The 54591-nt window shown below is 70.6% G+C and carries 56 protein-coding genes and 3 pseudogenes; 36 read left to right on the forward strand and 23 right to left on the reverse strand.

Annotated features, from left to right (window positions below; genetic code table 11):
• Positions 1-88: 88 nt before the first annotated feature.
• The 3 genes from AB0F52_RS10295 to AB0F52_RS10305 form a co-directional block, all read right to left on the reverse strand.
• A complete protein-coding gene (locus tag AB0F52_RS10295) occupies positions 89-571 on the reverse strand; it encodes a GNAT family N-acetyltransferase (protein WP_360167338.1) in 483 nt (160 codons plus the stop codon).
• Between the two features lie 87 nt (positions 572-658).
• Positions 659-1507, reverse strand: a complete 849-nt coding sequence (locus AB0F52_RS10300; RefSeq protein ID WP_360167341.1) for a slipin family protein — start codon at positions 1505-1507, stop codon at positions 659-661.
• Positions 1508-1545: 38 nt separating this feature from the next.
• Positions 1546-2220, reverse strand: a complete 675-nt coding sequence (locus AB0F52_RS10305; RefSeq protein WP_360167344.1) for a BON domain-containing protein — start codon at positions 2218-2220, stop codon at positions 1546-1548.
• 104 nt (positions 2221-2324) lie between these two features.
• Between AB0F52_RS10305 and AB0F52_RS10310 the strand changes: the two genes are divergently transcribed.
• Positions 2325-2993, forward strand: coding sequence for a response regulator transcription factor (locus AB0F52_RS10310; RefSeq protein ID WP_360168287.1), 669 nt, complete (start codon positions 2325-2327; stop codon positions 2991-2993).
• Here AB0F52_RS10310 and AB0F52_RS10315 read toward each other — a convergent pair.
• Positions 2953-3855, reverse strand: coding sequence for a hypothetical protein (locus tag AB0F52_RS10315; RefSeq protein ID WP_360167347.1), 903 nt, complete (start codon positions 3853-3855; stop codon positions 2953-2955). The two genes, AB0F52_RS10310 and AB0F52_RS10315, sit on opposite strands and share 41 nt — an antisense overlap.
• A 146-nt stretch (positions 3856-4001) precedes the next feature.
• Between AB0F52_RS10315 and AB0F52_RS10320 the strand changes: the two genes are divergently transcribed.
• Both AB0F52_RS10320 and AB0F52_RS10325 read left to right on the forward strand, forming a co-directional pair.
• Entirely contained in the window at positions 4002-5594 is a 1593-nt protein-coding gene (locus AB0F52_RS10320) for a GAF domain-containing protein (RefSeq protein ID WP_360167350.1), read from the forward strand.
• 220 nt (positions 5595-5814) lie between these two features.
• Positions 5815-6162 (forward strand): annotated as a pseudogene (locus AB0F52_RS10325) (MFS transporter); the annotation flags it as partial.
• 111 nt (positions 6163-6273) lie between these two features.
• Here AB0F52_RS10325 and AB0F52_RS10330 read toward each other — a convergent pair.
• Positions 6274-6579, reverse strand: a complete 306-nt coding sequence (locus AB0F52_RS10330) for a hypothetical protein (RefSeq protein WP_360167353.1) — start codon at positions 6577-6579, stop codon at positions 6274-6276.
• A 291-nt stretch (positions 6580-6870) separates the two neighbouring features.
• Here AB0F52_RS10330 and AB0F52_RS10335 point away from each other — a divergent pair, with 291 nt between their 5' ends.
• The 4 genes from AB0F52_RS10335 (at position 6871) to AB0F52_RS10350 (ending at position 10687) form a co-directional block, all read left to right on the forward strand.
• Positions 6871-7881 carry an ATP-binding protein gene (locus AB0F52_RS10335; protein WP_360167356.1) on the forward strand — a complete coding sequence of 337 codons (1011 nt, stop codon included), beginning with the start codon at positions 6871-6873 and terminating at the stop codon, positions 7879-7881.
• Complete coding sequence (locus AB0F52_RS10340) at positions 7874-9004, forward strand: hypothetical protein (protein WP_360167359.1); 1131 nt, start codon at positions 7874-7876, stop codon at positions 9002-9004. The genes AB0F52_RS10335 and AB0F52_RS10340 overlap by 8 nt, the downstream gene beginning before the upstream one ends.
• Entirely contained in the window at positions 8941-9639 is a 699-nt protein-coding gene (locus tag AB0F52_RS10345) for a response regulator transcription factor (protein ID WP_360167362.1), read from the forward strand. Before AB0F52_RS10340 ends, AB0F52_RS10345 begins: the two co-directional genes overlap by 64 nt.
• Positions 9640-10402: 763 nt before the next feature.
• Positions 10403-10687 carry an isoamylase gene (locus AB0F52_RS10350; protein ID WP_103343110.1) on the forward strand — a complete coding sequence of 95 codons (285 nt, stop codon included), beginning with the start codon at positions 10403-10405 and terminating at the stop codon, positions 10685-10687.
• A 15-nt stretch (positions 10688-10702) separates the two neighbouring features.
• Here the strand turns inward: AB0F52_RS10350 and AB0F52_RS10355 are convergent.
• Both AB0F52_RS10355 and AB0F52_RS10360 read right to left on the reverse strand, forming a co-directional pair.
• A pseudogene (locus AB0F52_RS10355) lies at positions 10703-10891 on the reverse strand (LuxR C-terminal-related transcriptional regulator); the annotation flags it as partial.
• A 159-nt stretch (positions 10892-11050) separates the two neighbouring features.
• Complete coding sequence (locus AB0F52_RS10360) at positions 11051-11428, reverse strand: MerR family transcriptional regulator (RefSeq protein ID WP_360167366.1); 378 nt, start codon at positions 11426-11428, stop codon at positions 11051-11053.
• Between the two features lie 61 nt (positions 11429-11489).
• Between AB0F52_RS10360 and AB0F52_RS10365 the strand changes: the two genes are divergently transcribed.
• Positions 11490-12200: an SDR family oxidoreductase gene (locus AB0F52_RS10365; protein ID WP_360167369.1), complete on the forward strand. Its 711-nt coding sequence runs from the start codon at positions 11490-11492 to the stop codon at positions 12198-12200.
• Here AB0F52_RS10365 and AB0F52_RS10370 read toward each other — a convergent pair.
• On the reverse strand, positions 12194-13096 hold the full coding sequence (locus tag AB0F52_RS10370) for an AraC family transcriptional regulator (protein ID WP_360167372.1): 903 nt from the start codon (positions 13094-13096) through the stop codon (positions 12194-12196). The genes AB0F52_RS10365 and AB0F52_RS10370 overlap by 7 nt on opposite strands.
• Before the next feature lie 89 nt (positions 13097-13185).
• Between AB0F52_RS10370 and AB0F52_RS10375 the strand changes: the two genes are divergently transcribed.
• The 5 genes and pseudogenes from AB0F52_RS10375 (at position 13186) to AB0F52_RS10395 (ending at position 17483) form a co-directional block, all read left to right on the forward strand.
• The gene (locus tag AB0F52_RS10375) at positions 13186-14250 is read left to right on the forward strand and encodes an acyl-CoA dehydrogenase family protein (protein ID WP_360167375.1); all 1065 of its coding nucleotides are present in this window, start codon (positions 13186-13188) and stop codon (positions 14248-14250) included.
• A 26-nt stretch (positions 14251-14276) separates the two neighbouring features.
• Positions 14277-14471, forward strand: a complete 195-nt coding sequence (locus AB0F52_RS10380) for a hypothetical protein (protein WP_360167378.1) — start codon at positions 14277-14279, stop codon at positions 14469-14471.
• A 246-nt stretch (positions 14472-14717) separates the two neighbouring features.
• Positions 14718-15311 (forward strand): TetR/AcrR family transcriptional regulator, encoded by a 594-nt coding sequence (locus tag AB0F52_RS10385; RefSeq protein ID WP_360167381.1) that lies wholly within the window; start codon positions 14718-14720, stop codon positions 15309-15311.
• Between the two features lie 192 nt (positions 15312-15503).
• Positions 15504-16067 carry a hypothetical protein gene (locus AB0F52_RS10390; protein ID WP_360167384.1) on the forward strand — a complete coding sequence of 188 codons (564 nt, stop codon included), beginning with the start codon at positions 15504-15506 and terminating at the stop codon, positions 16065-16067.
• A gap of 1 nt (position 16068) precedes the next feature.
• A pseudogene (locus AB0F52_RS10395) lies at positions 16069-17483 on the forward strand (NAD(P)/FAD-dependent oxidoreductase).
• A gap of 293 nt (positions 17484-17776) precedes the next feature.
• Here AB0F52_RS10395 and AB0F52_RS10400 read toward each other — a convergent pair.
• The gene (locus tag AB0F52_RS10400) at positions 17777-18721 is read right to left on the reverse strand and encodes an LLM class F420-dependent oxidoreductase (protein ID WP_360167387.1); all 945 of its coding nucleotides are present in this window, start codon (positions 18719-18721) and stop codon (positions 17777-17779) included.
• A gap of 81 nt (positions 18722-18802) precedes the next feature.
• On the opposite strand from AB0F52_RS10400, the gene AB0F52_RS10405 reads away from it, so the two are divergent.
• The 3 genes from AB0F52_RS10405 to AB0F52_RS10415 all read left to right on the forward strand — a co-directional run bounded on the left by AB0F52_RS10405 (position 18803) and on the right by AB0F52_RS10415 (position 21404).
• Positions 18803-19363, forward strand: coding sequence for a dihydrofolate reductase family protein (locus AB0F52_RS10405; protein ID WP_360167390.1), 561 nt, complete (start codon positions 18803-18805; stop codon positions 19361-19363).
• A gap of 5 nt (positions 19364-19368) precedes the next feature.
• Positions 19369-20310, forward strand: coding sequence for an RNA polymerase subunit sigma-70 (locus tag AB0F52_RS10410; RefSeq protein WP_360167393.1), 942 nt, complete (start codon positions 19369-19371; stop codon positions 20308-20310).
• Positions 20311-20453: 143 nt separating this feature from the next.
• Positions 20454-21404, forward strand: coding sequence for an NAD(P)H-binding protein (locus tag AB0F52_RS10415; RefSeq protein ID WP_360167396.1), 951 nt, complete (start codon positions 20454-20456; stop codon positions 21402-21404).
• Between the two features lie 323 nt (positions 21405-21727).
• Here AB0F52_RS10415 and AB0F52_RS10420 read toward each other — a convergent pair whose 3' ends face one another.
• Both AB0F52_RS10420 and AB0F52_RS10425 read right to left on the reverse strand, forming a co-directional pair.
• Positions 21728-22156, reverse strand: coding sequence for a hypothetical protein (locus AB0F52_RS10420; RefSeq protein WP_360167399.1), 429 nt, complete (start codon positions 22154-22156; stop codon positions 21728-21730).
• A 95-nt stretch (positions 22157-22251) separates the two neighbouring features.
• Complete coding sequence (locus AB0F52_RS10425) at positions 22252-23319, reverse strand: amidohydrolase family protein (RefSeq protein WP_360167402.1); 1068 nt, start codon at positions 23317-23319, stop codon at positions 22252-22254.
• Positions 23320-23495: 176 nt separating this feature from the next.
• Here AB0F52_RS10425 and AB0F52_RS10430 point away from each other — a divergent pair, with 176 nt between their 5' ends.
• Positions 23496-24197 (forward strand): TetR/AcrR family transcriptional regulator, encoded by a 702-nt coding sequence (locus AB0F52_RS10430; RefSeq protein WP_360167405.1) that lies wholly within the window; start codon positions 23496-23498, stop codon positions 24195-24197.
• 199 nt (positions 24198-24396) lie between these two features.
• Here AB0F52_RS10430 and AB0F52_RS10435 read toward each other — a convergent pair whose 3' ends face one another.
• Positions 24397-24633: a hypothetical protein gene (locus AB0F52_RS10435; RefSeq protein ID WP_360167408.1), complete on the reverse strand. Its 237-nt coding sequence runs from the start codon at positions 24631-24633 to the stop codon at positions 24397-24399.
• Between the two features lie 364 nt (positions 24634-24997).
• On the opposite strand from AB0F52_RS10435, the gene AB0F52_RS10440 reads away from it, so the two are divergent.
• The 7 genes from AB0F52_RS10440 to AB0F52_RS10470 all read left to right on the forward strand — a co-directional run bounded on the left by AB0F52_RS10440 (position 24998) and on the right by AB0F52_RS10470 (position 31405).
• The gene (locus AB0F52_RS10440; protein WP_360167411.1) at positions 24998-25552 is read left to right on the forward strand and encodes a sigma-70 family RNA polymerase sigma factor; all 555 of its coding nucleotides are present in this window, start codon (positions 24998-25000) and stop codon (positions 25550-25552) included.
• A gap of 28 nt (positions 25553-25580) precedes the next feature.
• Positions 25581-26609, forward strand: coding sequence for a hypothetical protein (locus AB0F52_RS10445; protein WP_360167413.1), 1029 nt, complete (start codon positions 25581-25583; stop codon positions 26607-26609).
• A gap of 174 nt (positions 26610-26783) precedes the next feature.
• Complete coding sequence (locus AB0F52_RS10450) at positions 26784-27824, forward strand: hypothetical protein (protein WP_360167416.1); 1041 nt, start codon at positions 26784-26786, stop codon at positions 27822-27824.
• 20 nt (positions 27825-27844) lie between these two features.
• Positions 27845-27991 carry a hypothetical protein gene (locus AB0F52_RS10455; protein WP_360167419.1) on the forward strand — a complete coding sequence of 49 codons (147 nt, stop codon included), beginning with the start codon at positions 27845-27847 and terminating at the stop codon, positions 27989-27991.
• A gap of 71 nt (positions 27992-28062) precedes the next feature.
• The gene (locus AB0F52_RS10460) at positions 28063-28584 is read left to right on the forward strand and encodes a MarR family winged helix-turn-helix transcriptional regulator (RefSeq protein ID WP_360167422.1); all 522 of its coding nucleotides are present in this window, start codon (positions 28063-28065) and stop codon (positions 28582-28584) included.
• A gap of 131 nt (positions 28585-28715) precedes the next feature.
• On the forward strand, positions 28716-30335 hold the full coding sequence (locus AB0F52_RS10465) for an MFS transporter (protein ID WP_360167425.1): 1620 nt from the start codon (positions 28716-28718) through the stop codon (positions 30333-30335).
• 92 nt (positions 30336-30427) lie between these two features.
• Complete coding sequence (locus AB0F52_RS10470) at positions 30428-31405, forward strand: phosphotransferase (protein WP_360167428.1); 978 nt, start codon at positions 30428-30430, stop codon at positions 31403-31405.
• Between the two features lie 52 nt (positions 31406-31457).
• Here the strand turns inward: AB0F52_RS10470 and AB0F52_RS10475 are convergent, their stop codons facing one another.
• The 3 genes from AB0F52_RS10475 to AB0F52_RS10485 all read right to left on the reverse strand — a co-directional run bounded on the left by AB0F52_RS10475 (position 31458) and on the right by AB0F52_RS10485 (position 34382).
• Positions 31458-32405 carry an NmrA/HSCARG family protein gene (locus AB0F52_RS10475; RefSeq protein WP_360167431.1) on the reverse strand — a complete coding sequence of 316 codons (948 nt, stop codon included), beginning with the start codon at positions 32403-32405 and terminating at the stop codon, positions 31458-31460.
• Positions 32406-32473: 68 nt separating this feature from the next.
• A complete protein-coding gene (locus AB0F52_RS10480) occupies positions 32474-33412 on the reverse strand; it encodes an alpha/beta hydrolase (protein WP_360167434.1) in 939 nt (312 codons plus the stop codon).
• Between the two features lie 31 nt (positions 33413-33443).
• Positions 33444-34382 carry an NADP-dependent oxidoreductase gene (locus tag AB0F52_RS10485; protein WP_360167437.1) on the reverse strand — a complete coding sequence of 313 codons (939 nt, stop codon included), beginning with the start codon at positions 34380-34382 and terminating at the stop codon, positions 33444-33446.
• A gap of 201 nt (positions 34383-34583) precedes the next feature.
• Between AB0F52_RS10485 and AB0F52_RS10490 the strand changes: the two genes are divergently transcribed.
• Positions 34584-35105: a MarR family transcriptional regulator gene (locus AB0F52_RS10490; RefSeq protein WP_360167440.1), complete on the forward strand. Its 522-nt coding sequence runs from the start codon at positions 34584-34586 to the stop codon at positions 35103-35105.
• Positions 35106-35463: 358 nt separating this feature from the next.
• On the opposite strand, the gene AB0F52_RS10495 is transcribed toward AB0F52_RS10490, so the two are convergent.
• Together AB0F52_RS10495 and AB0F52_RS10500 are read right to left on the reverse strand one after the other, a co-directional pair.
• Positions 35464-36147 carry a response regulator transcription factor gene (locus AB0F52_RS10495; RefSeq protein ID WP_360167443.1) on the reverse strand — a complete coding sequence of 228 codons (684 nt, stop codon included), beginning with the start codon at positions 36145-36147 and terminating at the stop codon, positions 35464-35466.
• Positions 36144-37343 carry a sensor histidine kinase gene (locus tag AB0F52_RS10500; protein ID WP_360167446.1) on the reverse strand — a complete coding sequence of 400 codons (1200 nt, stop codon included), beginning with the start codon at positions 37341-37343 and terminating at the stop codon, positions 36144-36146. Before AB0F52_RS10500 ends, AB0F52_RS10495 begins: the two co-directional genes overlap by 4 nt.
• A 176-nt stretch (positions 37344-37519) precedes the next feature.
• Here AB0F52_RS10500 and AB0F52_RS10505 point away from each other — a divergent pair, with 176 nt between their 5' ends.
• Positions 37520-38041 (forward strand): hypothetical protein, encoded by a 522-nt coding sequence (locus AB0F52_RS10505; protein ID WP_360167449.1) that lies wholly within the window; start codon positions 37520-37522, stop codon positions 38039-38041.
• 629 nt (positions 38042-38670) lie between these two features.
• Here the strand turns inward: AB0F52_RS10505 and AB0F52_RS10510 are convergent.
• Positions 38671-39489, reverse strand: coding sequence for an alpha/beta fold hydrolase (locus AB0F52_RS10510; protein ID WP_360167452.1), 819 nt, complete (start codon positions 39487-39489; stop codon positions 38671-38673).
• A 100-nt stretch (positions 39490-39589) separates the two neighbouring features.
• Here AB0F52_RS10510 and AB0F52_RS10515 point away from each other — a divergent pair, with 100 nt between their 5' ends.
• Complete coding sequence (locus AB0F52_RS10515) at positions 39590-39970, forward strand: helix-turn-helix domain-containing protein (RefSeq protein ID WP_360167455.1); 381 nt, start codon at positions 39590-39592, stop codon at positions 39968-39970.
• A gap of 33 nt (positions 39971-40003) precedes the next feature.
• Here the strand turns inward: AB0F52_RS10515 and AB0F52_RS10520 are convergent, their stop codons facing one another.
• Positions 40004-40492, reverse strand: a complete 489-nt coding sequence (locus AB0F52_RS10520) for a carbonic anhydrase (protein WP_360167458.1) — start codon at positions 40490-40492, stop codon at positions 40004-40006.
• Positions 40493-40696: 204 nt separating this feature from the next.
• Between AB0F52_RS10520 and AB0F52_RS10525 the strand changes: the two genes are divergently transcribed.
• From AB0F52_RS10525 to AB0F52_RS10555, 7 genes are all read left to right on the forward strand, one after another.
• The gene (locus tag AB0F52_RS10525; RefSeq protein ID WP_360167461.1) at positions 40697-41635 is read left to right on the forward strand and encodes an ABC transporter permease; all 939 of its coding nucleotides are present in this window, start codon (positions 40697-40699) and stop codon (positions 41633-41635) included.
• Positions 41635-42630: an ABC transporter permease gene (locus tag AB0F52_RS10530; protein ID WP_360167464.1), complete on the forward strand. Its 996-nt coding sequence runs from the start codon at positions 41635-41637 to the stop codon at positions 42628-42630. Before AB0F52_RS10525 ends, AB0F52_RS10530 begins: the two co-directional genes overlap by 1 nt.
• Positions 42631-42640: 10 nt before the next feature.
• The gene (locus tag AB0F52_RS10535) at positions 42641-44311 is read left to right on the forward strand and encodes an ABC transporter substrate-binding protein (protein ID WP_360167467.1); all 1671 of its coding nucleotides are present in this window, start codon (positions 42641-42643) and stop codon (positions 44309-44311) included.
• Positions 44308-46017, forward strand: coding sequence for an ABC transporter ATP-binding protein (locus AB0F52_RS10540; RefSeq protein ID WP_360167470.1), 1710 nt, complete (start codon positions 44308-44310; stop codon positions 46015-46017). Before AB0F52_RS10535 ends, AB0F52_RS10540 begins: the two co-directional genes overlap by 4 nt.
• Positions 46018-46279: 262 nt before the next feature.
• Positions 46280-47410, forward strand: a complete 1131-nt coding sequence (sfnG, locus tag AB0F52_RS10545) for a dimethylsulfone monooxygenase SfnG (RefSeq protein ID WP_360167473.1) — start codon at positions 46280-46282, stop codon at positions 47408-47410.
• Entirely contained in the window at positions 47407-48582 is a 1176-nt protein-coding gene (locus AB0F52_RS10550) for an acyl-CoA dehydrogenase family protein (protein ID WP_360167476.1), read from the forward strand. The genes sfnG and AB0F52_RS10550 overlap by 4 nt, the downstream gene beginning before the upstream one ends.
• Positions 48583-48662: 80 nt before the next feature.
• Positions 48663-49049: an STAS domain-containing protein gene (locus tag AB0F52_RS10555; protein ID WP_360167479.1), complete on the forward strand. Its 387-nt coding sequence runs from the start codon at positions 48663-48665 to the stop codon at positions 49047-49049.
• An 81-nt stretch (positions 49050-49130) separates the two neighbouring features.
• Here the strand turns inward: AB0F52_RS10555 and AB0F52_RS10560 are convergent, their stop codons facing one another.
• Positions 49131-50348: an amidohydrolase family protein gene (locus tag AB0F52_RS10560; protein ID WP_360167482.1), complete on the reverse strand. Its 1218-nt coding sequence runs from the start codon at positions 50346-50348 to the stop codon at positions 49131-49133.
• 90 nt (positions 50349-50438) lie between these two features.
• On the opposite strand from AB0F52_RS10560, the gene AB0F52_RS10565 reads away from it, so the two are divergent.
• Positions 50439-50882 carry a MarR family winged helix-turn-helix transcriptional regulator gene (locus AB0F52_RS10565; protein WP_360167485.1) on the forward strand — a complete coding sequence of 148 codons (444 nt, stop codon included), beginning with the start codon at positions 50439-50441 and terminating at the stop codon, positions 50880-50882.
• A 141-nt stretch (positions 50883-51023) separates the two neighbouring features.
• Here AB0F52_RS10565 and AB0F52_RS10570 read toward each other — a convergent pair whose 3' ends face one another.
• Entirely contained in the window at positions 51024-51581 is a 558-nt protein-coding gene (locus tag AB0F52_RS10570) for a TetR/AcrR family transcriptional regulator (RefSeq protein WP_360167488.1), read from the reverse strand.
• A gap of 82 nt (positions 51582-51663) precedes the next feature.
• Here AB0F52_RS10570 and AB0F52_RS10575 point away from each other — a divergent pair, with 82 nt between their 5' ends.
• Positions 51664-52401, forward strand: coding sequence for an SDR family oxidoreductase (locus AB0F52_RS10575; protein ID WP_360167491.1), 738 nt, complete (start codon positions 51664-51666; stop codon positions 52399-52401).
• Between the two features lie 34 nt (positions 52402-52435).
• On the opposite strand, the gene AB0F52_RS10580 is transcribed toward AB0F52_RS10575, so the two are convergent.
• Both AB0F52_RS10580 and AB0F52_RS10585 read right to left on the reverse strand, forming a co-directional pair.
• Positions 52436-52735: a hypothetical protein gene (locus tag AB0F52_RS10580; protein ID WP_360167494.1), complete on the reverse strand. Its 300-nt coding sequence runs from the start codon at positions 52733-52735 to the stop codon at positions 52436-52438.
• A 182-nt stretch (positions 52736-52917) separates the two neighbouring features.
• Positions 52918-54441: a catalase gene (locus tag AB0F52_RS10585; RefSeq protein ID WP_360167497.1), complete on the reverse strand. Its 1524-nt coding sequence runs from the start codon at positions 54439-54441 to the stop codon at positions 52918-52920.
• Positions 54442-54591 lie beyond the last annotated feature (150 nt).

The raw sequence follows: 54591 nt of genomic DNA on the forward strand, positions 1-54591 counted from the left end.
GGCGCGGGGGCGCCTGGCGCCTCTGGCGATGTGTTCTTTGTAGGCGAAGACGGCCTCGGGTTCGGCGCCCCGCGCGACACCGCGGGGCCTAGCCCGGCAGGCCGGGCCGGAACGGGATGCCCAGTGCCGCGAAAACGCCGAGCATCTTCGCGTTTCCCTCGTCCACGTCGGCGACGAACATCCGCACCCCTTCGTGTTCCGCCGAGACGACGAGCTGTTCGAGCAGCAGGGCCGCCACGCCGAGCGTCGGGCCGTGGCCGTCGACCACCAGCGCGACCGCCGCTTCGGCCGGGTCGGCGAGGATGTCGTAGCGGGCGACGCCGGCCAGCCGGGAGTGCAGGAAGCACCCCACCGCCGTGTGCCCGACGCCGGAGCTGTGGGACAGCTGCGTCGAAAGCTCGGCCAGCCCGGCCACGCCGAGACCGAAGAACCGCAGGTGCCGGTCGTGCCGCCCGGAGAGCCGGGCCCGCAGCGCGAGGACCGCGGCGGCGTCGCGAGCTTCCAGCTCGCGCACCCAGGCGACTTCGCCGTCCGGGAGCAGGACTCGTGCCGGTGGGGTGGCGGTGGACATGGCGTGCTCCTCACGGTGTCGACGACCACCGGGTCCGCAGTGCTCTGTCCTTTTCGCACAGAACACTGCGGAGTCCGGGGCCGCGGGTCAGTGCTCTTCGGTCCGGGTCCCGTTCACGGCCGCTTTCGGCGGCACGATCGGGGCCGTGGCGGCCGGTTCCGGCCGGGTCGCGGCGGCGCTCTCGCGGGCCAGGAACGAGCCCAGCTCGCCGATGGTGCTCATCAGCGGGGCGGGGAACACGACGGTGGTGTTCTTGTCCACGCCGATCTCCACCAGGCTCTGGAGGTTGCGCAGCTGCAGCGCGAGCGGGTGCGCCATCATCGTGTCCGACGCGTCGCCGAGTGCGGCGGCGGCGAGGGATTCGCCCTCGGCGCTGATGATCTTGGCGCGCTTCTCGCGTTCCGCTTCGGCCTGGCGGGCCATCGCCCGCTTCATCGTGTCGGGCAGCTGGATGTCCTTCAGCTCCACCAAAGTCACTTCCACGCCCCAGTCGAGCGTGGTGACGTCCAGGATCCGGCGGATGTCGACGTTGATGCTGTCGGTCTCGGACAGCGTCTCGTCCAGCGTGTGCTGCCCGACGACCTTCCGCAGCGTCGTCTGGGCGATCTGGTCGATCGCGGCGTAGACGTTCTCGATCGCCACAACCGACTTCACGGCGTCCCGCACCCGGAAGTAGGCCACCGCGGACACGTCGACGCTCACGTTGTCACGCGTGATGATGCCCTGGGACTGGATCGGCATCGTGATGATCCGCAACGGCACCCGGCGCAGGACGTCGACGACCGGGATGATCAGCCGCAACCCCGGCTCGCGCACGCCGATCACCCGGCCGAGCCGGAACAGGACCCCCTGTTCGTACTGCTTGACGATCCGCACCGCGGAAGCCAGCAGGAGCAGCAGCGCGGCGGCGATGACGATGATCACGAGAACGTTCATGGTGCTCCAGACTTCACGACTTGCGCCGGGGAAGAGGCTCAGCCCGAGAGCTTCACCTGGTTGTCGACCGCGGTCACGCCGGGGGCGAACCACGCGGTCTGCTCGGCCGAACGGCGTTCGGCCGAGGTGAGGACCTGACCGGTCAAGGTGACCTGGCCGTCGTCGATGCCGACCTCGACGTGCTGCGCGAACCCCGGCGCGTGCCGGGCGAGCGCCGCGATGATCTGCGCCTTGGTGTCGGCCGGGGTGGCTCCCGGAGAACGTCGCAGCGTGATCAGGTTCCGCACGCCGCTGATGCCGGGGAGCACGGCCACCGCCCGGCGGGCGGCTTCGCGCTGGTGGTGCCAGTCCACCGAGCCGCGCAGGGTGATCACCCGGTCGCGCACGTCGACCTGCACCGAGTCCTTCGGCACGAGGACGGTGTGACGGTCGAACACGGTCATGGCGTCCCGGGCGAGATCCGCGTCCGCCGGAACGTCGTGGCCGTGCCGGACGATGATCTTGTCCACGGTCGTGGTCACGCCCTGGACCCGGGTCGCGGCGCGCAGCGCCTCTTCCTTCTCGGGGTAGGTGCCGACGTGCCCGGACAGCGTCGCGACCCCGCCTGAGACGGTCACGCCGATCCCTTCGGCGTTCACGCTGGGGGTCCAGGCGAGTTCATCGGTGACAGCGGTCTTGAGGTGATGATCGGGCCTGTGCTGGATCTCTGTCATCCCTTCAGCGTGGTCCCTCCGCGTTGCGCGGCCCAGTGCCGCCGGACCTTTTTCGCGGGGTCGTTCGGCGCGGGCGGGCGTAGCCTGAGGCCGTGGACGACCGCATGCAGCACGACCTCCCCGTCATCACGGTCTTCCTGGTCGACGACCACGAACTCGTGCGGCGCGGAGTCGCCGAACTCGTCGACGACGAACCCGACCTGACCGTCGTCGGGCAGGCGTCCTCGGTCGCCGAGGCCATGGCCAGGATCCCCGCACTGCGCCCGGACGTGGCGGTGCTCGACGTGCGGCTGCCCGACGGGAACGGCGTGGAGCTGTGCCGCGGCCTGCGCGGGGCGCTCCCCGGCCTGCGGTGCCTGATGCTGACCTCCTTCACCGACGAGGATTCGATGGTCGAAGCGGTCCTGGCCGGTGCCGAGGGGTACGTCATCAAGGACGTGAAGGGGTTGCAGCTGGTCGACGCCATCCGCCGGGTGGGGTCCGGCGAGACCCTGCTGGACGCCCGGGCGGTCGCCGCGCTGGTGGCCGAGCTGCGGGCGAAGACCGGGAAACCCGGCCCACTGGCGGGGCTGAGCGAGCAGGAGCTCGTCCTGCTGGACCTGCTCGGGGAAAGCCTGACGAACCGGCAGATCGCCGAGCGGATGTTCCTCGCGGAGAAGACCGTCAAGAACTACGTGTCCCGCCTGCTGGCGAAGCTCGGCCTGGAACGGCGGTCCCAGGCCGCGGTGCTGGTCACCGGGATCCACGACGCCGAGCGCCGCCCGGGCGGCTAGCGGCGAAGGGGTGCTCGTCGCTGATCACGACGTCCTCGAGCGGTGTCCGTGGCGACGACGGCACCGCGGTGCCGTGGCCGAGGCGCAGCATGATCTGGGGCCAGACCCCGCCACCGAGCAGCTGCCGCAGTTCACGCCGGGCCGCCGGCAGCGCCATCGCCTGAGAGGAGAGCGCCGCCGAGATCCCGGCCGCGGCGGCCGTCAGCAGCACCCGCTGCATGGCCTGGCCGGCCTGGAGCCGGCCCAGGGCACTGTCGTGCAGTGAGCCGATGACCACGACCAGCCGGCCGGGTTCGACGTCGAGGTCGGTCCCGCCGCCGGGTCCCGGTGCCGCCGGCGGGGCTTCCGTGCGGCGCATGATGTCGCGCAGCTGCGGCACCTGGTCGGCGGTGATGGTGGCCAGCCAGGCGCGTTCCACTTCGGCCGCCCGCCGGAGCTGCCGCTGCACCGCGTCGGGCACGACGGCGGCGGTGAACGGACGCCGGTTGCTCTCCCGGCCGGCGATGGCCGCCACGAGTTCCCCGTCGTGCGGGGCGATCGTCTCGTAGCCGTGCGGCTGCACGACGGCGAGCAGGTCGGGCCGCCCCGCCGTGGGGAACAGCCGGACGTCGGCGTGGCTGCCCTGCGCCTTGATCGCCAGCCGGAGGTTGAGCAGCGCCGCGCCGCAGTCCAGCATTCGTTCCCGCTGCTCGCTGTCGGTGCCGGTGGTGAGCGGATCCGCGTACAGCTCGACGGAATCCGGGGTGCACTGGAACCGCCACGGCCGGGCGGACCGCAGCGGCGGGGGAGCCGTGGCCGCGAGGAGGACGGCGTGCACCTGGCTTGCGCTGAGATGGCCGACGGGCATGACACCGGTCTTCATGGACGGCTCCGAACTCCTGGATTACTGGATGCGCTTTCACCGTCCGCCCGCGCCGCGGGCTCCGCCCAGTGCCGAACGGCCCCCGCCTCCGGGCGAAGGTCGTCGGTTGCGGACCCGGATCGGGACCGCTGTGTCACAGTGGTGACATGCCCGAGGAAACGACGTCGGGCCGGGACCGGATGGACGCGCTGCCGGCGGCGGTCCTCGCCTTTTCCGCCGGTCTGGAGCTCGAGACGACGCTGCACCGGATCGTCACCGCCGCGGCCGGCCTGGTCGGTGCCCGGTACGGCGCGCTGGCCCTGCTCGACGAGGACGGCCGGACGACCGCGTTCGCCGTGACCGGCGTCGACGACGCCACCCGGGAGCGGCTGGGCCCGCCACCGGACGGCCACGGGTTGCTCGGCACACTGGTGACCGGCCGGGCGCCGGTGCGCCTGGCCCACCTGGTGACCGGTGAGTTCCCGCCGGGTCATCCACCGATGCGGGCGTTCCTCGGCGTCCCGCTGCTGGTGCGGGGCGAGATCCTCGGCCGGCTGTACCTCGGCCGCGAGCAGCCGTTCACCACCGACGACGAGCGGGCGACCGTGGCGCTGGCGGCGGCGGCGGGGATCGCCGTCGACAACGCGCGGCTCTACGAGGAGAGCCGGAGCAGGCAACGGTGGCTGGAAGCCACCGGGGAGATCTCGGCCGAGCTCTTGGGCGGCACGGACGTCCACGAGGTGCTGCGTCTGATCGCGACCCGGGCCGCCGAGCTCACCGGCGCCGATGACGCGCTCATCGCGTTGCCCGAGTCGCCAGGTGGGCCACTGGTCGTCACGGTGTGCGCCGGCCCCGACGCCGACGTGCTGGCCGGCCGCCGGATCCCGCTCGACGGCTCGACCGCCGGTGCGGTACTGCGCGACCACGTGCCGCGCAGCGTGCCGAGCCTGGCGTTCGACCTGACCGCCGGTCTGGGCGTGGACCTCGGGCCGGCGCTGGTGGTGCGGTTGCGGTCCGGCTCGCGGTCCGGCGCGGCGGTGCTCCTGGCGATCCGCGGCCGCGGGGCGGCGCGGTTCGGCGAGCACGAGCTGCAGCTCGTGTCGGCCTTCGCCGACCAGGCCGCGCTGGCGCTGCGGGACGCCGAAAGCCAGGCCGCCCGCCGCGAGCTGGACGTCGTGGTGGACCGCGACCGGATCGCCCGCGACCTGCACGACCACGTCATCCAGCGGCTGTTCGCGGTGGGCCTGGGGATCGAGGGCACCCGCCGCCGGTCCGATTCGCCCGCGGTCACCAGCCGGCTCGTCCAGCACATCGACCAGCTCCAGGACGTCATCGAGGAGATCCGCAGCGCGATCTTCGCCCTGCACGCGCAGCCGGGAGCCGGCCGGGCCCTGCGGGCGCGCCTGCAGAACGCGATCACCGACACGACCGCCGACTCCGCGATCCGCACGACGGTGCGGCTGTCGGGTGCGTTCGACCGGGTGCCGGCCGGACTGGCCGAGCACGCCGAGGCCGTCGTCCGCGAGGCGGTCACCAACGTCCTGCGGCACGCGAGGGCGGCCGAACTGGCGGTCACGGTGTCCCTGGACGGCGACCTGGTGGTCGAGGTGTCGGACACGGGGATCGGGATGCCGGAAGCCGTGGCCCGCAGCGGCCTCCGCAACCTCGAGCAACGCGCCGCGGAGGCGGGCGGATCGCTGCGGCTCGACCGCCCGGCCGGCGGCGGGACCTGTCTGGTGTGGACGGTTCCGGTGCCCTGACGCCGGTGGACCCGGCGGTCTGCGGGCGTCCCCGACCGGGTCGCCCGCTCAGGGGCACTCGAGCCGCAGGTCGGTCGTGAAATTCAGCGGTTCCAGCTTGCGGCCATCGCAGGCCGGGCGGTGATGCTGCCGGTGGCGGGCCGGTTCGGCCCGCGTCCGGTGATCATCCTGATGGCCGCCGGGGCCGCGGGCGTGGTGCTGTGGTTCGGCACGCTGGCCGGGAACCGTGCTCCTGGTGGTGACCGGCTCCCTGCTGTCCTGCTGCCAGGACGGCGGCTTCAGCGGGATCGTCCCGTTCACCCCCGATCTCTACCCGGTCCGGTTGCGGGCCACCGGCGTGGGCGCGGCCAACGGCGCGGGACGCCTCGCCAGCCTCTCCGCACCGTTGCTTGTCGGCGCGCTGGCGGAGTCGGGCGACATCCATACGATGTTCGTGATCTTCGCCGCCGGCTACGGACTCGCGGCCTTGGCGGCGTTCTGCCTCGGTTCGCGGGTCGTTCCGGTCGCGTCGGGCTCGGACAGCCGGTCAGGCCGTGGCCGGGGCGAGACCCTAGTCGATCCTGAGTGACGCCCTTGGTCGATCATTCCTCTTGCGACAGAGGGAAGATCGAACCAAGGGCCTTTGGTGGTTCGGCTTCCCTGCTCGGCGGCGGTCGTTCCGAGTGCGTGCAAGAGTGAGTCACGTATAGCAGAAGATGGTGTAAGGGTTGTAGTAGTCGTTGTATCCCCAGTACGGCGTCGAACGCTGCTGGGCGCAGGCGGTGGTGAAGTTGACGGTTTTGTCGGTGCCGCCCGAAGTGCAGCGCCACCCGTTGATGTTGTTGATCCGGACGACCGCGTGCCAGGACGGGCCGTACCAGCCCTGGCAGAACTGTTCCACGCTGATGCCGCCGACGACGCCTGCTTGGGCGACGCCGGTACTCGCGAGAGGGGCGGCCGCCACCACCGCGGCGGCTGTCAGTACCGATCTGATTTTGCTGCGCACTGTTTCGCCTTCCGTGTGTTCCGGCGTTGGTGCCGGTCGTGCCGAGCATGGGGCGGGTGTCCTGCGTCGTCATGACAGCCGAATGGCTGTCTTCACATCCCCGCCACGGCGATTAGCCTCTTGTTCGAGGCGGAGGTGCCGGTGGGCGGAGGGCGCACGACGGGGGAGGGCGATGCCAGCCGTGCGATGAACCGGGTGCTGTTCCGGTGCGCGGCCATCGTGCGCGGTTCGCTCGGGGTAACCGGCGCCTTCGCCGGCGTACTCGATGCGGATCGGACGCCGATCGTGGCTATGACCCTGGTCGCCGCGACGGTGAACCTCATCTGGTCGTTGTTCTTCGTTCGGCGCGCCGTGCGCCGGAGAATCACCACCTGGCTGATGGCGATCGACCTGGCCGAGGTCGTGGGGCTCTGCCTGCTGCAGGGTCAGCTGGTGTCGCCGGAGGCCCTGCCGACGGGTGTTTCCTGGATCGCGGTCCTCATCGGTGTGCGCGTCATCTACGGCCACATCGGCGTGCGGCCCGCCGTCGGAATCGCGGGCGGAATGGTGGTCATCGCGGCCTACGTCAGCGGCCAGGTGCTCGCGGCGGTGCCGGGGGCCGGAATCGCGCAGGCCGGGGTGTACTTGCTGCAGAACCTGTGCGGCCTGGTCCTGATGGCCCTTCTGCGGCGAGTCGGGCGCGCGGCCGACACAGAACTGGCCGACTTCCACGACAGCCGCGCCCGCGCCCGTGTCGACCAGCTCCGCCGGGCCGAACAGCGCGAAGCCGACCGGCGGCTGCACGACACCGTGCTGGCCACCCTGACGATGGTCGGGTCCGGTGCCATCACCTCCTCCTCGGCCCGGTTGCGCGCTCAAGCTCGTGCCGACCTGGAGGTGGTGTCGGCCCTTCGCGAAGTCGACGGCACTGGTCACGGGCCGGTGCGGCTCGATCGTCTGCTGCAGGACGCACCGGCCCGCGCGGGCTGGTCGACGGGGGTGCGGATGGATCTCGCCGCCTGCGAGGCCCCGGCGGACGTCGCCGACGCCTTCGCCTGGGCCGCGGGCGCGGCGCTGGTCAACGCGCGCAAGTACGCCGGCGTCGAGCACGCGTCGCTGGTGCTGACGGAGGGGACCGGCGAGATCGTGGTGACGGTGTCCGACGCCGGCCGGGGCTTCGATCAGTCGAGGGTGCCGGCGCACAAGTACGGTGTGCGCGAAGCCGTGGTGGGCCGGTTGGCCGCGATCGGGGGCGACGCCGTTGTCGACTCGTGCCCGGGGCACGGGACCGTGGTCACGCTCAGGTGGCGGACCGATGGCTGACGACTCGAGCTCGTCCCTCGCCGCCCGGTACCAGCGGGGGACCATCATCGCGACTGTGTGCATGGCGGGGCTGTGGCACGGCGGTTTCGACACCGCCGCAGTGCTGCTGAAGTGGCCGGACTTCCGGTGGATCTGGGTCTCGCCCCTGATGTGGGCGTTGTTCACGGCGCTGATCGTGGCCGCCGCGGTCCAGCTGCTCCGCGACGGGGTGGTGCGCCGGCCGTGGCTGGGGGTGGTGTTGACCCTGACCATCAGCGTGGTGGTCGTGGTCAACGCGGACGGCCGGGTGATCGGCTTCGAAAACTGGGCGTTCGGAGCGGTCGGCTGGCTTGGCGTCCTGGCCAGCTGGGGACGCTCGGCCGCGCCGCTGGCCGCGGTGCTGATCGGCAACGGCGCCGCCTCCACGATCGCCATGGTCCTGCTGGCGGAGCCCAGCCTCCAGGACGTCGCGTTCGTGCTGACGAGCCTGGCCGGATCGGCCGCGCTGCAGATCGCGCTGGCGTACGGCGTGCGCACCCAGAGCCGGATCGTCGATGGCGCGGTCGGCGCGGCCACGGCGCGGGCCGAAGTGGAAACGCGGCGCATGGCCGCCGAACAGGCGCACGCCGCTCGCTTGCAGCGGCACGAATTCCTGCAGCGCACCGCCGCGGTGGCCCTGGCGGGTCTGGCCGACGGGACCAGCGACCCGGTCGACCCGGCCGTGCAGCGCCAGTGTGCGATCGAAGCGGCTCGGCTCCGCCGGCTGTTCCTGGAGGCCGACGACGTGCCCGATCCGCTGCTGCACGAGGTGCGCGCGTGCCTCGACGTGGCCGAGAGCCGGGGTGTGCCGGTGCGGATGAGCGTGTCCGGTGAGATGCCACCGGTGCCGGTGCAGGCTCGGCGGGACCTGATCGAGCCGGTGGTCGAGGTGCTGGGCTCGGCGCGCACCCACGCCAGGGTCACGATCTTGGGCGACGGGGGAGCAGTTCAAGTGAGCGTCATCGCCGATGCCGATATTTCTCTGGCACCGACGGCGGCCGGGCAGGTCCGGGTGGAGTGCCAACGGGAGGGGGAGTCGTTGTGGGTGCAAACCAGCTGGACCGGCAGATCACCGTTGCCATCATCGAAGACCACGAGGTCGTGATCGACGGGGTTCGGGCCTGGGTCGACCGCGACCCCGGACGGCGAGTGCGCGTGGTGGCCAGCGGAGCTGACGTCGACGAGGTCCTCCGTGGCCCCGGCGGCAACTCCGACGTCCTGCTGGTCGACCTCAACCTGCGCGGCACGCTCATCGTCGACCGGATCGCGGAGCTGACCGGTGCCGGGCGTCGCGTGGTGGTGTTCTCCGCACACTCCGAGCCCGAAAACGTCCTGGCCGTCCTTGACGCGGGCGCGGAGTTCCTGGAGAAGGACGAGAGCCGCGAGCACTGTGTGGAGACGATCGTGGCTGTGGCCGCTGACCGTCCCTATGTGACGCCCTCCAGCGCGGGCGCGATGATCGCCGACGACCGGCCGGTCCGCCCTGCTCTGTCCAAACAGGAGATCGCCGCACTCAAGTACTGGTTCCAGGGGATGTCGAAGGCATCCGTCGGCCGGCGGATGGGGATCAGCGAAGCCACCGTCAAGCAGTACATCGACCGAGCCAGGACCAAGTACGCCGCTGTCGGCCGGCGTGCGACGACGAAGGACGCTCTTCTCGCGCGGGCGATCCAGGACGGTCTCATCCGGGCCGACGAAATCGGTGAATACCGTTCGATGGCCAACCGATCCGAGAGCTGACCAGCCGGTCGAAGACTGGGCGCCGTGGCAGGACTTCCGTCGAGGTCGCGCTCTGGGCTTGTCGTTCGCTGAGACCGTCTTGACCCCCGCTCGGCCGTCATGACCGCGGGCGATCCCGATTGTAGCGTCGAGGTCGATTCCAGCGCATGGAATGGAGGCGAGATGGAAACGCACGTCCGGTGAACGCCGCGACCACGGTCCCTTCGGGAGACGTTGTTCTGTAGCGGGTAGCGAATGGCAGTAGCCCGATCCGGGACGGCGCCGAGGGCCGTGGCGCGGCGACGGCGGCCTGGCAGAAGGGGGGCGATTTGCCGGCTGATCGCCTCGCGGTCCGGTGGGTGGGTTTCGCGTTCGGCCCGGGGCGCGAGCGCTTCCGCCAGGCCGGCGCGGGCCTCCAGGCGTACCTGGTCGACCTGAGCTGACCGTGGCACTGGAGGGATCCGGGGCGATCGAGGGGGCGACCTGGCTGGCCGCCCTCGCGGTGCGGGGTGAAGACGGTGCAGCGGGACCATCGTCGCGGGACAGCGGCGGCCGGAGCGGGACGGCTGGGCCGAGGGAGGTGGGGTTCACCCGTCCGGATGTCGGCAGCAGCGCACGCGGCGGACCACTCGCAGGCGAGGTGACACCGCGTCGCGGCGGTGGACGTTCGATCGAGTGATCACGGTGTCGGCGGCGGTGATCGGCGACGACGGGATGGCATCATGGATGCGCTCAGCGTTGAGCGCCCGGACTCCGACAGACACACTGAGAGGGCTACCGCGGAGTGATCAAGATCTGCCGAGGCCGCGACGGAAGCGGCGCGAAGCGCATCGTCTTCAGCTTGCCCACCGACGAGCCGCCCGGCCGCGTCAGCGTGGTGGGTTCGTTCAACGACTGGACTCCCGGCCAGCACCACCTGCAACCCCGCACCATCGGACGCCGCTCCGTCAGTGTCGAGGTAGCCGCCGGCGTCGCCGTCCAGTTCCGCTACCTCGGGGAAAACGGCTATTGGTTCGACGACCCCGACGACCCGGACGTGCTCGGCCGGATCGCCGACCCGCCGGCGTAGAAGCCGCCTGCGGGATCACGACTCGGCACTTGTGGCGAAGCCGGTCCGGTACGCGAACACGACCGCTTGGACCCGGTCCCGCAGGTCCGGTTTGGTCAGGATGCCGGAAACCGTTTCGAAGCCGAGCCCCAGCTCCTCGGCGATCTCCGTGTCCGCCAGGCCGGCCGCGATCAACCGCAGCACCTCGCGCTCCCGGGGTGACAGGATGGCCAGTGCCCGGCCGTCCGGCACGCCGACCTCAAGCACGTTCACCACCCCGCGGTGGGGATCATCCGCTTGCGGTGCCGGCTGCTCGTGCTGCCCGACGCGGGGCTGAGGATCCGGATCCTCCTGCCGCCGGAGGGTACGGACGCCGCGGAGAAGCTACCCCGCGCTCGCCGAGCACGTCGCGGGAGAATCCCGGTACTCGGCGGCGAGGCGGATCAGCTCCTCGAGCCGGTCGTGCGCCCTCGTCAGGTCGCCGATCCGGACGCGCAGCCGGTCGCGCTCGTCTTCGAGGAGGCGGGCCATCCGCGGGGTCGTGACGAGGGTCTCGAGGAAGGGCAGGATCGGGAGGATCGCCTTGCTCGTCAGCCCGGCCGCGTAGAGGAGCTGGATGAACTTCACCCGCTCCACGGCGGACTCGGGGTACTGCCGGTGGCCGCCCGCACCGCGGCCGGCGAGCACGAGACCCTGCTCTTCGTAATACCTCAGCGCACGGACGCTGACCCCCGCACGTTCGGCCACCTCTCCGATCCGCATGGCACCTCCGCGCATTCCGGGCTTGATCCTCACGCTGACGTCAGGTTCTAGCGTACGGTGCATGGACATCCACGGAGCCACCGCGCTCGTCACCGGAGCCAACCGCGGCATCGGCCGCCACCTCGCCGCCCAGCTCGCCGAGCGCGGCGCCAAGGTCTACGCGACCGCTCGCCGTCCCGAAGCCGTCGATCTCGACGGCGTCGAGGTCCTCGCCCTCGACATCGCCGATCCGGACGCCGTCGCCGCCGCGGCCCGGGTGGCCGGCGACGTCGACCTGCTCGTCAACAACGCCGGGATCGGCGGCGGCGCCTTGCTCGGCGACCTGCGTGCGGTCCGCGCCGCGCTGGACGTGAACTTCTGGGGCACGCTGTCGATGGTCCGCGCCTTCGCGCCGGTCCTCGCGGCGAACGGCGGCGGCGCGATCGTGAACATCGCCTCCTCGGCGTCCTGGTTCGTCTTCCCCGGCAGCAGCGCCTACGCGGTGTCCAAGGCCGCCGTCTGGAGCATGAGCAACGCGCTGCGCCAGGAACTGGCCGGCCAAGGAACCCTCGTCACCTCGGTGCACCTCGGGGCGGCCGACACCGACATGGTGAAGGACCTCGACGTGCCCAAGATGGACCCGGCCGAGGTCGCCCGCCGCACGCTCGACGGTGTGGCGGCCGGTGAAGCCGAGGTCGTGGTCGACGAGTTCACGCAGCTGGTCAAGGCGTCGCTGAGCAAGGACCCGCGGGAGTTCGACAGGCAGCTCGCGCAGCTCCTGGACGATCAGTGAACGTCGGCGGCGGTGAGGGTGGGCGGTGCACTGCGGAAGCGTCCCGGCGAGACGCCGTACTCGCGGCGGAAAGCCGCCGAGAAAGCGAACTCGGTCGAGTACCCGACCCGCGGGGCGATGGTCGCCAGTGCGGCGTCGGTTTCCCGGAGCAGCCGGGCGGCCTGGCCGAGCCGCCAGCCGGTCAGGTAGCTCATCGGCGGCCGGCCCACCGCGGTGGTGAACAGCCGGGAAAATGCGGTGCGGGGCATCTCCGCGACCTCGCTCAGCCGGCCCACCGTCCACGGCCGGTGCGGGTTTTCGTGGATCTCGCGCAGCGCGGCCGCGATCCCCGGGTGGGCGACCTCCGGCCACCCGGCGGCGGTGTCCCGCTCGTGCCACTGGCGGAGGACCTGGACGAGGACCAGGTCCAGCAGCGCCCGCCGCGTCGCGCCGGAGCCCGGCCGGGCCGCCGAGACGTCGGTGAGGAGGAGGTCGATCAGGGAGCGCAGCTCCGGGTGGCGGTCGTAGTCCGGCGACAGCGCGATGAGGTCGGGCAGCGCGCGCAGGTACTGGGGCGCGTGGCCGTGGTCGAGCCGGTAGGCCCCGCACAGGAACTCGAAGGCCGCGGGCTCCGGGGCCGGCGGAGGCGCGCCCAGCTCGAACAGCGGGATGTCCGCCAGCGCGCGGGGTTCCTGGCTGAGCCCGTGCTCGGCGCCGGACGAGGTGAGCACGATGTCGCCCGGGCGCAGGGCAACGGGCTCGTCGTGGCCGATCAGCCAGCAGGTGCCGCGCGTGATGATGTGGAACCCGCTGCCGTCGAACGCGGCGAACCTGAGGCCCGCCGAAGGCTGCTTGATCACGCGAGCGCCGGCGCTTCCGACCCGCACGGTGCGGATCACCTCGCTGATCAGGTCCATATTGGCGATGCTACCGGCGCACAGCCGCGTATGAACCGGTGCCGCCGGCGCATGGCACGCCGGGAGCGCCCGGTGCTTGAGTCGGTGGAGTGATCGAATACGCGAACGCCGGAACCACGGACCTCCTGCGCGCCCACGCCGGAAAAGTCGAACAGAACGAGCGGCCGGCCGGCGAAGGCTTGGCCGCACTGCGCGACGACGGCGTCTTCGCCTGGCGGACACCGCGGGAGCACGGCGGGGAATGGGCGGACGCGGAGACCATCGCGCGCCGGCTGACCGGCCTCGGCCGGGCCTGCCCGTCCACCGCGTGGATCGCCGGGACCTGCGTCACCTCCAAGAGCCTTGCCGTTCGCTTCTTCCCCGGTTCCGCGACGCCGGAGTTCTTCGCCGATCCGGACGCGCTCTTCTGCGGTTCGGGGGTGCCCGGCGCGCGGGGCGAGCGGGTACCGGACGGGGTGCGCGTCACCGGCCGCTGGCCGAACGTCTCGGGCTGTGAAGACGCGGTCTGGGCCACGCTCGCGGTGCTGGTCGACGGCGAGTTCTCCTTCGCGCTGGTGCCGACGGCCGACCTCGTCGTCGAGCGGACCTGGGACATGGCCGGCATGCGCGGCACCGGCAGCCACACCCTGGTCGCCGACGGCGTCCTCGTGCCGGCCGCGCGGATCGCGGCGGCGTCACCGTTCCCCCTGGGAGACGCGATGCTGTACGCCACCACGGTGCTCGGTCCGGTGGTGGGTGCCGCCCAGGGGGCGCTCGACGTCGTCATCGCGATGTTCGCCTCGGACCGCAAACCGTTCATGACCGCCTACTCGCGCATGGGGGAGTCGGCGGGGGCCCGTCATTGGCTGGCCGAGGCCGGCTACCTGGTGGACCGCGCCGAGAAGACGATGCTCGAGGTCGCCCGCGAGGCGAGCTCGGCCGAGTTGTCCCCGGCGGACGGCCCGCGGCTGCGCATGGCCCTCGCCGGCGCCGGGCGGGACTGCCGGGCCGCCGTCGAGCGGATGCTCGACCTGCACGGTCCCAGTGGTTTCGCGACGTCGAACGTGCTGCAGCGGTTCTGGCGGGACGTCGCCGTCGGCAGCAGGCACCCGCACCTCAACCCGTACCTCGCGGTGGAAAACCTGGGCACGGCCTTGGCGCCCGCCGATCAGTGACCGGTTCGGCCGCCATCCTCGACACAGTGTCGATTTTTCTCGACAAGGCAGGTGTCCCGGACCGCGCCGGGCCCGCCGCCGCACAGGCCGTCGCGGGGGCGGTGTGCTGGATGATCGAGCGCACGTCCTACCACGCGTCGGTGGTTTCTCCCGAAGCGCTCGATCAGGCCTCCGAGACGTGCCGGGTGGTGTGGCTCCGCGTCGCGGGGATCGAGCCCTGACCGGCCGAGAACCGGTACCGAGCGCCCGGCGGTGCAGGAAACCGGCCGCGAGCGCACCGGCACGGTGACCTCGAGCTGCCGCAGCGGGTCCGTGGTCGGCCGGTCGAGCCGAGTGCGGATCCGCCCGAGGTCGGGGCGAGTGCCGACTCCGGGGCCGGCCCGAGCGCGGCCGGGTCGCTTGCCTGGCGTGCGGGGGAGGGGCGCGCACGTTCGATACCGACCGTTCTATCTGTTACCCTCGAGCGGATGGTGCGCAACACTCGAGGCCAGGTGTCCGAAGCGCGGTCGAGGCTGCTCGCGACGGCCACCCGGATCTTCTACGCGGAGGGTTTGCACTCCGTGGGGATCGACCGGATCGTCGCGGAGGCGCAGGTCACCCGCGCCACGCTGTACCGGCACTTCCCCGGCAAGGAAGACCTCGTCGTCGCGTATTTGCAGGGTGTGCACGAGATGGAGCGCGAAGGGTTCGGGAAGGTTCTGGTCGGCGGCCTTTCGGCCGCGGACAAGCTGCGGGCCATCGCCGGATCGATCGCCGATGGCATCCGCTCCGCCCGGTTCCGCGGCTGTGCGTTCCTCAACGCGGTCGCGGAATACCCGGATCCCACGCACCCCGTGCACCAAGCCGTCCTCGCGCACCGCGAGTGGTTCCTGAACATCGTCACGGACTTGCTCGCGCAGGTCGGCGACACACCGCCGGAACTCGCGGGACGGCACTTCGTGATGCTGCGCGACGGCGCGATGGTCTCGGGTTGCTTGGCCGACCCCGCCGGCGTCTGCGACACGTTCCTGCAAGGCGTCGACGGGATCCTGCAGCACCGCATCGACTCCGCCTCGAAGTAGCGGATCGGCAGGTCGGAGCTCGGTAACTGAGCCGACACCTCGGCCGCCGTGGGCGATCGGGGTGGTCCTCTCTCGCGCGTAAGGAATCGGAAAGAACGTTCTGTCTTGACAGTGCGCGGCCACCCCACCATGCTGACGTGAGATAGAACGTTCGGTCTTGTCGGGGAGGTTCCCCGCAGCCTGGAGAGGATCATGGTGACTACTGTCGACTCGCCCGCCGTAGGTGGGTTCGCCCCGGCTCTGCGCCGGCTGTACTTCGTGCGCTTCGCGTTCGCCATCGTGTGGGCGGTCCTGGTGTTCCTGACGACCAAGTCGGGGCTGGGGGCGGTCGGCGTCGTCCTGGCCGTCGGGTACCCGCTGTTCGACGTGGGCTCGGCCATTGTGGACGCCCGCTCGTCGAAGGGCGGCGGGTCGGTGACGGCGCTGTACGTGAACATGGCGGTCAGCCTGCTCGCGGCCATCGGGATCGGCGTCGCGTCCGCGTCCGGTGTGGCGGGAGTGTTGCGGGTGTGGGGGGCCTGGGCGATCGTGGCCGGGGTGGTCCAGCTGATCGTCGGCGTCCGGCGCCGCAAGATGGGTGGCCAGTGGCCGATGATCCTCAGCGGTGGCATCTCCGTGCTGGCCGGCGCGAGCTTCGTCATCGGCGCCTCCGCGGCGAACCCGTCACTGGCCAATGTGGCCGGTTACGCCGTGCTCGGCGGCGTCTTCTTCCTCGTCTCGGCGATCCGGCTCGGCCGCGCCGCCAAGGCGAACTGACATGAGCACCTACGACGTCGTCGTCATCGGCGCGGGCCCGGTCGGGGAAAACGCCGCCGACCGGATCGTCCAGGGCGGGCTGACCGCCGCGATCGTCGAGCGGGAACTGGTCGGCGGCGAGTGCTCCTACTGGGCGTGCATGCCGACCAAGGCGTTGCTGCGCAGCGGGGCGGCGCTGCGCGCCGCCCGGCAGGTGCCCGGCGCGCGGGAAGCCTTGACCGGTGAGCTCGACGTAGCGGCGGTGCTCCGGCGTCGCGACTCCTTCGCCTCGCACTGGAACGACGGGGGGCAGGTGTCCTGGCTCGAGTCGGCCGGCATCCCGCTCTACCGCGGCCACGGCCGGATCACCGGAGCCGGGTCGTCGAGGTGACCGGCGCCGACGGCACCACCACGACGCTGACCGCGCGGCACGCGGTGATCGTCGCGACCGGCAGCAGCGCACTGGTCCCGGACATCGAAGGCCTCCGTGCCGCCGAGCCGTGGACCAGCCGGGAAACCGTCGCGGCGAAGGAGGTCCCGGGCCGGCTCGCCGTCATCGGCGGCGGGGTGGTGGCTTCGGAGATGGCGACCGCGTTCAGCGAGCTGGGGTCGTCGGTGACGATGCTGGCCCGGGACGGCGTGCTGCACCTCGACGAGCCGTTCGTGGGCGAACGCGTCGCGGAGTCGCTGGAGGAGAAGGGGGTTTCGGTCCGCATCGGTGCCGAGGCCGGCTCCGTCAAGCGCAACGAAGACGGCACGGTGTCGATCACGCTCACCGACGGCGAGCAGCTCGACGCCGACGAACTGCTCGTCGCGATCGGCTGCACGCCGAACACCCAGGACATCGGGCTGGAGAGCGCCGGCCTGAAGCCGGGTGCCTGGCTCACGGTCGACAGCACGATGCGGGTACTCGGAGCGGACGGCTGGCTCTACGCCGCCGGGGACGTGAACCGGCGTGTTCTGCTGACGCACCAAGGCAAGTACCAGGCTCGCGCCGTGGGCGACGCCATCGTGGCACGCGCGAAGGGCGAACCGGTCGACGACGGCGAGTGGGGCCGGCACGCGGCGACCGCCGACGAACGCGCGGTGCCGCAGGTCGTCTTCACCGACCCGGAAATCGCTTCGGTGGGCCTCACCGCGGCCAAGGCCGAGGCCGCCGGGCTGCGGATCCGCGTCGTCGACTACGACCTGGCCGCCACCGCCGGCTCCGCCGTGCACGCCGAGGGCTACCGGGGACACGCCCGGATGGTCGTCGACGAGGACCGCAAGGTGATCGTCGGGTTCACCCTCGTCGGCCCGGACGTCGCGGAAATGCTGCACGCGGCGACGATCGCGGTAGTCGGGGAAGTCCCGCTGGACCGGCTCTGGCACGCGGTCCCGGCTTTTCCCACCGTCAGCGAGGTGTGGCTGCGGCTGCTCGAAGCCTACGGCCGCTGACCCGCCCGATGCCCCGGCCCCGCCGCGATCCGGCGGGGCGGGGTGCACTCTTCCCCCGGAAGGGCTCTCCCTCCATGCGCTTCCGTTTTTCGCGCGCCGGCGGCACCGAACTCGTCGAGCAAGCCGCGCGATGACCGCCGCGACCACCGCACGCGCCGATCCCGCCCTCTACGCCGCGTCGACCTACGTGAGCCACCGCAAGGCGTTGTGTGTGAATCGAGCGAGAAAAGCTCGGGCCCGGCGCGATGACGTTGCTCGCGCCGGGACCCGGGCGTGTGCCGTGAAATCGCCGATCAGGTGGTGATGAACTCGTTTGCGAAGGTTCGCAGCGTGTCGGTGTCGAGCGCGTTCTGGAACCCGACGATCAGCTCGTCCACGCCGGCGGCGCGGTAGCCGTCCAACCGCTTGCGTATCGTGTCGACGGTGCCGATCAGGCCGTAGTCGGCCAGCACGCCCGGGAACACCAGCGGCGCCCAGGGCGGTACCGCGGCACGGGCTTCCTCGTCGGTGTCGGCGATGATGCAATAGCTCGTCGAGGTCTTGGTGATGTCCGAGAAGTCACGCCCGGCCGTCTCGCAGTGCCGGGCGAGGACCTCGTACTTGCGGTGCACCTCGTCGGGGGGCTCCTGCACGTTGCAGAGGTCGCCGTACATCGCGACCAGCCGCAGCGTCACCTTCTCGCCTCCGCCGGCGATCATCACCGGCGGGTGTGGCGCCTGGACCCCGGTCGGCTGGCTCACCGCGCCGTCGGTGCTGAAGTACCGGCCGTCGAAGGTGGCCGGGGTCCCGGTCCACAGCGCCTGGATGATCTGCAGGGCCTCTTCCAGCCGCCGCAGGCGTTCGCCGGCGCCGGGGAAGTCGTAGCCGAACGCCTTGTACTCGTCTTCGTACCAGCCGGCGCCGATCCCGAAGGTCAGCCGCCCGCCGGAGACGACGTCGAGGTTGGAGGCCATTTTGGCCAGCAGAGCGGGGTTGCGGTAGCCGTTGCCGGTGACCAGCTGCCCGAGCCAGGCGGTGCCGACTTCGCGGGCCAGCGCGGCCAGGGTGGTCCAGGCCTCGAACACGTAGGACCCGGACGGGCCGAAGGGGATGAAGTGATCGGGAGCCCAGATGGTGGTGAACCCGACTTCGTCGGCGACCTTGGCCAGGTCCAGGAGCTTGGCGAACGCGGCGATCGGGTCGGTGTAGCCGGCGAACTCGTGGGTCGTGCCGGTCGGCAGGTAGTAGCTGAGTTTCATGGCCGGTCTGACCGGCGGCGGTCTGCGAAGGAATCGGGGCCGGACCGATTCTTTTTCGGACCCGGCCAGGTCTGACCCTCCATGACGACGCACTCTTCACGACGGCTGGTGCTCAGCACCCTGGTATCGCTCAACGGCGTGATCAGCGAACCGCTGGCCTGGGCCGCGCCCTACTTCGGCCCGGGCAGCGCGACAGCGTCGCTGAGGGCGCTGCAGGAGAGCTCGGCGATGCTGATGGGCCGGCGGACCTACGACATCTTCTCGCGGCAGTGGCCGGATACCCCCGGCGACTACGCCGCCCACCTCAACGCCATGCCGAAGTACGTGTTCTCCTCGACGCTGCGAGAGCCGCGCTGGTCCAACACCACCGTGCTCGGCACCGACATCGCCGGTACCGTCGCGCAGATGAAGCGGGAGCCGGGTGCGGACCTCATCGTCTACGGGCACGGCCGGTTCGGGCAGACGCTCACCGCGGCCGGGCTGGTCGACGAGCTCGCGGTGATCGTCGTGCCCGTGATCGTCCCCGACGGCGACTTCTTTTCCGGCCCTGGCGGCGCGTCGAGCACCTGGGAACTGCTTGACGCGGGGCCGGGCGCCGACCCGGGCCTGGTGTCCCTGCGCTACCGGCCGCGACGAGGATGACCGACGTGCCGGACATCTGGGACGACCTCGAGGACTACCGGCCGGAACTGGTGGCTCTGTGCTATCGCATGACGGGTTCGGCGCACGAGGCCGAAGACCTGGTGCAGGAAACCTACCTGCGGGCCTGGCGCAGCCGCGCCTCCTTCGAAGAACGGTCATCGGTGCGCACCTGGCTGTACCGGATCGCCACGAATGTGTGTCTCACGGCGCTGCAGGGACGGGGCCGCCGCGTCCTGCCCGCCGGCCTCGGCACCCCGGGCGACGACCCGGACGTGCCGTTGCCCGCGGCCGAGGTCCTGTGGCTCACCCCATGGTTCGGCGACCCGGCGCAGGTCGCCGAACGACGCAGGATGCTGCGGCTCGCCCTCGTCGCCAGCGCTCAGCACCTGCCGGCGCGGCAACGCGCGGCGTTCCTGCTGCGCGAAGTGCTGGCCATGCCGGCCACCGAGATCGCCCAGGTGCTGGGCACGAGCGTGCCGGCGGTCAAAAGCGCCATCCAACGCGCCCGTGCCCGGCTCGACGAATTGACGCCGACGCCGGAGAACGTCGCCGAGCCGGACTCGCCCGCGGCGCGTGAGGTCCTGAACTCCTACATCGCCGCCTTCGAAACCGCCGACATCGCGGTGCTGACCCGGCTGCTGCGCGACGACGCGACCCTCGAGGTGATCCCCTCCGGGCTGTCCCTGACCGGGAAGCGCTCGTGCGTCCCGTTCCTGGCCGAGCACGTGCTCACCGCACCCGGGCTCTACCGGATGTTCCCGACCGTCGCGAACGACCAGCCGGCCGCCGTGGCCTACTACCGCGAGCGGACCGGCACCCCGTTCCGGCCCTTCGGGCTGGCCGTGCTGACCACCGACACCACGCACCTGACGTCGATCACGGCCTACCTCGACCCGGAACTGGTCGCCGCGGCAGGCTTCCCCGACGATCCGGGCCGGATGCGGTGACCGGGGCGGCGCCACGAAGCGTCGCGCGACCAGCTCGTCGCCCTGTTCCCGGCGCCGGAGTCGGACGTCCGTGCGCGGAGCAGATACCCCAGCAGAGCGTCCACAAGAGACGGTGTCATGGCCGCGGCCCCGGGCGGCGCCTCGTGCAGCTCGGCGCCGGGCAGGTCCACCATCGCTCGCAGACCCGGATTCCGGCCGGGCTCGGCCATATCAATGAACTGGAGACGACCATGAAGACGGTATGGGTCGAAGGAGCCACCGGTAAGGCGGGCAAGCGCGTGACAGCCGCGCTCGCCGCGGCGGGTCTTGCGGTGCGGGCGGCGAGCCGGCATCCGGGGGTGCCCACAGCGAACGTCGACCCGGTGCGGTTCGACTGGACCGACGAGTCGACGTGGGCGGATTCGGTCGCCGGCGCCGACGCCCTGTTCCTCAAGGGACTTGACGTCCTCGACGACGCGGCCTTGCTGATCGCGCGCCTCATCGCAGCCGCCCCGCAGGCGGAGCACGTGGTCCTGATGTCCGCCTTCGGGGTCGACAAGGCTCCCGCGGCTGCTCCGCGCGCGCGGGTCGAACAGGCAGTACGGGAGTCGGGCCGGAACTGGACGATCCTGCGTCCCAACTGGCTGATGCAGAACTTCGACGAGGACGACGCGGTGTATGCCAGGGCGATCCGCGACGACGACGAACTGTACGCGGGAAGCGGCACCCATCGCGCGGGTTTCGTCGACGCCCGCGACGTCGCCGACGCGGCCGTCGCGGTCCTGGCGACGGACGGCCACCACGGCCACGGTTACAACCTCACCGGACCTCGTTCCCTGACCTTCGCGGAGGTCGCCGGCACACTGTCGAAGGCGTCGGGACGCGCCATCCGCCACATCGACGCCGGCCTCGAGGCCCACCGGGCGCATTTCGCCCGCTCCGGACGCCCCGACGCGTGGGTCGAGCACATGATGGACCTGTTCGGCTTCGTACGCGCCGACGTCTTCGACGGCGTCACCGACGATGTGGAGCGGCTCACCGGCCATGTTCCGCGCTCGCTGGACGACTATGCGCGTCAGGTCTTCGCGCCGACACACCGCATACTCCGCAGATGAGCGCTGGGGACTGTTCGAGGACACCAAGAACTTGATCACGTCCTCTTCGACACCCGGCGCGAGCAGCAACCTCGATACCTCCTGGAAAATCCGGCTCGCTTACGACGTCCGTGATGACGGCAGCTACCCCGGTGACGATCGCGCTCCAGCCGGGGTCGTAGGCGTTGGCTTCGAAGGTGACCGGCTGCCCGTCGAGCCGGTCGGCCCAGGAGTTGCCCGACCGGCCACGATCACCGTGACGCCGTCAACCTGCAAGCCGCGAAGTCTCGGCGCGTAGGTATGTTCCAGGCCGGTGCCAAGGGCTGCGCTTCCACGAGCGGCGCCTATCGGCTCGGAACGAGCGTGGTCGATCGCCAGCCGTACCAGCCGCGGCACAGTGCGTAGGCCAGTCCGGTCGCCACTACGAGAGCGAGGTCGATCGGCCAGGTCGCTTTCGCATCGGGCGTATCGCCTGCCGTGACGGCGAAAATGGTGATGGCGATCTTGTGTGCGAACACGAGTTCCCAGGGGCCCCGCTGTCTGCGTGGTGCCGCGAGGAGCATGGCATACAGCCCGGCGAAGACAAGGTAGGCGAACGTCCGCCACGCTTCCGACATCAGACGCTCGGGCGGCACGGTGGCCATGATCCCGATCCCCAGCGCGAAGGCGCCGAGGGTAGCGACCCCGCAGAGGGCCAGCAGCCCGCGTCCGATCCGATCAGCCAACGCAGTGGGGCCGTCGGTGGTGGCGTGAACGCCGGTGTCGACTGTCATGGTGGTTCTTTCCCTTCAGGGATCCACTTTCGGTTGCCACGGCACAAATGCGGGCAGCGCCGGCTTGCCGCGTTCGGTAAACTCGCGGAACCGGGTCAGACCGCCGACCGCTGTCCGGGATTCGCCACGACGTGCCCGGTCAACCGCTCCCAGTTGCCGGACCCGATGGCGGCCTTCTCCTCCGCGGTGAACGGCGCCTGTTCGAGGAACGACCGCGCCACGCCGCCGCTCGTGTCGAGGAACGGGAAGCCGCCCGGCCGCGTCCCGAACGTGTACGGGTAGTCGGTCGAATAGAGCATGCGTGCGGTCCCGATGACCTCCGCGGTCCACCTCAGGTAGCGCTCGCTCACCGTGCCGCTGCCCGCCACCCAGAAGTTCTGCCGGAAGTAGTCGGCCAGCGGCCGCTCCAGACCGGCGTTGGGCGCCATGATTCCGGTGTGGTCCAGGTAGAAGAGGATGACCTCGCCCCAGTGCCCGGCGATCACCTGGAGCTCGGGGTGGCGGTCGAACACGCCGGAGAAGATCATGCGCAGGTACTGGACGCCGAGGTCGTAGTACCAGCCCAGCCCCGCGGTTGCCAGTCCCATGCCGACACCGCCCAGCCCCGAGTAGTACGCGTCGAGGACCGGCTGGACCGGGGTCTGCGGGTGGAAGTGCAGGGGCACCCGCAGCCGCGCGGCGGCCGCATAGAGGTCGTCGAACTCCGGCGCGTCGGCCAGCTTGTCGCCCGTGCGGCCGTACAGCATCGCTCCGCGAAAGCCGAACTGCGAAACCGCGCGCTCGAGCTCCGCCACCGCCGCTTTCGGATCGGGCGTCGGGATGGCCGCGAGCGCCTGGAACCGCTTCGGATTGCCGGCGACGACCGCGGCGAGCTCGTCGTTCGCCTCGCGCGCCACGCTCACAGCGTCGGCTGGCGCGAGGTTCTGCACGCCGGGCGAGGCCAGGGACAGCACCGCCACGTCCACTCCCTGGTCGTCCATGTCGGCCAAGCGTCGATCACCGACGTCCCGCAGCCGCTGCGCGAACGGCTCGTCGCCGTAACCGCGCTGCGGGGTCTGCGGCAGCCCCGCCCGGGTCCACGCCTCCTGCAGCACCGGCAGGACGACGTGCTCCTCAAGCCCGACGATGCGGATCTTCTCCGGCATTTCCTGCTCCTTGTCCATCTGCTGCCTTCTTGCCCTGGTGGCGCGCTCGCCATGTTTCCAATGGAACTAGTAAGACGTTATCACAGATATTTCCATCGATCACATAGAAGCAGTATCATTGATAGATGGACCCGCAGACCCGGGATGACAGCTCCTCCTCCGCGCCGGAAGCTGCGGTCGATGGTCGTCGGCGTGTGATCGAGGCAGCCGCGAACCTGCTCGCCCGCGACGGCAGCGACGCCGTCACCACTCGTGCCGTCGCGGCAGCCGCCGGAGTGCAGCCCCCGGCGATCTACCGCCTTTTCGGCGACAAGGACGGACTGCTCGAGGCGGTGGCCGAACACGGGTACGCCACGTTCTTCGCGGCGAAAATCGTCGGCGCGGCGCCGCGTGACCAGGTCGTCGACCCCGTCGACGACCTGCGTGCGGGCTGGGACCTCGCCGTCGAGTTCGGTCTCACCCACCCCGCCCTCTACGCGTTGATGTACGGCGAACCCAAGCGCGGCACAACTTCGGCCGCGTTCCGGGCCGGCATGCAGGTCCTGGAAAAGCGCATCCACCGCCTCGCCGCCGCAGGACGGCTGCGCGCAAGCGAGCAGCTCGCGGCCGCTCTCATCCACGCCACGGCGCGCGGCGCCGTGCTCACCTGGCTGTCGCTACCCGAAGATCGGCGCGACCCGGCCCTGCTGACCGCGATGCGGGAGTCGATGGTCACGGCCGTCACCACCGAGAACTCCGCAGTCCTGGACCCGGGCCCTGCCGGTGCGGCACGAGCCCTGCGTGCCGCCCTGCCCGAGCAGACGACACTGAGCGGCGCCGAACAGCACCTCCTCGGCGAATGGCTCGACCGCCTCGCCGACGGAGAGGAGACGCCCCCGGCCACTCACCGGGAGTGATCCCGCGGTCGATCCGTGCCGGCGCCGGCCGGCCGCCGGGCGTCGACGCCTCCCTGCGCAACATCTCCGGAACACCCGCACCCGCAGGGCGAACTGCCGCACCAGCCCGGCCCGCTGGATCGCGTGGCGGCCTTCGCGTGCCTTTCGGTCAGCGCCTCGACTCGTTCGTTCGCGGCCGTGGGCCGGTAGTCGCGACGGATCAGGCCGCGGAGGCAGCGGGGATCACGCTCGCGGAGCGGCCTGAGCCGACGCCGGCGATCAACGACGTCGTCGTCGAAGGGCATGCGTCGGGCTTCGTTTCCGCGGAGTGGGAGTGGCCCTCGGCCTTCAGCACGGTCGTCTGCAGGCGGAGCAGAGCGTTCTCGCGCACGGTGCCGCCGGTGCGGTCGGGTCCGTGGTGACGCAGCCGGCCCGGGGGTTCGGCGGCGAGCGCCATCCGGTCTCGCTGGACCGAGCGCCATCCGGCCCGGCGGGACGCTGGTGTCGGTGGTCGGGCCTGTTGAGGCTCGTCCGGTCGACGGGGCTCCCGATCGACTTCGTCGTCGAGTCCGTTCCGAGTCGGCCGGCAGAGATCGTCGATCGGGTGCGGGCGTCTTCGCACGCACATCGGGACCGTCGCGACCCTCGACGACGCCGTCCGCTTCCTGAGGCGCAACAGCAAGGTGGCGAAGGCGCAGGACTTCGACCTCGCACACGTCGCCTGACCAGCGATGTTCGTCATGGGGTGACATAGCCTGAACGCTTTGGGCGCGCGTTGGCAAAGACGGGGTGTCAGGGCGAAGCGAAACCCGAGGAGCTTCATGTCGTCAGACGCGGAACTGATCGGTCGGTCGCTGGGCGGAGACACCGATGCCTTCGTGGAAGTGATCAGCCGGCACGAGACCGCGCTCGGGAACTATCTGGCGCGCAGAGTGGGGCGGCAGGCCGCCGAGGACGTGCTCGGCGATGTGTGGGTGGCGGCTTACGAATCCCGTGCGAACTACGACCGTTCGTATCCCGAAGCCAGGCCTTGGTTGTACGGCGTCGCGCTGAACAGGCTGCGCCGGCACTGGCGGTCCGAACCGGCCGAGGAGCCGGCGTCGGACCTGGCCGGCGTGGCGAGTGACTGGGATCCCTGGCCGGCGGTGGATGCCCGCGTGGACACACAGGCACTGCTGGGCAGGGCACTGGCCCGGCTCAAACCGGAAGAGCGGGAAGTGCTGGGCCTGGTCGCCTGGGAGGACCTGACCGTCGCCGAGGCCGGCCGGGTGCTCGACATCCCGGCCGGCACGGCCCGCCGCCTGTTGCACCAGGCGCGCAAGGCATTGCGTGAAGCCCCCGAAGTGGTCGCGCTGCTGCAAGTCCCGACAACCTGAAAGACAACCCATGGATGAAATGGATCTCATGAAGAATCTGCGTGACGTGCCGTCCCCCGGTCCCGAGGCCTACGACCGTGCCCGCACGGCACTGCGGACGGCGATGGAGGAGCCGGTGGCCACGGTCGTGCGACCGAAGCGTTGGTTCTCCTGGCCCAAGGTCAGCGTCGCCGCCGTGGGCGCGGCAGCCGTCGCGGCGGCTGTGGTGATGAGTACGTCCGGCGGCAGCGTCCCGGCCGGCCCGTCCGACGCGGCCCCGCAGGCGGCCGGGGTACCGCAGGCGGCCGAGGCACCGCTGGTGAAGCTGGCCTCCGCGGTCAAGGCGGCCGGCACGCAGCCCGGAGACGCATCGCTGATCGTCAACACGAAGTTCGGGCTGGACAACAAGCCGGACCTCTACTACACCCTCTACACCGACAAGGGTCAGCAGTTCACGGGTGACTCGGAGAAGACCCTGGTGGACGCAGTCGCCAAGGGCGACGCCCAGCCTGCCACGCCGTACGACGGGAAGGTGATGGCGGCGGCCCGTCTCGCCGCGAACGGCGACGTCGACAAGGCCAGGATCGCGATGATCACCGCGGCCGGCAACGCCCTGGGAATCGGCCTGAGCCCGGCCGAGGCCGACAAGGCCTGGGCGGACGCCCAAGCGGAGACCGCGGAGATGCTCCGCAAGATCGGCAAGCCGGTCCCCGCCCCCAAACCGCGTCCGACGGGCAAGGACCTGGAAAACCTCATCAACAACCACCTGTGGAGCAACGCCGAACACGCGCTGTTCACCAACGCCGCCGACGCGGAGGTCCGCGCGGGCGCGCTGAAGCTGTACGCGACCATCCCGGACATGATCGTCGGCAGGACCGACGTCGACGGCCAGGCCGCGCTGACCCTCACCACGCCCCCCGCCGTCCTGGGCGGCAGTACGGACGTCCTCATCATCAACGCCGACAACGGCCTGCCGATCCGCGAGGAGATCACCTCGGCGGAACCGTCCAAGCACTATGTGGTGAACTACAAGTCCGCCCGCGTGACCCTCGCCGACGTGGCCGCGGGCAAGATCTGATCCTCGTACCGAACTGTCCTGGGAGGACCGGGATCATCTCGGCCCTCCCAGGACGGTTCCGTCCGTGCGTGGCCGCCGGGCTCGGCGGCTGGACGGCGTCCGTGAGGCCCGCGGCAGCGGGAAACCTGCCGGGAATAGGCTGACCCGCGGTTCATCGTCCCGGGGGAGGAGCCAATGACCGAGCTGTCTCGCGGCGGGCGGAACCGGAAGTTCCTGCTGACGCTCGCCGTTCTGCTGGTGATCTTCCTGTTCCCGTTGGTGCACGGGCTGATCTCGGGAATCGGTGTGCCGGACGCCGCGCCGGCCACACCGGACCCGGGACCGGCCACTGTGGACATCCTGGCGGTGCCCGGGCCCGGCACCGCCGCCGGGTTCGACGCCTGTTCCGTGCTGAGTCCGGACGTCGTCGCCGCGGCCGGCCTGAAGTACGCGTCCGGGATCGCCCGGACCGGGCCGGAACCCGGCCGGGCGCCGGGGACGAACTCGTGCGGGGCCCCGGTCGGACCTCAGCGCGGGAGCGTGCCCCCGGTCGTCCTCCTCACGGTGGGGGAGCAGCAGGTCAGCGGCACCGCGAGGAGCCACGGCGAGCCGTACGACCGGGGCGCCGGCGAAAGCCCGGCCGACACCGTGGTGACGTTTCCCCCGGCCCGGCTGAAGATCACCCACTTCGCCGCGCTCACCGACGGCGAAACCGCTGTGGCCAAGCTGATCGACGGCATCGCGGCCCGCCTCGCCGAGGGGCCGAAGCCGGCGCCGGAGTACCGGTACCCGGCGCCGTACGACCTGGTCGCCAAGCCGTGCGATGCCCTGCCGGCGGAGCTTTTCCGCGCGCTCACGGGTCATCCGACCGACGGGACCGAAAGCGAGACGCTGGCCCAGCACGAGGTGCTCTCCGTCTCCGGCACGGACGTCAAGATCAGCTGCGCCCGCGCGTCGACGGCCGGGGAGGCCGTGGCGGTCACGCAGACGATCTACCGGGACGCGGATGGGGCCGGGGCCGAGACGCGCTTCCTGTGCGAGCACCAGCCGGGCTGGACGGCTCTGCCGGCCCCGATCGGCGACTTCAGTTGCGCTTCGCCGGCCACCGGCGGCCAGCACCGGATCCTGTTCCGGGCCGGCCGCGACCGCGTCCTGCTCGAGTACCGCGCCGACCACCCGCCGGCCGGTGACCTCGCCGGCACCGCCCGGAAGATCTTCGACGCGCTGCCGCACTGACCGCCGTCGCCGGCACGCACATGACATTGCGCGACCGAGGCGAACCGAAGGGCTTCTCGGCGATCAGCGCGCCGCTGACGACCGCGGCGATGCGGCGGGCCAACCGCCAGGACCTGGCTGCCCTGAAGGCCTTGCTGGAACGAACTCGCTCCGCACCGGAGCAGTGACCGAAAGCCGCCACGCCGTCCGGGTCCGGGCGGCCGCCTACGATGGTTGCCCAGGGAGGTCCTGGCTGACCATGAAGACTGGTGACACAGAGGTGCAACGGGCCGGTTCAGGCGACCCGGCGACGCCGGCGCCGACTTTGCTGTACCTGGTGAAGCAGGTCGAGCTGTCCGTGCGCGCCGGACTCGACGCTCTCGTCCGTCCGGCGGACATCACGACGCTGCAGTACACCGCCCTGACCGTTCTCGAACGCCACCCCGACCTCACCGCCGCGCGCCTGGCCCGGCACTCGTTCGTAACCGACCAGAGCATGGCCGACATGGTGACGACGTTGCTGAACCGGGGGCTGATCGAGCGCCATCGCGACCCCACCGACCGCCGCCGCCTCGTCATCGCCCTGACGCCCGCCGGGCAGCGGCTGCTCGACGGGCTGCGGCCGCAGGTGGCCGCGTTGCAGGACCACATGCTCTCGTTGCTTTCCGACGGCCAGGCCGGCCAGCTGCAGCACTCGCTGGAACTGTGCCGGCGCGCCTTGCTCGAGCGCCCGGCCGAAAGTGACCCACGGCCCCGCCCGGCGGACGGAAAACCCCGGTAGGAGCCCACCTCCAGGCGATAGTCAGGAAACCTGTACATCTGGTTTTCGGTGTGGTTTGCTTCACAATCGTGAGTGATACCGTGGTCCCCGCCGACTCGGCTGCACCAGTGGAGCTCCGAAGGGGCACCTTGGTGTCCGCGGCCGCCGCCGTCGCCATCGCCCAGATCGGCCTGTCCATCCCGGCCGTCATCAACGGCTTCATCAACCAGGACCTCCACACCACGTCGACGACGCTGACCTGGATCTCCGACGCCTTCCTGGTTCCGGTGACGCTGCTGGAGCTGTCCTTCGGCGTGGTCGGCGACCTCTTCGGCCGCAAGCGGCTGCTGGCCGCCGGCGCCGCGCTGATGGCCGTGGGCGGCCTGCTCGGCTTCTTCACACCCAGCGGCGGCACCGGCGTGCTCATCACCGGTCAGGTGGTTTCCGGCATCGGAGCCGCGGCGATCTTCCCGACGTCGATAGCGATGCTCGCCGCGGGTACGCAGAGCGTCCGGCAGCGTGCGCACTCCATCTCGATCTGGGCCGCCGCCCTCACCGGCGCCGGTTTCATCTCCCCGGTGCTGGCCGGCCTGCTGGCTCGCATCCCCCATTCGGGCGGTGAGTACGCGAGTTGGCGGTACGCCTTCCTCGCCATGGCGGTCCTGGCTGTGGTCAGCTGTGCGATCACCTTGGTGGGTGCGCAGAACTCCGCCGCGCCGCTGGGCCGGTCCCTGGACTGGCCGGGCCAGATCACCATCGCGATCTCCCTGTTCGCGTTGCTGTACGCGGTGATCCAGGGAGCCGAAGACGGCTGGGGCAGCGTTCCGGTGATCGGCGGGTTCGTCGTGGCCGTCGCGTTCATGGCGCTGTTCGTGGCGATCGAGCGCCGGGTGGACCGGCCCCTGATCCGCTTGGACCTGTTCAGCAACCGGATGTTCACGGTCTCCGCGGTGGTGACCGTCGTCGGCATGTTCGCCTACTTGGGCACCGCGTACGCGACGAGCATCCGGCTGTCGGCCATCCAGGAGTACACCCCGCTCGCGACGTCCCTCGGCTTCTTCTGCCTGAACGTGATGGGCGTGGTGCTGTTCCCGGTCAGCACCCGGGTCGTCGAGCGCTTCAGCCCCGGCGTCGTGCTCGGCACCGGGATGGCGCTGATCGGGATCGGCGACTTCGTGCTCGCCGCCATTCCGGCCACGAACCTCTCCATCGGGGCGGTCGCGGCTCCGCTGCTGGTCGTCGGCGCCGGGTTCAAGCTGGCCGTCACCTCGATCACCGTCGTCGCGGTCAACAGCGTCCCGACGTCCAAAGCCGGCATGGCCAGCGGGGCGACGAGCATGTTGCGCGACGGCGGCCTGACGCTCGGGCCCGCCATCGTGGGCGCGATCGCGCTGACGAACGCCGCGAACGCGATCAACGCCGAAATCGCCTCGTCTCCCTCGCTCAAGTCCGCATTGGACAGTTTCTACGCCGCACCGCAGCACGTCCCCGCCGCACAACGCCCGACGGTGGAAGCCGCCGTCCACGCGGTGAAGTCCGGCCCGCTCGGGCAGAACGGCGTCCCGGCGCAGGTACCGGGACCCGACGGCACGTTGATCCCGTTCAACCCCCTCAAGGACGTCGCGTTCCACGCGCTCTCCCACGCCTACGCCATCGGCTACCTGGTGTGCGGCATCGCCGCCGCGGCGGCTGCCCTCATCGCGCTGACGATGCTGGGCCGACGGCGAACCCAGGATGTGTTCACCGAACCCGATGCGGGCGAACGGCCTTGAGCATCACCATGCCGACGCCTCCCACGTCGGCCCCGCCACCGGCTCGGCATCGTGCGGCAGCAGGCGAGCGGCTTCGGTTGTAGGCTGCGGAAATGGTCGAGATCCGGGGGCAGCTCGGCGAAGGTGACTTGCTCGGCGTGGTGCGAGCGGCGTTCGGGGAGCGTGACCTGGTCTCGGTGGAACGGCTGCGTGGCGGTTCCAAGAAAGGCGTCTACCGGCTGGTGCTGGATGACCGCACGACAAGCATCGCCTACGTGTGGAACGCCGACGAAGACTACTGGCCGGAAGCGGCGTCAAAGGAGGAGAGCGACCCGTTCGGTCATGCCAGTGGTCTCGATCTGTTCGAAGCCGCTCATGCCGCCCTGTCCTCGATCGCCGTCCGGGTGCCGCGGGTGGTGATGGTGGACCGCAGCAGGAGCCTGCTCGCGGGCGAGGTGGCTGTGCTGGAGGACGTCCGTGGTGGCACGCTCGAAGCCCTGTGGGACCGGGACCCGAGGCGAGCCGGGCGGGTGTTGGCCCGCCTCGGTGACGTGGTCCGGGCGATGCACGGCAGCCGGCGCGATCGATACGGCCGCCCGCGTGCCGACCGTGCGGGCAGCACCGATCCGGTGGAGCGGATCGTGCTGCGCCGCGCGTTGGGCCATCTTGCCGACGCCGCGGCCGGCGTCGATCGGATCGCGGGGGCCGAACACCGCCTCCGCGACCTGCTCCACGAGCGACATGCCGCTGTCGCTCCCCGTACCGAGTACGGGTTCATCCATGGCGAGCTGGGTCCCGATCACGTCCTGGTCGACGACCGTGACGAGCCGGTGCTGATCGACATCGAGGGTGCCATGTTCTTCGACGTCGAGTGGGAGCACGCGTTCCTGGAGCTGCGCTTCGGAACCAGGTACTCCTGTTTGCGCCGTGACGACCTGGACGGTGACCGATTGCGTTTCTACCGCCTCGCCTTGTCTCTGTCGCTCATCGCAGGCCCGTTGCGGCTCCTGGGCGGCGATTTCCCGGATCGGCCGGTCATGCTGGAGATCGTGGAACACAACGTCGGCCGGACCCTGGCGCAGCTTCCCTGAGCGCACCTGATGGACGCGACAGTGGCCACGACCTCGACGCTGCCGGTAGGGGTCATGCGGGCTTGACCGCTTCGATGTGCTCGTTCAGCCAGCTCCGGAAAGTCTGCAGACGCGGGTTGAGCGACCGCACCACGTCCAGGTCGCGCGCACCGACGAAGTCGCGCTCGCCTTCGACGTAGAACTGGAACATGTTGCCGAATTCGTCACCCGCGGGCAGGCCGATCGAGCGGAACTGGTCGTGCGTGAGCGGCCGGTAGCCGACCGGTTCACCGAGTGCGTCGGCGAAGGCGGCGGCGTACTGGGCGCCGGTCAGGTGTTCACCCGCGATGCTCACGGTCTCTCCCACGTACTTGTCGCCCGCGGCGAACACTCCGTAGGCGGTGCGGCCGATGTCCTCGGCCGCGATGCCCGCCAGCCTGGCCTCACCCATCGGCAGGGTGAGCACGAGTCGTCCGTCTTCGCCCCGCATCGGTCCGGTGCCCTGGGTGAATCCTTCCCAGTAGAAAGTGCTCCGCAGGTAGGTCGTCGGGACACCCGAGTCGCGGAAGAACGCGTCCGCCTCGGCCTTGACGTCGAAGTGCGGGACCGTGTAGCGCTCCTGCAGCACCGGGGCCCGCCCGGCGGACACGGGAATGACCTCGCGGGTGTCCTCCAACGTGGACCAGACGACGTGGGCGACCCCGGCCGCCTTCGCGGCACGGGCGGCCTTCGCGGCCTGTGCCAGTTCGACGTCGGCGGACATGGACTCCCAGAAGTTGGTCACCACGTAGGCGCCGTGGGCCCCCTCGAACGCCTTGCGCAGCGACTCCTCGTCGTCCAGGGACGCCTCCACCACCTCGGCGCCCCGCTCGGCCAACGCGCGGGCCTTCGCCGAGTCCGCGTTCCTGGTGACGGCGCGCGCGGCGAACGGACCGTCCGGAGCGTCCAGGATCGCCCGGACCAGACCTCCGCCCTGCGCACCCGTCGAACCCAGCACCGCGATGATCTTCTTGTCGCTCATGAGCACTCCCTCTGAAATGTCACCGCAATCCAGCGGCGACTTGCCTGGTCGAAATCTCGGCTGAACTGTCAGATCGACTTGAGGACCCGGATGCGGTCGGCGATGGCGCGCCGGGCGACGTCGGAGTCGAAGGCGATGGAGTCGAATTCGTGGGGTGCGCCGGGGTGGAGGTGGAACTCCACCGGCACGCCGGCCCGGCTGAGCTTCGTCGCGTAGGCGATGTCCTCGTCGCGGAAGACGTCGAGCTGCCCGACCTCGATGTAGGCGGCCGGGAGGCCGGTCGCGTCTTCGAGCCGGGCCGGCGCCGCTGTGGCGGGGACGTCGGGGCCGCCGGCGGCGTCGCCGAGCAGGGCCGGCCACGCGGTGAGGCTGTCGTCGTAGGACCACAGCACGGAGGGCGCGATGTGCGGGTCAGGGGTGGTGGTGCGGTCGTCGAGCATCGGCATGAGCAGGATCTGGCGGGCGATCTTCGGGCCGCCGCGCTCGCGGGCGAGGATCGACACGGCCGCCGCCATGCCGCCTCCGGCGCTGTCGCCCATGACGCCGATCCGCTCGGGGTCGACGCCCAGTTCGGCGGCGGTTTCGTGCAGCCAGCGCAGCGCGGCGTAGCCGTCTTCGAGCGGGGTGGGGTAGGGGTGCTCGGGGGCCCGGCGGTATTCGACCGACAGCATCGGCACGCCGCTGGCGGAGACGTAACGGGCGACGGGTCCGTCGAACAGGTCGATGTGGCCGAAGATGTAGCCGCCGCCGTGGAAGAACACGACGGCCGGGCCCGGTGTCGCGCCTTTCTTGGTGTACCAGCGCATCGCGATCCGCGCGCCGTCGCCGGCGGTCGTGTGGTGCTCGCTCGTCTCGACGTCGGCCGGGATCGGCTGGGCTGTGCTCGCGGCGCCGATGATCGGCTCCCACATGGCGCGGCGCGCGGCGATGTCGCCCACGGCCGGTGGTGTGGCGCCGGCCATCGGGGCCAGTGCCGCGGCGATTTCGGGGTCCAAGCTGAGTGCCATGGTCGTTGCCTTCCGGGATCGGGTGGGGGAGTCAGGCGGTGGGCGGGAGGACGACGACCTTGCCGTGCACGCCGCCCTCGGCGGCGCGCGCGTGCAGGGCCGGCAGTTCGGCCAGTGGTACCTGCTCGGCGACGTCGATGTGCAGTTCGCCGCGGTCGACCTGCGCGACCAGCTGCGCCAGTTGGTCGGCGTCGCTGCGGACGAACAGGTCGATGCCGCGCACGCCGCGTTCCTCGTCGGAGGGGGCGGGCATCCACACCGTGGTGTTGACCAGGACCCCGCCGGGGCGGACCAGGGTGACCAGCGCGGCCAGCTGTTCCGGGGCGACGGGGGCGAGGTTGAGCACGACGTCGACCGGCTCGGTCACCGCGGTGGTCACGTCGGTGGTGGTGTGGTCGATGACCTCATCGGCGGTTTTGACCGCCTCAGCGCTGCGCGGGCTGGCGGTGGCGATCACGTGGGCACCGGCGTTCTTGGCCAGCTGCACCGCGTAGCCGCCGACCGCGCCCCCGGCACCGTTGACCAGCACGCGCTGCCCGGCCCTCAGCTGGGCGTGGTCGAACAGCGCCTGATACGCGGTCAGCCCGACCAGCGGCAGCGCGGCGGCCTCGGGCAGCGGGACGGTCTTCGGTGCCGAGGCGAGGCTCTCGACCGGGGCGAGGACGTACTCGGCGGCGGCGCCGGGCTGGTCCATCGGCAGGAAGCCCACGACCTCGTCACCGACCGCCAGGCCGTCCAGGCCTTCGCCGAGCGCGTCGACCGTGCCGGCGACGTCGATACCGGGCGTATGCGGCAGCACCACCGGGATCGGGCCCTGCATGAACCCGCCCCGGATGTTGCCGTCGACCGAGTTGAACGACGTCGCAGCGACCCGGACCCGGACCTGCCCGGCAGCCGGGACGGGCAGCTCCGCGTCCTCGTAACGCAGGACGCCGGGGGCACCGTACTCGTGGAAACGCACTGCCTTCATCACAGTTCTCTCCTTCACTTCAGGTCGCTTGCTTCGAAGTCGAAGCAACTGAGAACGACAGTACTCGTGCTTCAAATTCGAAGCAAGTGACACCGGTCACCGCCGGTGCGCGGGGCGGTGCTGCGTCACCGGGGAGGGTGCTCAGTCGAGTCCGGCACTGCCATGCCGGCCTCTTCGAATTCGAAGCAGTACACTCCGGCCATGTCTGACGCACCGCCGTCGCTGGACCCCCTGCAGCTCGGCGCCTACTTCGACCTCATCGAAGTGACCAGCCTGCTGCGGCACGCGGTCGAGCAGCAGCTGCGCGAGGCCGGCGAACTCAGCTACGTGCAGTTCCAGCTGCTGGCCCGGCTCGGGGACTCCCCGACGGGCAGCCACCGCATGACCGACCTGGCCGACGGCGTCGTCTACAGCCGCAGCGGCTTGACCTACCAGGCGGGCCTGCTCGAGAAGGCGGGCTTGGTCGTGCGCGCCCCTTCTGCGGACGACGAGCGGAGCACCACGGTGACCATCACCGACGCCGGACGCGAGCGGCTCGCGCAAGTGCTGCCCGGGCACGTCGAGGTGGTCAGCGGCCTGCTCTTCGAACCGCTCAACCGCGACGACGTCAAGACCTTGGCCGGCCTGCTGGCACCGGTGCGCGACCACATGCGCTCCGCGCCCCCTCGCTCGGCAGCGCCTCGCCGCCGCAAAGGCGAAGCCACCCACGATCGGCGCCACTGACATCCGAGCGCTTCGACCGGATGCTGGCGGGAGCGGCGGACGCTCCGCTCGTGGCTACCTGCACGGCCCCGGCGGGATCGGCAAGTCGACACTGGTGCGCGACGCCGCCCAGCAGGCGGAGCTCGCCGGCCGGACCGTGGTCCACGTGGACGCCGGGTTCCTCACCGCCGACCCGATGCCGGACACCGGCAATCCGCAGGCGCTGAACGCCTACAGCCATGCCAATAACGGTCCGATCTCGTTCAGCGATCCGCTCGGGCTGATGGGGGGAGCCGAGTGCGACCCCGACGGGGTGCATGCCGGCGCATCCGGAGAACGCGGCGAACTCGTGGTCGGCGATCGTTCTTCTCATCCAGCCCTACCGTCTACGCGGGACGAGTCCGGCCTCGAACGCCATGATCGCCAGCTGGACGCGGTCCCGGGCCTCGAGCTTGGCGAACAGGCGCGCGACATGAGTCTTCGCCGTGGCCGCGCTGATCACCAACCGCTCGGCTATCTCGGTGTTCGACAGGCCCTGTCCGACCAGGGCCAGCACCTCGCGCTCCCGGTCGGTGATCTCCGCGATGAGGCCTGAGTCCGCGGCGGGCTCGGTGTCCGGTCCGGGGGCCGCGGGGCCGGAGGTTCCGGCGAAGTCCGCGATCAGCCGCCGGGTCACGCTCGGCGCGATCAACGCGTCGCCGGCCGCCACCACGCGGATCGCGTCCAGGATCGCGTTCAGAGCCATGCTTTTGAGCAGGAATCCGCTCGCCCCGGCGCGCAGTGCGCCGTAGACGTACTCGTCGTCGTCGAAGGTCGTCAGCACCAGCACCTTGGGCGGGTCCGGCTCGGCGGTCGCCTGCCGGGTCGCCTCGATCCCGTCCATGCCCGGCATCCGGATGTCCATCACCACCACGTCCGGCCGCAGCTCACGCACCAGACGCATCGCCTCGCGGCCGTCGCCGGCCTCGCCGACCACCTCCAGGTCGTCGGTGTCGCCGAGCAGGATCGCGAGCCCGACCAGCATCAGCGGCTGGTCGTCGACCAGCAGCACCCGCACGCTCATGCGGGGAGCCTCGCCGCCACCCGGAATCCGCCCTTCGGCCGCCGGCCGGCGCTGAACTGGCCGGACAGCAACGTCACCCGCTCGCGCATGCCGAGCAGGCCGAAGCCGCTCCCGCCGGGCGCCGTCGGGTGCCTGGGACGGCCCGGCCCGCCGAGACCGTCGTCCACCACCTCGATCGTCACTCCCTCCGGCTCGTACCCGACCGCGACCCGGCACGTCCGCGCCCCGGAATGCCGTACCACGTTCGTCAGCGACTCCTGGATGATCCGGAACGCCGACAGTTCGATCTCCGGCGGCAGCGGACGCCGCTCGCCCTGCCAGCTCACGTGGACCCGCACCCCGGCGTCGGCCGTGCGTTCGGCGAGTTGCGGGACGTCGGCCAGGCTGCCGGCCGGCGCCAGCGGAGCGGCCTGCGGCATGGCGTCGTCCGGCTCGGCGTGGCGGAGCGCCCCGAGCATGCGCTGCAGCTCGAGCAGTGTCTGGCGGCTGGTGGTCTCGATGCCGGCCAGCGCCTGCCGCGTCTGCTGGGGCTTGGTGTCCACGACCCGCGCCGCCGCTCCCGACAGCACCGTGATGATCCCGATGCTGTGCGCGACGCTGTCGTGCAGTTCGCGGGCGATGCGCAGCCGCTCGGTGATGACGGTGCGGGCCGCGGTTTGCTCGTGCAGGGCTTCGAGGTATTCGCGGCGTTTGCGGTACACCCCTCCGAACACCCACGCGACCGCGAACCACAACGCGTACTGCCCGGTCCACTGGGCCGTGTCGCCGAGGTTCTCCCCGGGGTAGACGTGGATGTTGTTCACGAACACGGCCGCGACCGCCGCGACGGAGCCGGCGGCGGCAGCCTTCGGCCGCCGGACGGCGAGGTGCCCGCCCAAGACGACGAGCACGACGAACACGGCCTCGGACCGCACGCCGAAGAGGTAGCCGAGGACCGATTCGCCCAGGATCGCCGCGAAGACCGCCGCCGGCAGCCGGCGCATCAGCAGAACCGGAAGAGCGAGCACGACGCACAGAACCATCATCTGGAAGGGCCCGAGGCCGGGAAACCGGAACAGGCCGTCGTGCTCGGGAACCTGAGCGATCGACCAGCAAAGCGTCACCGCGTAGAAGCAGGCGGTGGCCAGCACCACGGCCTGGGACATCAGCCAGGTCACGCGCTTCGATGTCGAGAGACGCTGGAGAAGCTCTTCCATGCGGCGATCGTATGCAGGGCGCCGGCTCCGCGCGTCGCCCCGGGGATGTACGCGCCGTACACCCCCGGGCCGACGGCCTGGGAAACGGTGCCATCCGCCGGCCGACGCGACGGGCAGCATTCTGTTCGTAGGTTCGTGACCATGACGAACGCACCGATGATCGATCTTCGCGACACATGAAGCAGCGCCCGGAATGTCGGGCCACCAACCCGATCGAAGCGCTCGGCAGCGCTGACCACGTGCGCCGGCCGGCGGTGCCGGACAGACCCCGTATCCGAAGTCCGCGACATCTCGGCAGGGTGTTCGCGACCGCGGGCCTGATCATGATCCCGTGGGTTCTCTATCTGTCGATGTCTTTGCCGCAGGAGGCGATGGACAGTCACTGGGCCCTGGGCTGGGTCGGTCTGGACAGTGGCGAGGCACTGGCCTTGTTCGCCACCGGTCGATTCCTGAAGCGGGCGGACAACCGCTGCACGCTGACCGTCACCGCGGCCGCCGCGCTTCTCCTGACAGACGCCTGGTTCGACGTCACCGCGGCGGCATCCGGGGGTGAGCTGGCCATCGCGATCGTGATGGCAGTGTGCGTGGAAATTCCCATCGCCATCGTGTGCACCGTCTTGGCCTTGCGACTGATCCGCCACCCATTCCCGCAGTCCGAAACCTCCTTGACCGACCCGTTGACAGCCCAGTCGACCTGACGCTCACGCTCTGCTCGATTTGTCCGATCAGGACAGCGAGAACGCCCACTTCGTTCAAGAGCCGGCTTTGCCGGTGACGAGTTCCGGAAGCGACTGCGGCGCTTTCGCAGCCGTCTTTACGCAGGAGCAACTGGCGGAGATCGAGCGGGGCGCCGGGCCTGACGCCGGAGGAGCAGGAGGCGTTCGCCCGGACCGCCCGGCGTTGCCCGCGCCGGTCACCTCGATCGTCGGCCGGTCCGACGATCTCGCCGCGGTGCTCCGGCTGGTCCAGAATTCCTCGCTCGCGAGGTCGGCTGGCGGGCGGCGAGCCGGTTCGAATCCGTGCACGGTCTCGACCTGAGCGCCCTGCGGGACGCCGACGACGTCCCGCAGGCGCTGGCCGAGTCCCTGCGGACGCCCGACCCGGCCACGCTGATCGGCGATGGTTGCTGGTGCTCGACTCCTTCGCGTGGAGACTCGTGTCGTTCGACCGCAACAGCGTGGGGGACGTGTTCGTCCGCGACCGCGACACCGCGACCACGACCCGGGCCGGCGACCTCGGCTGATCCTCCACGAGCCGGGGATCGCAGGCCGCAACGCTCGCCGGCTCGGGGGACGAGCCGATCGAAGTCCACCGTGACCGGGGAAGGTCAGCCGGCGACCAGAAGCGGCACCAGGGCGTCGGGGCGGTCCAGGGGGATGATGTGCCCGCAGTTCTCGATGAGGTGGGTGGTGAGGTCGTCGGTCACCGGGCGCAGCTGGCGGGCGAGGGTGTCGCCCACCGGGTGGGCGCCGATCGCCACGGTGGGGACGGTGAGCCGGCCGGTCGCGGTGGCGTCGGCGATCTGTCTCGCGGTTTCGGGCATGGCCCGGTAGTGGCCGAAGGCGCTGCGCAGGGCGTCGCGCCCGGTGTACGCGGCGACGAACTGGTCCCGGATCGCCGGTGGCACGCCGTGGCCGCGGGTGCCGGCGTCGAGGAACCAGCCGATGTATTCGGCCTCGTGCCCGGCGAGAACCGTCTCGGCGAGGCCGGGGACGGCGTGGAACCCGAACCACCAGGGCGGGCCGCCGGCGAGGAAGTCCTCGGCGCCGGGCAGGCGGCCGACCAGCGACTCCATCAGGACGAGCCGGTGGACCCGCTCGGGGCGCCGCATGGCGAGCAGGAACGCGGGCGGGGTGCCCGCGTCGATGCCGACGACCGTCGCCGCCGGTTCGTCCAGCGCGTCGAGGAGAGCTTCGGCGTCGGCCGCGAGGGTGCCGGCGTCGTAGCCGCCGGCGGCGCCGGTGGTCGCGCCGAGACCGCGCAGGTCCGGGGCGATGACCCGGTGGTGCCGGGCCAGGTGCGGGATGACGGCGGTCCACAGCCGCCAGGTGTGCGGGAAGCCGTGCAGCAGCAGAAAAGCCGGTCCCTGGCCGGTGACGACCACGTTGATGTCGATGCCGTTCGCCGTCACCCGCTGCTCGCGCACGCTGTCTCCTGTAGGGGGTTACCATTGGTTACCAGATGAGGCTAGGTAACCGGCGCGGCCGGGCCAAGACGGCACTTTCCCGACAGGTGGTGAGCTCCAAGTGACCCCCTCGCCGAAGGGCACGCGCGGCGACCTCTTCGACCCCGCCTGCCCGACCCGCAAGCTGCTGGACCGGATCGGCACGAAGTGGACGTCGATGGTGGTCAAGGTGCTGGCCGAGGCCGGCGCGGACGAGGTGCGGTTCGCCGAACTGCAACGCCGGATGCCCGGCGTCTCGCAGAAGATGCTGTCGGTGACGCTGCAGAGCCTCACCCGCGACGGCCTGGTCGAGCGCCGGGTGGAGCCGGCGGTTCCGCCGAAGGTGCACTACCGCCTCACCGGCCTGGGCCACTCCCTCGAAGTGCCGCTCGCCGCCCTGCGGACCTGGGCGGAGGAGAACATGCCGGCGATCGACCGGGCCAACGCCGCAGGACGTGACTGACGCCGGCGGTGAGCAGCCCGGGCACACCGCGGGTCACTTCACTTCGTTCAGCTTTCCGGTGGCGACGTCGAACACGAAGCCCCGCACGGAATCCTTCTTCGGGATGAACGGGCTGTTCCTGATCCGGGCGATCGACTGGCGGACGTCCTCGTCGAGGTCGGTGAACGCCTCGGCGGCCCAGGCGGGTTTGACCCCGACGTCCTGCTGGATGGACCTCTTGAAGTCGTCGTCGGTGAAGGTGAGCATGCCGCAGTCGGTGTGGTCAATGAGGATGATCTCCTCGGTGCCGAGCAGCCGCTGGCTGATGGCTAGGGAGCGGATCTCGTCCTCGGTGACGACGCCGCCGGCGTTGCGGATGACGTGGGCCTCGCCCTCCTGCAGGCCGAGGACGCCGTAGACGTTGATGCGGGCGTCCATGCAGGCGAGCACGGCGACGTGCTTGGCGGGCGGCAGCGGCAGCGGCCCGGTGAAGTTCGCGGCGTATTCGGCGTTGTTGACCAGGAGTTCGTCGGTGACCGACATGGTGGTCCCTTCCACGTAGCGGGGTGGACCGAGTGGACCCCTCCGTACGCCGGGTGCGCAACCACGCCCACGACCTGGAAGAGCGTTCCACGCAACGGACACCGCCGGGAACTATCATTCCACCTGATGAGACGGTGGATCGCTCACCGTCCGGACTGCCTAAGGTCCTGATCGTCACTCGATCGGCTGAATCTTGAAGGTGCTGTGATCAACCCTCCGCCGCCACCCGCCGGTGTCCCGGCCCTCGCGGCACGTTCCCTGCCGGCCGCGGTGTGGCGCGCCGTCCGTTCCGGGTGGTGGACGTCCGTCTGCGCGCTCCTGATCGTCGTCATCGTGCTGCTCGCCGCCGGGGCCGACCTCTTCGTCCTCCTCGAAGGGCAGAGCCTGACCCCGGACATCTCCACCCTCGGCCCGACCGGGCTGCCCGCCGGGTCGCTGGGCGGGGTGAGCGGGTCCCACTGGTTCGGTGTCGAGCCGCTGACCGGTGTCGACCTCTTCGCGCTCGTCGCACAGGGCGCGCGGACCTCCCTGCTCGTCGGCCTCGGTGCGACGGTGCTGGGCACCGCGCTCGGGGTCGTGATCGGGGTCAGCGCCGGTTACCTCGGCGGCTGGTGGGACCGCCTGGTGATCTGGACGGCCGACGTCATCCTCGGCTTCCCGTACCTGATCTTCATGATCGCGCTCGGCGCGGTCCTGCCGGTCGACTTCCCGCGGCAGGTCACGCTGATCGTCGTCCTCGGGCTCTTCGGGTGGCCGCGGGTGGCCCGGATCGTCCGCGCGCAGACGCTGACTCTGTCCCAACGCGACTTCGTCGCCGCGGCCAAGGTCGTCGGCGGCGGGCCGTGGCACGTCTTCACCAAGGAACTGCTGCCCAACCTGTGGGCGCCGATCATCGTCGTCGCCAGCCTGGCCATCCCGTCGATGATCGGCAGCGAAGCCGCGCTGTCGTTCCTCGGCGTCGGCGTCCTGCCCCCGACGCCCAGCTGGGGCCGCACGATCAGCACCGCCATCGACTTCTTCGAGACCGACCCGATGTACCTGGTCTTCCCGGGGCTCCTGCTGTTCCTGATCACCCTCGCGTTCAACGTCGTCGGCGACGCGATCCGCGACGCACTCGACCCGCGGTCCGGCGGTGCGGCCTGATGCGCACCCTCCGCTTCGCCGCCACCCGGTTCGCCGGGATGCTGCTGGTCCTGTTCGTCGTCGCCTTCGTGACGTTCGTGGTGTTCTACGTCCTGCCCGCCGACCCGGCCCGGCTGGCCTGCGGCCGCCCCTGCTCGCCGGAAGGACTGCGGCTCGCGCGGGAGTTCATGGGCTACGACGTCCCGTGGTACCGGCAGTTCTTCGAGTTCCTCGGCGGGATCGCCGGCGGCCGCACGTTCGGCACCGGCGCCGCGGCGATCCACTGCACGGCGCCGTGTTTCGGCTGGGACTTCCAGAACAACGTCGACGTGCTCAGTGAGATCGGCGGCCGGATCGAGGTCAGCTTCTCGGTCGCACTGGGCGCGGCCGTGATCTGGATCGTGCTCGGCGTCGGCCTCGGCGTGCTTTCCGCGCTGCGGCGCGGAACCGCCGTCGACCGGATCACGATGGCCGCCGCGATGGCCGGCGTGTCCATGCCCGCGTACCTGGCCGGGATGGTCGGCATCACGATCTTCGCGTTCGCGCTCGACGTCGTCCCGAAGTCCGGGTACGTGCCGCTGACCGAAGATCCGGCGCAGTGGGCGTGGCACCTCGTGCTGCCGTGGTTCGTGCTGGCGTTCCTGCACGCCGCGATCTACGCGCGGCTCACCCGCGGCCAGATGCTCGAAACCCTCGGCGAGGACTACATCCGCACCGCCCGGGCCAAGGGCCTCACCGAACGGAAGGTCGTGGGCCGGCACGCGCTGCGCAACGTCCTGCTGCCGGTCATCACGGTCTTCGGCGTCGATCTCGGCGGGCTGCTGGCCGGGACGGTGATCACCGAGCGGATCTTCGGCATGGCCGGCGTCGGGCGGTTGCTCATCGACGCGATCGCCTCGCTCAACCTGCCGGTACTGCTGGGCGTGACGCTGTTCTCGGCCCTGCTGGTCACGGTTCTGAACTTCCTGGTCGATCTCTGCTACGGCGCGCTCGATCCGCGGGCGCGCCTCGTCTGAAGGGGAAACGATGAAAGAGCTGCGGTTCGCCGCGGGGGTGCTGGCCGCCGTCACGCTGCTGACGGCGTGCGGGGCCAACGACACACCGGCCGGCCAGGGCGGCACCGTCAAGCCGGGCGGCAACCTCGTCCTGCTCAACGACGCGCCGTCGATCACCTGGGACCCGGCGAAGAGCTCGAACCTCGTCGTCACGACGCTCGGGCTGATCCACCGGCGGCTGACGTCGTGGGACGTCGCGCCGGGGAAGAACACCACGATCGTGCCCGACCTCGCCACCGACACCGGACGGCCGGGCGACGGCGGCAAGACGTGGACGTTCACGCTGAAGGACAACCTGAAGTACGCCGACGGGACGCCGATCAAGAGCGAGGACGTCAAGTGGGGCCTGGAACGCTCGTTCGCGCCCGCGTTCTCCGGCGGCCTGGCCTACCACAAGGACCTGCTGTCGCCGGGCCTGGCGTACAAGGGCCCGTTCGAGGGCCAGGAGCTCGACTCCATCCAGACGCCGGACGCGAAGACGATCGTCTTCCACCTCGCCCGCGCCTACGGTGACTTCAACTGGGTCGCGAGCACGCCGGCGTTCTCGCCGGTGCCGAAGGGCAAGGGCGCCGAGGCGAACTACAACGACCACCCGGTCGCGTCGGGTCCCTACCAGCTGGCGAGCTACGAGCGCGGCAAGTCGGCGAAGCTCACGCGCAACCCGAACTGGAGCCGTGACGAGGACAAGACGCGTCTGGCCAACCCGGACACCATCGAGTTCCAGCTCGGGCAGGACACCAGCGTGATCTCCAAGCGCCTGGTCGACGACACCGGCACCGACCGCAACGCCTTCGGCATGACGTTCGCCTCGCCCGCCCAGCTGGCCCAGATCCAGGGCAACGCGTCGGCGAAGGCCCGGCTCGTGACGTCGGAATCCGGGGCGCTGGCCTACCTTTCGCTGAACACCCAGCGCGGGAACCTCACCAACCCGAAGGTGCGCCAGGCGTTCCAGTACGCCGTCGACAAGGCCGCTTACCAGGTCGCGAGCGCGGGCAGCGCCCAGCTGGCCGGCGACGTCGCCACCACCCTGATCACGCCCGGCCTGCAGGGCCGCGAGCAGTACGACCTGTACCCGGCGCCGCCGTCCGGCGACCCGGCGAAGGCCAAGCAGCTGCTGGCCGAGGCGGGCTTCCCGAACGGCCTCGACGGCCTGGTCATGGCCACCCACAACGAGCGGGGCTTCCCGGAGAAGGCGGCGGCGATCCAGGCCTCGCTGGCGCGGGCGAACATCAAGGTCACGATCAAGCCGCTCGACGAGGACACCTACACGTCCGAAGTGGACACCAAGGGCCTGTCGGACTACGACCTGACGCTCACCTCGTGGCAGCCCGACATCCCGTCGGCCAACGCGAACATCCAGCCGCTGTTCCAGTCGACCGAGATCGGCAACGGCGGGTACAACGAGTCGCGGTACAGCAACCCCGAGGTCGACAAGCTGATCGGCGAAGCGCAGGCCACCGTCGACCCGGCCGAGGCGGGCAAGAAGTGGGCGGCGCTGGACAAGAAGATCCTCGCCGACTCGCCGGTGGTGCCGTTGATCTACACCCGCAACTCGTTCCTGCACGGGTCGCAGGTGGGAGACGTCCAGATCGGGCGGTTCCCGGCCTACGTCGACTACCGCAAGTTCGGGATCGTCCAGTGAGCGGAGCCGGGCTCCTGCGGCTGCACGACGTCGCGGTCTCGTTCGGGGACGTCGAGGCCGTCCGCGGGGTCGGCTACGAGGTCGACGCGGGCGAGGTCGTCGCGGTGGTCGGGGAGTCCGGCTCCGGTAAGACGGTCACCGCGATGTCCCTGCTCGGCCTGCTCCCGGCCACGGCCCGCGTGACGGGCCGCGCGGAGCTGGCCGGGCGGGACCTCTACGCGATGACCCCGGCCGAGCTGCGGGCGGTCCGCGGCGGCGAGGTCGGCATGGTGTTCCAGGAGCCGATGAGCGCGCTGAACCCGGTGTTCACCATCGGGGACCAGCTCGTCGAGGCCATCCGGACGCACCAGCCGCTCCCGGCCACCGCCGCCCGGGACCGGGCGATCGAGCTGCTCACCCTGGTCGGGCTGCCGGACCCGCGCGAGCGGTTCCGGTCCTACCCGCACGAGCTGTCCGGCGGGCAGCTGCAGCGGGTCGTCATCGCGATGGCGGTGGCGAACGAGCCGAAGCTGCTGATCGCCGACGAGCCGACCACGGCGCTGGACGTCACCGTGCAGGCGGAGATCCTCGAGCTGCTGCGGGACCTCCGCGCGCGGCTGGGGACGGCGATCCTGCTGATCACGCACGACATGGGCGTGGTCGCCGACCTCGCCGACCGGGTCGTGGTGATGCACGACGGCCGGGTCGTCGAGCAGGGTGACGCCGGGCGGATCTTCACCGTCCCGGCCGAGGAGTACACGCGGCAGCTGCTCGGCTCGGTGGTCTCGCTCAGCAGCGCGGCGACGTCCGGCCTCGAACGCGCGCCGGCCGCCGGCATCGAGGTCGGCCCGGGCCACGTCGCCGCGACCGGGCACCCCGCCGTGGCGTCGGTTCCGGACGTGGCCGCCCAGGCGCCGTTGCTGCGCGTGGAGAACCTGGCGGTGACCTACCGCGGCCGGTTCCGCGCGGTGAGCGTGCGGGCGGCCGAAGGGGTGAACCTGCACGTGGAGCCGGGCGAGGTGCTGGGCCTGGTGGGGGAGTCGGGATCGGGGAAGAGCACGGTCGCGCGTGCGGTCATCGGGCTGCTCGCGCCGACCGCGGGCGCGGTCCGCATCGGGGACGCGGACGTCACTCGGGTGCGCGGCCGGGCGGCGAAGGCGCTGCGGCGCCGGATCGGCGTGGTGTTCCAGGATCCGCTGTCTTCCTTGAACCCGCGCACCACGGTCGGGGAGAGCGTCGCGACCCCGCTGCGGCTGCACCGCGCGGCTCACGGGTCCGAAGTGGACGGCCGGGTCGCGGAACTGCTCGATGCCGTCCAGCTGTCGCCGGCGCTGGCCTCGCGGTACCCGCACGAGCTGTCCGGTGGCCAGCGCCAGCGCGTGTGCATCGCGCGGGCGCTGGCGCTGCGTCCGGACCTGCTGGTGGCCGACGAGCCGACCAGCGCGCTCGACGTCACCATCCAGGCCCGGATCCTGGACCTGCTGCGCGAGCTGCGGCGCGAGTTCGGGTTCGCGTGCTTGTTCATCAGCCACGACCTCGCGGTGATCGAGCAGCTGGCCGACCGGGTGGCGGTGATGCACCGCGGCCACGTCGTCGAGCAGGGACCGGTGAAGGAGGTGCTCACCGCGCCCGCACACCCCTACACACGGCGGCTGCTGTCGGCGGCGCCGGTCGCCGACCCGGAGGCCCAGCGCCGGCGCCGCGAAGCCTGGCGGCAGCTGCGCTGAGCCAGGGCGGCTTCGACGGATTGCCCGGCTCGTTCGTAGCGGCGCTCGTGGGCGAGCCGGCCGCCGCGGCGGAAATCGGCGCCAGTCCAGGCGTTGATCCGCGGAGCCGCCTTGCCCGAACCTGAGGTCATGACTCCAGGACTGTAGGCCCCGCTGCGCCGTGGCGACAGTGCAGCGCCCGCTCGTCCATTGCTTGGGACTCCGGGTTCTCATGTCGTGGATGCCGTTGCCTCGGCGGATTCCGTACCCCACCCTGCCGATCATGACCCAGATCCACGAACCTCTGAAATTCGCCTATTGGGTGCCGAACGTCAGTGGCGGCCTCGTCACCAGTGATATCGAGCAGCGCACGGATTGGGGGTACGAATACAACCGGGATCTCGCGGTCATCGCGGAGAACAACGGTTTCGAGTACGCCCTCACGCAGGTGCGGTACACCGCCAGCTACGGCGCCGCCTATCAGCACGAATCCACCGGGTTCAGCCTCGCGCTCCTGCTGGCGACCCAGCGGCTGAAGGTGATCGCCGCTGTGCACCCCGGGTTGTGGCACCCGGGTGTGCTGGCGAAGTTCGTCGCGAGCGCCGACGTCCTTTCCGGCGGCCGGGCCGCGGTGAACGTCGTCAGCGGCTGGTTCAAGGACGAGTTCACCGGGCTCGGCGAACCCTGGCTGGAGCACGATGAGCGCTACCGCCGGTCCGAAGAGTTCATCCGGGTGCTCAAGGAGCTGTGGACGAACGACCACGCCGAGTTCGCCGGCGACTTCTACCGCATCCACGATTTCGACGTCAAACCCAAGCCGGTGCCGGGTGACGGCCGCCCCCATCCGGAAATCTTCCAGGGCGGGAACTCCACGGCCGCCCGGAAGCTGGCCGGCCGCGTTTCGGACTGGTACTTCAGCAACGGCAAGGACTACGACGGGTTCAGCGAGCAGGTGGCCGAGGTCCGCGGCTACGCCGCCGAGAACGACCACGCCGTCCGATTCGGCCTCAACGGCTTCGTGATCGCGCGGGAAAGCGAGTCCGAAGCACGGGACGTGTTGCGCGAGATCGTCGCCAAAGCCAATGTGGAAGCGGTCGAGGGGTTCCGTTCGGCGGTGCGGCAGGCGGGCAGCTCGACGCCGGACAAGAAGGGCATGTGGGCGGATTCGGAGTTCGCCGACCTCGTCCAGTACAACGACGGCTTCCGCACCCGCCTCATCGGCACCCCGGAACAGATCGCCGAGCGCGCCATCGAATACAAGCGGCGGGGTGCGAGCCTGCTGCTGCTCGGTTTCCTGCACTTCCAGGAGGAGATCGAGTACTTCGGCAAGCACGTGCTGCCGATCATCCGCGATCTGGAAAAAGACCTCGACCACAGTGCCGCGACACCCGAACCCGTGAGGAGCCGAGCATGACCGACTGGATCGAACGCGCCCGTGAGGTCGCCGCGAAACTCGCCGTGGACGCGGTCGAGCGCGACCGCCGGGGCGAGACCCCGTACCAGGAAGTCCGGCTGCTGAAGGACGCCGGCCTGGTCACCCTGCTCGGCCCGGCCGGACACGGGGGAGGTGGGCAGACCTGGGAGACCGCGTACCGGGTGATCCGCGAGATCGCCGCGGCCGACGGCTCGATCGGGCAGCTGCTGGGCTACCACTACCTGTGGGCCTGGGCGGCGCGCCTGGTGGCCACCGACGCCCAGGTCGCCGCCGTCGAAGAGCTGTACACCAAGGACAACCTGTTCTTCGGCGGCGCGGTGAACCCCCGGGACTCCGACCTGACGATCACCGAAGACGGCGACTCGATCGTCTACAACGGACACAAATCGTTCTCCACCGGCAGCAAGGTATCCGACCTGACAGTCCTGGAAGGTGTCCTCGAAGGAACCGAGGACCACATCTTCGCGATCGTCCCGTCGAAGCAGGAAGGCATCACCTTCCACGACGACTGGGACAACATCGGCCAGCGCCTCACCGAATCCGGCAGCGTGACGATCGAGAACGTCCGGGTGCCGTGGGCGTCGGCTGCCGGGTACGTCGACCGGAAGTTCCGGCCGCTGGTCTACAACACGCTCAACGTGCCCGCGATCCAGCTCGTCTTCACGAACTTCTACCTCGGCATCGCCGAGGGCGCGCTGGAGACCGCGCTCGCGTACACCAGGGACCGGACCCGCGCGTGGCCCTACGGCGGCGACGACAAGCAGGCTGCCTCGGAGGAGTGGTACATCCTCGACGGCTACGGCGACCTGCAGTCGAAGCTGTGGGCCGCGGAAGCTCTGGTGGACAAGGCAGGTGCAGCCATCTCACGCGTGCTGCACGCCCCGCGGGAGGAGCTGACGCCCGAAGCACGCGGAGAGGTGGCGGTGCTGGTTGCCGCGGCCAAGCAACGCACGGTCGACACGGGCCTGGAGATCGCGACGAGGATCTTCGAGCTGACCGGCGCGCGGGCGAGCGCGTCGAAGTACGGCCTCGACCGCTTCTGGCGCAACCTGCGGACCCACTCGCTGCACGACCCGTTGCCGTACAAACGCCGCGAGGTGGGCGCGTACGCGCTGCTCGGCGAGCACCCGACGCCGACCTGGTACACCTGAGGTGAGGCGGGGCCGGGTGCTCCGGCGGGCGCCGCGCCGCTTGATGAGCACGTGCCGTCAGGTCGAGGCAGAATTGCCGCATGTTCGAGACATCTGATCCGGGCACCGAGGAACCGCCGGGGGATGCCGGAGGCGCAGCGGACGGGGTGAGGCTCGAAACGCTGGGCGACGCGCTCGTCCTGCGGATAACCGGAGCTCTCGACCTCTCCCTGGCGCCGAAGGTCCGCCAAGGGGTCGACCGCGCACGGGGGCTGGCCGCCTCGGTGTTGGTCATCGACTTGACCGAGGTCGGCTTCTTGGCGTCGGCGGGGATGGCGGAACTGGTGCGGGCCCATCGCCTCACGCCGTCGATGGCAGTACGGGTCGTGGCCACCGGGCGGGTCACCTTGCGCCCGCTCGAGCTCACGCGACTGGCCGACGAACTGGTGATCGTTCCCACGCTCTCGGCCGCGCTGGATCGCGTGTGACCGCCCAGAGCGGATTCGATGACCTCGACCGGCCACATCATCACAGCCGGCTGGCCCCCCGGCCCCCGAAGCCGGTGGCTGTTACGAATTCTCCAGCCGGCTGCCGCGGCGCCAGACAGCCCGGGTGTTGAGCGTGTCGCCGATGTTCTTCGTGGGGTCACCGTCCACGAGCAGCAGGTCGGCGCGTAGTCCTTCGGCGATGCGGCCTCGGTCGCCGAGGCCGAAGCGGCGGGCCGTGGTTGCCGTCGCGGCGCGCAGTGCTTGGGCGGGGGTCAGGCCGGCCGTCACGAGGTACTGCAGTTCGTGGTGCAGGCTGGCTCCGTGGGCCAGGCCGCCGAAGAAGGTTTCGGCCATGGAGGCGTCGGTGCCGGCCAGCAGGTCCACGCCCGCCGCGGCCAATGCCGCCACGGTCTCCAGGACGTCCTCGAGCTTGCCCTGGGGGTAGCGGTTGTAGCTTGACCGCAGGGTCTCTTCCCACTTGTCGTCGAGGCGGCGGGCGACCCGGGGATCGTCGGCCAGGGCGCTGCCGGTGATGCCCATCATCGACGCGTCGAGGCTGACGCACGGGACGACGAACATCCCCGACCCGGCGATCAGGTCCACGATTTCGGTGGTGTGCGGGCGATCCATGAACACGTGCACGACACCGTCGATCCCGGCTTCGGCGGCCATGCGGGTGGCGTCGAGGGTCAGGGTGTGCGCGACGGTGAGGGCGCCGTACTTCTTGGCCTCGGCGACGCCCGCGGTGAGCGTGGCCTGGTCGAGCATCGGCAGCCCGGGGTGTCCTTCGACGCTGCCGTCGTCGACCATGAACTTGATGTAGTCGGAGCCGCGCGCCAGGAGCTGCGGGATGTACGCGGCCGCCTGTTCCGGGGTGGTGGAGAACGGCATCAGCGGCATCACCGGCGGCAGGGTTCCGGCCGGCCGGAACCCTTCGGGCATGAGCTCGCTGGGGTGACCGCCGGGTGGGGTGACGCCGAAGCCGGCCGACCGGACGTCGGCGACCGTGTCGTCTTCGGTGATGTGCGCACGGTTCTCGCGGGTGTTCATGCCCTGCATCTCCAGTTCGGTGGTGACGCCGAACCGCAGGGCCAGTGCGAGGGAGCCGGGGCTCGAGTGGACGTGCGCGTCGATCAGCCCGGGCAGCAGGGTCGCGCCCCGGCCGTCGACGACTTCGGCGCCGTCGGGTGCCTCGCCGCCGACCTGGCGGATCTTCCGGCCGTCGAGGACGACGGTCTGCACTCCCAGCGTCTTCTCCCCGTCGAACACCCGGGCACCGGTGATGGCAGTGGTGGCCATGGCGGCCTCGCTTTCTCGCTCACAGTTACATACCTGATGCTATGCAGTTTTGCGCTGGTATGCAAATGCGGGGGGTACTACGATCCGGAGATGACCGACGAGGACGCCCTGCTGGACCAGATCGGTCCGGCGCTGTCGCGGTTGCGCCGGCGTGTCCCGGCGTCGAGCCGCGACGTGTCCCGCAACCTGGTGCTGAACGTGGTCGCCGACGCTCCGGGTGAGCTGACGGTCGGCGGGCTCGCCGCGGAGATGGGTGTCGTGCAGCCGGTGGCCAGCCGATCGGTGGCGGCCTGCATCGCCGACGGCCTGCTGCGGCGGGCGGCCTCCCAGGCCGACGGCCGCCGGACGGTGCTCGAGCTCACCGAACGCGGCGAGGCCGAGCGAACCCGGTTCGCCGCCGAGCAGCGCGCGGCGTTCGAGGGCATCACGGCCGGGTGGTCGCCGGAGGACCGCACCCAGTTCGCGCGGCTCCTCGTCCGCTACACCACCGACGCCGGCGCTTGGTCCCGCCGCCGGGCGGAAAAAGAGCAGTGAGGGGTCGTCGTCAGCGACGTCTTCGTCCATCCGGGAGACGGACGGCAGCGTGGGACCGCGCCCAGGTCGTCGAGTCGTGCCACGGCGATCCCGGGCGGTGCCCGGCAGGCAATCCGTCGTGGATGCTCGGGCGGCGCAGGGTCAGGCGCGCAGGCCGTCGACGATCACGGCCACGATCCTGGGCGCCCGCTCGTCCCACTCGGCTTCGGGGATCCGCGACAGCGCCCCGAGCAGCAGGATGACGTCGCCGGCGTCGACGCCGCCACGGATCTCCCCGGCCGCCTTTCCCCGGTCCAGCAGTGTTTCGAGTGCTTCGTCGAGCCGGTGGTGCTGGCCGGAGTAGAGGTCTTGCCACACCGGGACCTCGATCGCCGCCATGACGCCCCGCTTGACGCGCGCGTACTCGACCAGCCGGTCCAGCCATCGGGCCAGCGCGTCGAGCGGGGAGTGCTCCGCCAGCAAGGGTGCCACGGTGTCGACGAGCTGGGTCAGCTCGGCCCGGTACACCTCCGCCAGCAGGTGCTCGCGCGTCGGGAAGTGCCGGTACAAGGTGCCCTGCCCGACGCCTGCGGCCTTGGCGACCCGGTGCAGCTTCAGGTCGCCGGCCGCGCCGTTGGACTCGCTCAGTTCCGCCCGCGCGACCTCGACGATCCGGTCCCGGTTGGCGACGGCGTCCGAACGGCGCTCACGTCCGGCCACAGCACTCTCCTCGCATAAGTGGACAAGTGTCCGGTACAGTCGCGACTAACCGGACACTTGTCAGCTTAGTGGAGGCAGCACGATGAACGGACTGGACAAGGTCGTCGCGATCACCGGCGCGAGCAGCGGGATCGGCGAAGCGACCGCGCGGGAACTCGCCGGCCGCGGCGCGGCGGTCGTGCTCGGCGCCCGGCGCACCGACCGGCTGGAAGCGCTTGCGCGAAAGATCCGGGGCGACGGCGGCCGCGCGGAAGTGCTGGACGTCGACGTGACGCGGCGCGCCGACCTCGAACGGCTCGTGGCGCTGGCCGTCGACCGCTTCGGCCGTCTCGACGTCCTGGTCGGCAACGCCGGCGTCGCCCGGATCGCGCCGGTGGCCGACCTGGACGTCGACGCCTGGGACGCGATGATCGACGTCAACCTCCGCGGCGTCCTGCACGGCATCGCCGCCGCGCTCCCGGTGTTCCGTGCGCAGGGCCGCGGTCACTTCGTCACGACTGTGTCGACGTCGGGGCTGAAGATCGTCCCGGCGCAAGCCGTCTACGCGGGGACCAAGAACGCCGTGCGCACGCTGCTGGAGGCGCTGCGCCAGGAGTCCACCGACGGGGTCCTGCGCACGACGTCGATCTCGCCGGGGTTCGTGCGCACCGAGCTGGTCGACTACGTCGAGGACGCCGCGCAGCGCGAGCAGGCCCAGCAGGCGATGGCGACGCTCGGCATCAGCCCCGACGCGGTCGCGCGGGCGATCGCGTTCGCCATCGAGCAGCCGGACGACATCGAGATCGGTGACCTGACCATCCGGCCCACCCGGCAAGGCTGAGGCCGGTCGAGGTCTTCGGGAGCTCGCCGGCTGGTCACGCGAACATCTGCATGCCTCCGAACAGCAGCACCAGGAGCGCGCCGATTCCGAAGCCGACCAGGAGAGCGCCGCCGACGCCGGCTCGCAGCCGGACTCCTGCGTAGGCCAAGCCCAGGCACAGCATCATCCAAGCGCCCACCGAGGCGATGCTCAGCATCATGGTGGAGCCCAGTTCGAAGGCGACTTTCGCGCCCCCCGCCACGACAAGGGCGGAAACTATGACGATTCCCGCCGGCACCAATCGTTTCCAGGCAGAGTGACCGATCGGCGCCTGTGATGGATGAGTACTGGTCATGGCGACCTCCTCGTCGGATCACCCCATCGTCGCATCGTTTGCGCTCGGAGATCCTTACCGCGCGGTTACCGGCATCCGTTTCCGTGGCCGATGCCAAGTGGCACCCTGCCTGCGCCGGGCTATGGCGAAAGCCGGGTGCCCCGAACCCGGTGGGTCGGGGGCACCCGGCGTCCGGGTGGGGCTCAGGCCTTGTGCTGCATGCTCGACCGGGCCGGGTTGCCCTGGTCGGCGGCCTTCGGGTCCTTCTCGTCCTGCTTGGCCCGGACGCCGGACTCGATCCGGTCGCCGAGGGCCTTGTCGACGTTGCGCCAGTAGTCGAACGCCCGGGCCAGCACCGGCTCGGACACGCCGTTGAGCAGGTGCCCGACGACGTTGTCGACCAGCCGGCCGCGCTGGTCGTCGTCGAGCACCTCGCGGACCATCGTGCCGGCCTGGCTCCAGTCGTCGTCGTCCTTGCGCAGCGTGTACGCCGTGCGGACCATGTCGCCGTCGGTGTGCCAGCCCGCCGGCTGCCCGTACCGGGCGGCGTCGGCGTGCGGGCCGCCCTTCGAGTTCGGTGCGTACACCGGATCGGCGACCTTGGTGTAGCGCATCGCCCCGTCCTTGCTGTAGCTGTGCACGGGCGCGACGGGGGCGTTGACCGGCAGCTGCTTGTAGTTCGCGCCGATCCGGTAGCGATGCGCGTCCGGGTAGGAGAACAGCCTGCCGAGCAGCATCTTGTCCGGGCTCGCGCCGATCCCCGGCACCAGGTTGCTCGGCTCGAACGCGGCCTGCTCGATCTCGGTGTGGTGGTCGGTCGGGTTGCGGTCGAGCGTCATCCGGCCGACGTCGAGCAACGGGTAGTCGCCGTGCGGCCACACCTTCGTCAGGTCGAACGGGTTGAAGCGGTAGGTCTTGGCGTCGTCGAACGGCATGACCTGCACCTTCAGCGTCCAGCTCGGGTGGTCGCCGCGCTCGATCGACTCGTACAGGTCGCGCGTGTGGTAGTCGGTGTCGGCCGAGGCCATCTGGTCGGCTTCGTCCTGGGTGAAGCACTCGACGCCCTGGTCGGTCTTGAAGTGGTACTTGACCCAGAAGCGTTCACCCGCGGCGTTGACCCACATGTACGTGTGCGAGCTGTAGCCGTTCATGTGCCGCCAGGTGCGCGGGATCCCGCGATCGCCCATCAGCCACGTCACCTGGTGCGCCGACTCCGGCGACAGCGTCCAGAAATCCCACTGCATGTCGTGGTCGCGCAGGTTGTTGTCGGCCCGGCGCTTCTGCGAGCGGATGAAGTGCTGGAACTTCATCGGATCCCGGATGAAGAAGACCGGCGTGTTGTTGCCGACCATGTCGTAATTGCCTTCGCTGGTGTAGAACTTCACCGCGAAGCCGCGCGGGTCGCGCCAGGTGTCAGGGCTGCCGCGCTCGCCGGCGACGGTCGAGAACCGGACCAGCAGGTCGGTCTTCGCGCCCGGCTGGAACACGGCTGCCTTGGTGTACGCGCTGACGTCACCGGTCGTCTCGAACCGCCCGAACGCGCCGCTGCCCTTCGCGTGCGGCTGCCGCTCGGGAACGCGTTCGCGGTTGAACTGCGCCATCTGTTCGATGAGGTAGTTGTCGTGCAGGAGGATCGGCCCGTCGGGACCGACGGTGAGGGAGTGCTCGTCGCTTTCGACCGGGATGCCCGCGTCGGTGGTGGTCGGTTCGGGACGGATCTGCGTCACTGTTCTCCTCCATCACGGCGACCGTGCACACCCGGCCGCGCTGACCTGCCCAATCTCGATCGCTTACCCGATCTCGTCCGGTTCTAATCTCTGCGGCACGTCGACGAACCGTGTGGCATCGGGACAGGATGAGCGCACATCAGCCTTGTC

It is taken from the genome of Amycolatopsis sp. NPDC024027, from assembly GCF_040638975.1.
Lineage (GTDB): Bacteria > Actinomycetota > Actinomycetes > Mycobacteriales > Pseudonocardiaceae > Amycolatopsis.

Excerpts from the sequence above, each read along its gene's own strand:
- AB0F52_RS10295 (WP_360167338.1), bottom strand. The coding sequence starts at position 571 with ATGTCCACCGCCACCCCACCGGCACGAGTCCTGCTCCCGGACGGCGAA.
- AB0F52_RS10300 (WP_360167341.1), bottom strand. The coding sequence starts at position 1,507 with ATGAACGTTCTCGTGATCATCGTCATCGCCGCCGCGCTGCTGCTCCTG.
- AB0F52_RS10305 (WP_360167344.1), bottom strand. The coding sequence starts at position 2,220 with ATGACAGAGATCCAGCACAGGCCCGATCATCACCTCAAGACCGCTGTC.
- AB0F52_RS10310 (WP_360168287.1), top strand. The coding sequence starts at position 2,325 with ATGCAGCACGACCTCCCCGTCATCACGGTCTTCCTGGTCGACGACCAC.
- AB0F52_RS10315 (WP_360167347.1), bottom strand. The coding sequence starts at position 3,855 with ATGAAGACCGGTGTCATGCCCGTCGGCCATCTCAGCGCAAGCCAGGTG.
- AB0F52_RS10320 (WP_360167350.1), top strand. The coding sequence starts at position 4,002 with ATGCCCGAGGAAACGACGTCGGGCCGGGACCGGATGGACGCGCTGCCG.
- AB0F52_RS10335 (WP_360167356.1), top strand. The coding sequence starts at position 6,871 with ATGACCCTGGTCGCCGCGACGGTGAACCTCATCTGGTCGTTGTTCTTC.
- AB0F52_RS10340 (WP_360167359.1), top strand. The coding sequence starts at position 7,874 with ATGGCTGACGACTCGAGCTCGTCCCTCGCCGCCCGGTACCAGCGGGGG.
- AB0F52_RS10360 (WP_360167366.1), bottom strand. The coding sequence starts at position 11,428 with ATGCGGATCGGAGAGGTGGCCGAACGTGCGGGGGTCAGCGTCCGTGCG.
- AB0F52_RS10365 (WP_360167369.1), top strand. The coding sequence starts at position 11,490 with ATGGACATCCACGGAGCCACCGCGCTCGTCACCGGAGCCAACCGCGGC.
- AB0F52_RS10370 (WP_360167372.1), bottom strand. The coding sequence starts at position 13,096 with ATGGACCTGATCAGCGAGGTGATCCGCACCGTGCGGGTCGGAAGCGCC.
- AB0F52_RS10385 (WP_360167381.1), top strand. The coding sequence starts at position 14,718 with ATGGTGCGCAACACTCGAGGCCAGGTGTCCGAAGCGCGGTCGAGGCTG.
- AB0F52_RS10390 (WP_360167384.1), top strand. The coding sequence starts at position 15,504 with ATGGTGACTACTGTCGACTCGCCCGCCGTAGGTGGGTTCGCCCCGGCT.
- AB0F52_RS10400 (WP_360167387.1), bottom strand. The coding sequence starts at position 18,721 with ATGAAACTCAGCTACTACCTGCCGACCGGCACGACCCACGAGTTCGCC.
- AB0F52_RS10405 (WP_360167390.1), top strand. The coding sequence starts at position 18,803 with ATGACGACGCACTCTTCACGACGGCTGGTGCTCAGCACCCTGGTATCG.
- AB0F52_RS10420 (WP_360167399.1), bottom strand. The coding sequence starts at position 22,156 with ATGACAGTCGACACCGGCGTTCACGCCACCACCGACGGCCCCACTGCG.
- AB0F52_RS10425 (WP_360167402.1), bottom strand. The coding sequence starts at position 23,319 with ATGGACAAGGAGCAGGAAATGCCGGAGAAGATCCGCATCGTCGGGCTT.
- AB0F52_RS10435 (WP_360167408.1), bottom strand. The coding sequence starts at position 24,633 with ATGGCGCTCGCCGCCGAACCCCCGGGCCGGCTGCGTCACCACGGACCC.
- AB0F52_RS10440 (WP_360167411.1), top strand. The coding sequence starts at position 24,998 with ATGTCGTCAGACGCGGAACTGATCGGTCGGTCGCTGGGCGGAGACACC.
- AB0F52_RS10445 (WP_360167413.1), top strand. The coding sequence starts at position 25,581 with ATGAAGAATCTGCGTGACGTGCCGTCCCCCGGTCCCGAGGCCTACGAC.
- AB0F52_RS10450 (WP_360167416.1), top strand. The coding sequence starts at position 26,784 with ATGACCGAGCTGTCTCGCGGCGGGCGGAACCGGAAGTTCCTGCTGACG.
- AB0F52_RS10455 (WP_360167419.1), top strand. The coding sequence starts at position 27,845 with ATGACATTGCGCGACCGAGGCGAACCGAAGGGCTTCTCGGCGATCAGC.
- AB0F52_RS10460 (WP_360167422.1), top strand. The coding sequence starts at position 28,063 with ATGAAGACTGGTGACACAGAGGTGCAACGGGCCGGTTCAGGCGACCCG.
- AB0F52_RS10470 (WP_360167428.1), top strand. The coding sequence starts at position 30,428 with ATGGTCGAGATCCGGGGGCAGCTCGGCGAAGGTGACTTGCTCGGCGTG.
- AB0F52_RS10475 (WP_360167431.1), bottom strand. The coding sequence starts at position 32,405 with ATGAGCGACAAGAAGATCATCGCGGTGCTGGGTTCGACGGGTGCGCAG.
- AB0F52_RS10480 (WP_360167434.1), bottom strand. The coding sequence starts at position 33,412 with ATGGCACTCAGCTTGGACCCCGAAATCGCCGCGGCACTGGCCCCGATG.
- AB0F52_RS10485 (WP_360167437.1), bottom strand. The coding sequence starts at position 34,382 with ATGAAGGCAGTGCGTTTCCACGAGTACGGTGCCCCCGGCGTCCTGCGT.
- AB0F52_RS10490 (WP_360167440.1), top strand. The coding sequence starts at position 34,584 with ATGTCTGACGCACCGCCGTCGCTGGACCCCCTGCAGCTCGGCGCCTAC.
- AB0F52_RS10495 (WP_360167443.1), bottom strand. The coding sequence starts at position 36,147 with ATGAGCGTGCGGGTGCTGCTGGTCGACGACCAGCCGCTGATGCTGGTC.
- AB0F52_RS10500 (WP_360167446.1), bottom strand. The coding sequence starts at position 37,343 with ATGGAAGAGCTTCTCCAGCGTCTCTCGACATCGAAGCGCGTGACCTGG.
- AB0F52_RS10505 (WP_360167449.1), top strand. The coding sequence starts at position 37,520 with ATGAAGCAGCGCCCGGAATGTCGGGCCACCAACCCGATCGAAGCGCTC.
- AB0F52_RS10520 (WP_360167458.1), bottom strand. The coding sequence starts at position 40,492 with ATGTCGGTCACCGACGAACTCCTGGTCAACAACGCCGAATACGCCGCG.
- AB0F52_RS10530 (WP_360167464.1), top strand. The coding sequence starts at position 41,635 with ATGCGCACCCTCCGCTTCGCCGCCACCCGGTTCGCCGGGATGCTGCTG.
- AB0F52_RS10535 (WP_360167467.1), top strand. The coding sequence starts at position 42,641 with ATGAAAGAGCTGCGGTTCGCCGCGGGGGTGCTGGCCGCCGTCACGCTG.
- sfnG (WP_360167473.1), top strand. The coding sequence starts at position 46,280 with ATGACCCAGATCCACGAACCTCTGAAATTCGCCTATTGGGTGCCGAAC.
- AB0F52_RS10550 (WP_360167476.1), top strand. The coding sequence starts at position 47,407 with ATGACCGACTGGATCGAACGCGCCCGTGAGGTCGCCGCGAAACTCGCC.
- AB0F52_RS10555 (WP_360167479.1), top strand. The coding sequence starts at position 48,663 with ATGTTCGAGACATCTGATCCGGGCACCGAGGAACCGCCGGGGGATGCC.
- AB0F52_RS10560 (WP_360167482.1), bottom strand. The coding sequence starts at position 50,348 with ATGGCCACCACTGCCATCACCGGTGCCCGGGTGTTCGACGGGGAGAAG.
- AB0F52_RS10565 (WP_360167485.1), top strand. The coding sequence starts at position 50,439 with ATGACCGACGAGGACGCCCTGCTGGACCAGATCGGTCCGGCGCTGTCG.
- AB0F52_RS10575 (WP_360167491.1), top strand. The coding sequence starts at position 51,664 with ATGAACGGACTGGACAAGGTCGTCGCGATCACCGGCGCGAGCAGCGGG.
- AB0F52_RS10580 (WP_360167494.1), bottom strand. The coding sequence starts at position 52,735 with ATGACCAGTACTCATCCATCACAGGCGCCGATCGGTCACTCTGCCTGG.